At 46.9% G+C, this 54,786-nt stretch carries 49 protein-coding genes and 3 pseudogenes; 24 read left to right on the top strand and 28 right to left on the bottom strand.

Going from position 1 to position 54,786, the window contains the following annotated elements:
• Positions 1-339: RICIN domain-containing protein (locus NG795_RS25440; protein WP_367291400.1), on the top strand; the 339-nt coding region annotated here is incomplete at its 5' end.
• A gap of 167 nt (positions 340-506) precedes the next feature.
• Positions 507-1,502: an IS630 family transposase gene (locus NG795_RS25435; RefSeq protein WP_367291399.1), complete on the top strand. Its 996-nt coding sequence runs from the start codon at positions 507-509 to the stop codon at positions 1,500-1,502.
• Between the two features lie 210 nt (positions 1,503-1,712).
• Here the strand turns inward: NG795_RS25435 and NG795_RS25430 are convergent, their stop codons facing one another.
• Positions 1,713-2,048, bottom strand: coding sequence for a XisI protein (locus NG795_RS25430; protein ID WP_367291398.1), 336 nt, complete (start codon positions 2,046-2,048; stop codon positions 1,713-1,715).
• Positions 2,049-2,276: 228 nt separating this feature from the next.
• Positions 2,277-2,675, bottom strand: a pseudogene (locus NG795_RS25425) (type II toxin-antitoxin system YhaV family toxin); the annotation flags it as partial.
• A 488-nt stretch (positions 2,676-3,163) separates the two neighbouring features.
• On the opposite strand from NG795_RS25425, the gene NG795_RS25420 reads away from it, so the two are divergent.
• Positions 3,164-4,054 carry a hypothetical protein gene (locus NG795_RS25420; RefSeq protein ID WP_367291397.1) on the top strand — a complete coding sequence of 297 codons (891 nt, stop codon included), beginning with the start codon at positions 3,164-3,166 and terminating at the stop codon, positions 4,052-4,054.
• A gap of 28 nt (positions 4,055-4,082) precedes the next feature.
• On the opposite strand, the gene NG795_RS25415 is transcribed toward NG795_RS25420, so the two are convergent.
• The 4 genes from NG795_RS25415 to NG795_RS25400 all read right to left on the bottom strand — a co-directional run bounded on the left by NG795_RS25415 (position 4,083) and on the right by NG795_RS25400 (position 10,346).
• Positions 4,083-5,996 carry an asparagine synthase-related protein gene (locus NG795_RS25415; RefSeq protein ID WP_367291396.1) on the bottom strand — a complete coding sequence of 638 codons (1,914 nt, stop codon included), beginning with the start codon at positions 5,994-5,996 and terminating at the stop codon, positions 4,083-4,085.
• A 51-nt stretch (positions 5,997-6,047) separates the two neighbouring features.
• Positions 6,048-6,362 carry a PqqD family peptide modification chaperone gene (locus NG795_RS25410; RefSeq protein ID WP_367291395.1) on the bottom strand — a complete coding sequence of 105 codons (315 nt, stop codon included), beginning with the start codon at positions 6,360-6,362 and terminating at the stop codon, positions 6,048-6,050.
• A gap of 954 nt (positions 6,363-7,316) precedes the next feature.
• Positions 7,317-8,525 (bottom strand): nucleotidyltransferase domain-containing protein, encoded by a 1,209-nt coding sequence (locus NG795_RS25405; RefSeq protein ID WP_367291394.1) that lies wholly within the window; start codon positions 8,523-8,525, stop codon positions 7,317-7,319.
• Positions 8,526-8,543: 18 nt separating this feature from the next.
• Entirely contained in the window at positions 8,544-10,346 is a 1,803-nt protein-coding gene (locus NG795_RS25400; RefSeq protein ID WP_367291393.1) for an ABC transporter ATP-binding protein, read from the bottom strand.
• A gap of 51 nt (positions 10,347-10,397) precedes the next feature.
• On the opposite strand from NG795_RS25400, the pseudogene NG795_RS25395 reads away from it, so the two are divergent.
• A pseudogene (locus NG795_RS25395) lies at positions 10,398-10,841 on the top strand (DUF4277 domain-containing protein); the annotation flags it as partial.
• A gap of 129 nt (positions 10,842-10,970) precedes the next feature.
• Here NG795_RS25395 and NG795_RS25390 read toward each other — a convergent pair.
• Positions 10,971-11,225 carry a transposase gene (locus NG795_RS25390; protein WP_367291401.1) on the bottom strand — a complete coding sequence of 85 codons (255 nt, stop codon included), beginning with the start codon at positions 11,223-11,225 and terminating at the stop codon, positions 10,971-10,973.
• A 206-nt stretch (positions 11,226-11,431) separates the two neighbouring features.
• On the opposite strand from NG795_RS25390, the pseudogene NG795_RS25385 reads away from it, so the two are divergent.
• Positions 11,432-11,677: pseudogene (locus NG795_RS25385) on the top strand (IS1634 family transposase); the annotation flags it as partial.
• A 58-nt stretch (positions 11,678-11,735) separates the two neighbouring features.
• On the opposite strand, the gene NG795_RS25380 reads toward NG795_RS25385, so the two are convergent.
• Both NG795_RS25380 and NG795_RS25375 read right to left on the bottom strand, forming a co-directional pair.
• Positions 11,736-12,212: a lasso peptide biosynthesis B2 protein gene (locus NG795_RS25380; RefSeq protein WP_367291392.1), complete on the bottom strand. Its 477-nt coding sequence runs from the start codon at positions 12,210-12,212 to the stop codon at positions 11,736-11,738.
• Between the two features lie 938 nt (positions 12,213-13,150).
• On the bottom strand, positions 13,151-13,882 hold the full coding sequence (locus NG795_RS25375) for a recombinase family protein (protein ID WP_367291391.1): 732 nt from the start codon (positions 13,880-13,882) through the stop codon (positions 13,151-13,153).
• A 228-nt stretch (positions 13,883-14,110) separates the two neighbouring features.
• On the opposite strand from NG795_RS25375, the gene NG795_RS25370 reads away from it, so the two are divergent.
• Both NG795_RS25370 and NG795_RS25365 read left to right on the top strand, forming a co-directional pair.
• On the top strand, positions 14,111-14,395 hold the full coding sequence (locus NG795_RS25370) for a hypothetical protein (protein WP_367291390.1): 285 nt from the start codon (positions 14,111-14,113) through the stop codon (positions 14,393-14,395).
• Between the two features lie 254 nt (positions 14,396-14,649).
• Positions 14,650-15,684 carry a ribbon-helix-helix domain-containing protein gene (locus NG795_RS25365; protein WP_367291389.1) on the top strand — a complete coding sequence of 345 codons (1,035 nt, stop codon included), beginning with the start codon at positions 14,650-14,652 and terminating at the stop codon, positions 15,682-15,684.
• A gap of 458 nt (positions 15,685-16,142) precedes the next feature.
• Here NG795_RS25365 and NG795_RS25360 read toward each other — a convergent pair whose 3' ends face one another.
• Entirely contained in the window at positions 16,143-17,675 is a 1,533-nt protein-coding gene (locus tag NG795_RS25360) for a relaxase/mobilization nuclease domain-containing protein (protein ID WP_367291388.1), read from the bottom strand.
• Between the two features lie 939 nt (positions 17,676-18,614).
• Between NG795_RS25360 and NG795_RS25355 the strand changes: the two genes are divergently transcribed.
• The 5 genes from NG795_RS25355 (at position 18,615) to NG795_RS25335 (ending at position 24,925) form a co-directional block, all read left to right on the top strand.
• A complete protein-coding gene (locus NG795_RS25355; protein ID WP_367291387.1) occupies positions 18,615-18,788 on the top strand; it encodes a hypothetical protein in 174 nt (57 codons plus the stop codon).
• A gap of 751 nt (positions 18,789-19,539) precedes the next feature.
• Positions 19,540-19,716, top strand: a complete 177-nt coding sequence (locus NG795_RS25350) for a hypothetical protein (RefSeq protein ID WP_367291386.1) — start codon at positions 19,540-19,542, stop codon at positions 19,714-19,716.
• Between the two features lie 236 nt (positions 19,717-19,952).
• A complete protein-coding gene (locus NG795_RS25345) occupies positions 19,953-20,315 on the top strand; it encodes a hypothetical protein (RefSeq protein ID WP_367291385.1) in 363 nt (120 codons plus the stop codon).
• A gap of 3 nt (positions 20,316-20,318) precedes the next feature.
• Entirely contained in the window at positions 20,319-23,588 is a 3,270-nt protein-coding gene (locus NG795_RS25340) for an NACHT C-terminal alpha/beta 1 domain-containing protein (protein WP_367291384.1), read from the top strand.
• Between the two features lie 188 nt (positions 23,589-23,776).
• Positions 23,777-24,925: a hypothetical protein gene (locus NG795_RS25335; protein WP_367291383.1), complete on the top strand. Its 1,149-nt coding sequence runs from the start codon at positions 23,777-23,779 to the stop codon at positions 24,923-24,925.
• A 75-nt stretch (positions 24,926-25,000) separates the two neighbouring features.
• Here NG795_RS25335 and NG795_RS25330 read toward each other — a convergent pair whose 3' ends face one another.
• On the bottom strand, positions 25,001-26,002 hold the full coding sequence (locus NG795_RS25330; protein WP_367291382.1) for a hypothetical protein: 1,002 nt from the start codon (positions 26,000-26,002) through the stop codon (positions 25,001-25,003).
• A gap of 94 nt (positions 26,003-26,096) precedes the next feature.
• On the bottom strand, positions 26,097-27,053 hold the full coding sequence (locus NG795_RS25325) for a tyrosine-type recombinase/integrase (RefSeq protein WP_367291381.1): 957 nt from the start codon (positions 27,051-27,053) through the stop codon (positions 26,097-26,099).
• A gap of 331 nt (positions 27,054-27,384) precedes the next feature.
• Between NG795_RS25325 and NG795_RS25320 the strand changes: the two genes are divergently transcribed.
• A complete protein-coding gene (locus NG795_RS25320; protein WP_367291380.1) occupies positions 27,385-27,840 on the top strand; it encodes a hypothetical protein in 456 nt (151 codons plus the stop codon).
• A 100-nt stretch (positions 27,841-27,940) separates the two neighbouring features.
• On the opposite strand, the gene NG795_RS25315 is transcribed toward NG795_RS25320, so the two are convergent.
• From NG795_RS25315 to NG795_RS25305, 3 genes are read right to left on the bottom strand one after another with little or no spacing between them, the layout of a single operon-like run.
• Entirely contained in the window at positions 27,941-28,405 is a 465-nt protein-coding gene (locus tag NG795_RS25315) for a nucleotidyl transferase AbiEii/AbiGii toxin family protein (protein WP_367291379.1), read from the bottom strand.
• Between the two features lie 19 nt (positions 28,406-28,424).
• The gene (locus tag NG795_RS25310) at positions 28,425-28,847 is read right to left on the bottom strand and encodes a nucleotidyl transferase AbiEii/AbiGii toxin family protein (RefSeq protein ID WP_367291378.1); all 423 of its coding nucleotides are present in this window, start codon (positions 28,845-28,847) and stop codon (positions 28,425-28,427) included.
• Entirely contained in the window at positions 28,844-29,461 is a 618-nt protein-coding gene (locus NG795_RS25305) for a type IV toxin-antitoxin system AbiEi family antitoxin domain-containing protein (protein WP_367291377.1), read from the bottom strand. The genes NG795_RS25310 and NG795_RS25305 overlap by 4 nt, the downstream gene beginning before the upstream one ends.
• Before the next feature lie 248 nt (positions 29,462-29,709).
• On the opposite strand from NG795_RS25305, the gene NG795_RS25300 reads away from it, so the two are divergent.
• Positions 29,710-29,997: an HNH endonuclease gene (locus tag NG795_RS25300; protein ID WP_367291376.1), complete on the top strand. Its 288-nt coding sequence runs from the start codon at positions 29,710-29,712 to the stop codon at positions 29,995-29,997.
• A gap of 122 nt (positions 29,998-30,119) precedes the next feature.
• Here NG795_RS25300 and NG795_RS25295 read toward each other — a convergent pair whose 3' ends face one another.
• Positions 30,120-30,344 carry a hypothetical protein gene (locus tag NG795_RS25295; protein WP_367291375.1) on the bottom strand — a complete coding sequence of 75 codons (225 nt, stop codon included), beginning with the start codon at positions 30,342-30,344 and terminating at the stop codon, positions 30,120-30,122.
• A 1,692-nt stretch (positions 30,345-32,036) separates the two neighbouring features.
• Positions 32,037-32,231: a hypothetical protein gene (locus NG795_RS25290; RefSeq protein ID WP_367291374.1), complete on the bottom strand. Its 195-nt coding sequence runs from the start codon at positions 32,229-32,231 to the stop codon at positions 32,037-32,039.
• A 344-nt stretch (positions 32,232-32,575) separates the two neighbouring features.
• On the opposite strand from NG795_RS25290, the gene NG795_RS25285 reads away from it, so the two are divergent.
• Positions 32,576-32,707 carry a hypothetical protein gene (locus NG795_RS25285; protein WP_367291373.1) on the top strand — a complete coding sequence of 44 codons (132 nt, stop codon included), beginning with the start codon at positions 32,576-32,578 and terminating at the stop codon, positions 32,705-32,707.
• 906 nt (positions 32,708-33,613) lie between these two features.
• Positions 33,614-33,973: a hypothetical protein gene (locus NG795_RS25280; RefSeq protein ID WP_367291372.1), complete on the top strand. Its 360-nt coding sequence runs from the start codon at positions 33,614-33,616 to the stop codon at positions 33,971-33,973.
• Here NG795_RS25280 and NG795_RS25275 read toward each other — a convergent pair.
• The 9 genes from NG795_RS25275 to NG795_RS25235 form a co-directional block, all read right to left on the bottom strand.
• Positions 33,918-34,646: a M48 family metallopeptidase gene (locus NG795_RS25275; RefSeq protein ID WP_367291371.1), complete on the bottom strand. Its 729-nt coding sequence runs from the start codon at positions 34,644-34,646 to the stop codon at positions 33,918-33,920. The genes NG795_RS25280 and NG795_RS25275 overlap by 56 nt on opposite strands.
• On the bottom strand, positions 34,633-37,773 hold the full coding sequence (locus NG795_RS25270; RefSeq protein ID WP_367291370.1) for a type I restriction endonuclease subunit R: 3,141 nt from the start codon (positions 37,771-37,773) through the stop codon (positions 34,633-34,635). The genes NG795_RS25275 and NG795_RS25270 overlap by 14 nt, the downstream gene beginning before the upstream one ends.
• Positions 37,770-38,156, bottom strand: a complete 387-nt coding sequence (locus tag NG795_RS25265; RefSeq protein WP_367291369.1) for a type II toxin-antitoxin system VapC family toxin — start codon at positions 38,154-38,156, stop codon at positions 37,770-37,772. The genes NG795_RS25270 and NG795_RS25265 overlap by 4 nt, the downstream gene beginning before the upstream one ends.
• The gene (locus NG795_RS25260; protein WP_367291368.1) at positions 38,153-38,368 is read right to left on the bottom strand and encodes a hypothetical protein; all 216 of its coding nucleotides are present in this window, start codon (positions 38,366-38,368) and stop codon (positions 38,153-38,155) included. Before NG795_RS25260 ends, NG795_RS25265 begins: the two co-directional genes overlap by 4 nt.
• Before the next feature lie 28 nt (positions 38,369-38,396).
• The gene (locus NG795_RS25255; RefSeq protein ID WP_367291367.1) at positions 38,397-39,749 is read right to left on the bottom strand and encodes a restriction endonuclease subunit S; all 1,353 of its coding nucleotides are present in this window, start codon (positions 39,747-39,749) and stop codon (positions 38,397-38,399) included.
• Complete coding sequence (locus NG795_RS25250) at positions 39,750-39,995, bottom strand: UPF0175 family protein (RefSeq protein ID WP_367291366.1); 246 nt, start codon at positions 39,993-39,995, stop codon at positions 39,750-39,752.
• Positions 39,996-40,260: 265 nt separating this feature from the next.
• Complete coding sequence (locus NG795_RS25245; protein WP_367291365.1) at positions 40,261-42,726, bottom strand: type I restriction-modification system subunit M; 2,466 nt, start codon at positions 42,724-42,726, stop codon at positions 40,261-40,263.
• A gap of 427 nt (positions 42,727-43,153) precedes the next feature.
• A complete protein-coding gene (locus tag NG795_RS25240; protein ID WP_367291364.1) occupies positions 43,154-43,546 on the bottom strand; it encodes a hypothetical protein in 393 nt (130 codons plus the stop codon).
• Positions 43,537-44,298 carry a ParA family protein gene (locus NG795_RS25235; RefSeq protein ID WP_367291363.1) on the bottom strand — a complete coding sequence of 254 codons (762 nt, stop codon included), beginning with the start codon at positions 44,296-44,298 and terminating at the stop codon, positions 43,537-43,539. The genes NG795_RS25240 and NG795_RS25235 overlap by 10 nt, the downstream gene beginning before the upstream one ends.
• 261 nt (positions 44,299-44,559) lie before the next feature.
• Here NG795_RS25235 and NG795_RS25230 point away from each other — a divergent pair, with 261 nt between their 5' ends.
• The 4 genes from NG795_RS25230 (at position 44,560) to NG795_RS25215 (ending at position 46,610) form a co-directional block, all read left to right on the top strand.
• A complete protein-coding gene (locus tag NG795_RS25230; protein ID WP_367291362.1) occupies positions 44,560-44,766 on the top strand; it encodes a hypothetical protein in 207 nt (68 codons plus the stop codon).
• A gap of 226 nt (positions 44,767-44,992) precedes the next feature.
• A complete protein-coding gene (locus NG795_RS25225) occupies positions 44,993-45,559 on the top strand; it encodes a hypothetical protein (protein WP_367291361.1) in 567 nt (188 codons plus the stop codon).
• An 84-nt stretch (positions 45,560-45,643) separates the two neighbouring features.
• The gene (locus NG795_RS25220; RefSeq protein WP_367291360.1) at positions 45,644-45,841 is read left to right on the top strand and encodes a hypothetical protein; all 198 of its coding nucleotides are present in this window, start codon (positions 45,644-45,646) and stop codon (positions 45,839-45,841) included.
• Between the two features lie 352 nt (positions 45,842-46,193).
• Entirely contained in the window at positions 46,194-46,610 is a 417-nt protein-coding gene (locus NG795_RS25215) for a hypothetical protein (protein ID WP_367291359.1), read from the top strand.
• 279 nt (positions 46,611-46,889) lie between these two features.
• On the opposite strand, the gene NG795_RS25210 is transcribed toward NG795_RS25215, so the two are convergent.
• Both NG795_RS25210 and NG795_RS25205 read right to left on the bottom strand, forming a co-directional pair.
• Positions 46,890-47,225 (bottom strand): hypothetical protein, encoded by a 336-nt coding sequence (locus NG795_RS25210; RefSeq protein WP_367291358.1) that lies wholly within the window; start codon positions 47,223-47,225, stop codon positions 46,890-46,892.
• A gap of 525 nt (positions 47,226-47,750) precedes the next feature.
• Positions 47,751-48,149, bottom strand: a complete 399-nt coding sequence (locus NG795_RS25205; RefSeq protein ID WP_367291357.1) for a hypothetical protein — start codon at positions 48,147-48,149, stop codon at positions 47,751-47,753.
• A 369-nt stretch (positions 48,150-48,518) separates the two neighbouring features.
• Here NG795_RS25205 and NG795_RS25200 point away from each other — a divergent pair, with 369 nt between their 5' ends.
• The 4 genes from NG795_RS25200 to NG795_RS25185 all read left to right on the top strand — a co-directional run.
• Positions 48,519-48,761, top strand: a complete 243-nt coding sequence (locus NG795_RS25200; protein WP_367291356.1) for a helix-turn-helix domain-containing protein — start codon at positions 48,519-48,521, stop codon at positions 48,759-48,761.
• Between the two features lie 385 nt (positions 48,762-49,146).
• Positions 49,147-49,329 carry a hypothetical protein gene (locus NG795_RS25195; protein ID WP_367291355.1) on the top strand — a complete coding sequence of 61 codons (183 nt, stop codon included), beginning with the start codon at positions 49,147-49,149 and terminating at the stop codon, positions 49,327-49,329.
• A gap of 429 nt (positions 49,330-49,758) precedes the next feature.
• Positions 49,759-52,662, top strand: coding sequence for a DNA primase family protein (locus NG795_RS25190; RefSeq protein WP_367291354.1), 2,904 nt, complete (start codon positions 49,759-49,761; stop codon positions 52,660-52,662).
• A gap of 1,102 nt (positions 52,663-53,764) precedes the next feature.
• Positions 53,765-54,786: hypothetical protein (locus NG795_RS25185; protein ID WP_367291353.1), on the top strand; the 1,022-nt coding region annotated here is incomplete at its 3' end.

Raw genomic sequence — 54,786 nt, 5'->3', positions numbered from 1 at the left:
CAACGGTGGTCATTAACCAGTGATGGATTTATCAGGAATACTTTGTCTGGCAAGTGCATCGATGTAGCTGGTGCTCCCGGCAATACGAATGGTGCTGGACTCCAACTTTGGGACTGTGAAACATCTGGGCGTAATGGTGATAATGGCTCACAGACAGATCAACGGTGGTCATTAACCAGTGATGGATTTATCAGGAATACTTTGTCTGGCAAGTGCATCGATGTAGCTGGTGCTCCTGGCAATACGAATGGTGCTAGACTCCTACTTTGGGACTGTGAAACATCTGGGCGTAATGGTGATAATGGCTCACAGACAGATCAACGCTGGCGCTTACAGTAAAAAGCCCTGCCTTACCGCAAGCAGTCCAGCCCTCAGTTAGAGCAAACTAGCAAACATCCTGGGCGCGTTGGGTTAAGCGGTCATGCAAAATAAATTGCATATTTTATAATTTTGAGGTAAAATCAGTAATTTAGACATAAATATGCTATAGACAAGGAGAATAATCTATGAAATTTATAAATTTATATCCCGAAACTGAAAAAATGCTAGAAAGAATTTATCACAATAGCCAGCATCATAAAGTTAGGCAAAGAGCTCATTGCATTCTTTTAAGTTATAGAGGCTTTAAAATGGAAAAGTTATTAGAAATTTTCAAAATAAGTCGTCGAACTTTACAATATTGGTTTCAACGCTGGGAGCAAAACAAATTAACCGGGTTGTATGACCAACCTGGAAGAGGAAGAAAAACCAAGTTAACACCTCCCCAAAAACAGCAAGTTAAGGAGTGGGTAAAAGCAGAACCAAAAGACTTAAAAAGGGTCATAAACCAAGTTCAAGACGAATGGGGAATTAAAGTCAGCAAAGACACGATAAAAAGAATATTAAAAAAGTTAGGTATGACCTGGAGAAGAATGAAAAGAGGATTGGCTGGAAGTCCCTTTGAATGGGAATATGAGTTCAAACTGGAAAAACTAAAAGAATTAAAAGAGTTAGATAAGAATAAAGAAATCGACTTGCATTTTTTAGATGAATCAGGGATGTCTTTGACGCCTTCACTACCTTACGGATGGCAAGATAAAGCAGCGAAGATTATTCTTCCAAGTTCTTCCAGTAAAAGGTTGAATGTATTGGGAGTAATGAATCGACGGAATGAATTAAAGTATGAAACATATTCTGGAAATCTAAACAGCGAAAAACTGATTAAGTTTTTAGATAAATTTAGTGAAAACTTAACCCAAAAAACTGTCGTAGTAATGGACCAAGCCTCAATTCACACCAGTAACGCAGTTCTAGGAAAACTAGAAGAATGGAAGACCAAGAACCTGGAGCTATTTTGGTTGCCTCCGTATTCACCTGAACTAAATTTAATTGAAATTTTATGGAAATTTCTCAAATATGAATGGATTAAAATAGAAGCTTATAAAAGCTGGCAAAATTTAGTTGATTATGTGACTAATGTCCTCGATAATCTGGGAAAAGAATATGCAATTAATTTTGCATGACTGCTTACTTATTGCATGAGGAATGTCTGATGTGCTTGCAGGATGGTAACGAATCCAGGCCCGGCGAATCAGTCAGCTCCTGCGAGCTATGCAAGTTGGATATTCCAGTTTGGAGCGAGGGACTGCCAACCTTGTTTGAGATTGGAGCGAACCGGCCACGCCAGAAGCTCATGGATTCATCTACTTTGCCTGGATGTTTGGAATAGATAATTATCCGACTGAGTATTTAGTGAATTGTCGTTTAAAAGGGGAGTGAAACCCAATTACAATATCAGAATTGGGTATCCCCATTTTCACTAATTGTTCAGCCACCGAGTCTTCAGTCCCGTTATACTGAATCCAAATTTTACCCTCTTCAATATCAAAGTGCATCACCGGACCAAATACCCGTTTATTTCCCTGCCACCCTACATAATTTAGCTGATAAGGGTCATTTTCACTATCAAAAATAAGCTGGGTTTTTATAGTGTTCGCATCCCCCGAAAGTTGGGCGTGTTCCTGCAAAATTTGCTTGATAATTTGTCGGTAATGTGCTAACTTATCCATGACCAAATCTCCTCCAATTTAGGGTTATCGACCACCAATTCAACCGGGTAGCGAATAGAATTAATTCCGCTTCCCCCTGGGATAACCTTTTTATGGTATAAACCTACTCTTCTTCCATTTAGTTAATTTTACTCTAAATAGATAAAGTCATTCCCGAAGAAACTTCCGGAATTATGGCGAGATATTAGCTAGTTGTTGCCAGACAAGAATCGCCTAAAGTATCTCAAATCAAGGCATCTCTAAATTGGCTATCTCTTTCAACCGCTCACTTTCTTCTTGAACCTCAGCCATTAAGTCATCCCAGTCATCCGGTGGATAACCGCTGTTCAGCATTTTCTGAAAAACTCGATAAGCATCTGTCTTACTCTGATATGCCCGTTTTGAGTTCTCATCATTGACCCAAACAAAAACTAGGATTTTGCTGTCTTGGTGATATCGAAAAAATAATCGGTACTGTTGAAAAAACTTAGCGCGGAACCAATGCTTATATTCATCTCCGAGAGTAGACCCTTGGCGATACTCATGGAGAGTTGGATCTTGAGGGATGACATCAAATGCCAACTTAGCAATTGCAGCTAAACCTTTGATCGGATTTTTTTTTCGATAACTTAAAGGGTCCTTCTGACACCAATTTTTAACTTATGTCAGAAGCTGCTCAACCTGCGCTAGAAAAAGAGGATGGGCGAAGATATTCCATAAATTAATCAACGAGTATGCCATTTTTGGACTAGGGCCCGACAGATTGTTTAACTTTTTGCTAATGTCAGTGTTATTCATGGATGCTGCCGCATACAGAACTAATTGTGCCCAACTCACTAATTGATGGGTATTGGTGACCCGAGCGGCGATCTCCTCTAAAATCTAGCGTTGACGGGTAGATGTTGTGCAGGTTTTGGCTTTTGGAGTAGGCATTATCGGTTGCGTAGGCAGGAGACAACGTTAACGGCAAGCCAACGGCATAGGGTGGCTGGGCGCTCATTCCATTATAACTGCTCATGTTCTTTCGCAACCCTGCACTAGGTGTTTACCATTTTTACGGATATGATTAGATTTACAAGGCGGAAATTGCATAAAGATTTACCCTAATCCATATTCTCATTATCCAGCCCTCACTGATGAATTACCTCGCTTACAATCTCCAATGGCAATCTGTCATACCCTTGCCAGAGTTCCTACCAGATGACAACTCCAAGCCAGACGTCCTCATTCAGTATGGGGATGTTCCCACTGCATTATCTAACCCACGCGATGAAGGTGTAAGTTGGCAGGCGAACCCTGGCAAATTGCTACTGAATGTTAAAGATGTGGCGCGGTATTTGGTTTGCGACGGCTGCGAAATCTGGATTGAACCGGCAGCGGGTAGTGTAGAAACAGACGTGCGTGCCTTTTTATTGGGTTCGGCAGTAGGGGCATTGTTGAACCAGCGAAAAATCCTAGTTCTCCATGCTAGCGCCATCCAAACGGCGCGAGGGGCGGTGTTATTTACGGGGTATTCTGGCAGAGGCAAATCTACACTGTTAGCAGCGATGCTACAACGAGGCTACTCAATGCTCGCCGATGATAAAACAGCGATTGTCTTGGATGAGGAGGGATATCCCTTAGTCATTCCAGGCTACCCTAGCACCCGACTGTGGGCTGAGGCAGTCGCTAAACTTAACTATTCTTTCTCAGATCTGCCGCGCGTGCGTCCCAACCTAGACAAATATATTCAAAGAGTAGATTGCTTTTGTCGCCAATCCGTGCCGCTTTATGCTATCTACGTGCTTGAATCCCATCAGGGGCAAGATATCCAACTTGAGGCTGTCGAGGATATGCACAGGTTTACATCGTTGTACCAGCATTATTATCGTAAGGAATGGCTGCGCGGTTTAAATTTACATTTGTTACACTTTCAAATAACGACACTCGTGGCTAAGACAACCCGAATCACGCGCATCGTTCGCCCACAGCATCTGTTTTTGCTAGACGAATTGGCAAACCGAGTGGACGAAGATATAAATATATGAATTGATGATTGGTTTCGTGGCGAGGGGCTTATAAATCTACGGAAGGAGTCAACTTCTCAAACCAATTTAAGAACTGGCTGGCAATCACGCCTCCGTGTATAAATAACTGCAAAGTTAGAGGCTTAAGAATGGGCTTCTGATAAGTTGGATCTGGAGATTGGGTATATTCATAAAGCATCTGGCGAATCTTTGGAATGTCTAAGTAATGATAAGCTAGCGAATCACGCTCGATTTCGTCTAGCAGGAGAATTCCTTCTTGTCCAAACTTCCACAAACGTGAGTGATAATCGGGAGAGAATGCTACCTTATCGGGTCGCCATTGTACTTTTTTGGGTAAAATGCCCTCCATACCGAGCCGAATTAAGTTCCGGTTCCAACCGTTTTTAAACTTGAGATGGGCAGGCACCGCTAAACAAAAAGCAAGCAGACGAATATCATAATACGGCAAAGCCCAGGTTAAGTGATGGTGATACCAAATTTCGGATGTTGCACCTTGAACTGCCTTAATTGCATAAATCTCGCGCTCTAACATAGAAACTGGGAATGAATCCTGGAGATAGGTTCCACGACGCAGTTGGTTTCCTAACCCCAACTCACGAGCGAAATCGGGATTAATCGGGCTAATTTGATTTAAAAGATAAGGTTTTCTTTGAATCGAGAACAACGGTAGAACAACATCTCCACCGAAGACGCGCCACCACTTACGGTTTTGTAGTTGTGCGACGGCGGCAATCTCTTGCCCTAAAGTTAGCCAGTGTAGATTTTTAAAGAGATCGGGCAGATAGCCCTTGCCGTGAGAAGATGGGCCGAGTTCTGCCCCTATGCCATGAAAAACAGTACGAACCTGTTGTTGGGCGAGGGCTGCTTGCAACGCATCATGCAAATAATAAAACCAGACAATAGGGCTTTCTTCGTAGAAAAAATGGCGATCTAAATCCTTATAAGGACTTTTTCCAGCTGCTGAAACATAAAGCGGCTGAAGATTTTCCTGTTGGCAAACCGCCTCGACAAATTCCCGTTCATCTGATGCGATTCCCTGGTAATTTTCTGGCAGTATTCCCGCCACCGGAATCAATTCTTTGCCTTGCTCGCGCAGTTGAGAGGCTGCAACACAAGCGATCGCAGAGGAGTCTAATCCGCCACTGAGCAACACACCTATCGGGTAGGCACTTCGTAAGCGACACTTTAATGCATCGGCAAATAATTCCCTAAAGGCTTCTAGATATTCCTCGTCATGTTTATAAGGCAATGGTTGCCAAGAGTTTGGTTGCCAGTATTCGTAAGCTACAATTCGCTCTGCCTCTATTACCAATGTATGGGCAGGACGCACATAATGAATATTTTGAAAGAAGGTGGCCTCTGGATTCAACTGATTATTAAAGTTGCCAATTAACCAGTCAGCGAGCTTGTTTTCGTTAAGCTGCTTAACAACACCAGGTAAAGCAAGAATACCTTTTGCTTCTGTTGAAAAAGCAAAAATCTCAGGAGTTTGATAATAATGCAATATTTTCACTCCCATTGGATCTCGCACGCAGATCAATCGTTGTTCGCGAGAATCCCACAAAGCGAAAGCAAAGTCCCCCAGTAAAAATTTAGGGCAATCTATCCCCCATTTTTCATAAGCTGCCAAAATAAAGGCACTATCGGGCAGGTGTTTGGCTTCTGCGGGGGAAATGTTGAGGCGAACGCACAACTCCTGGCGATTATCAATTCGGGCATCTGCCGTAATGACTAAATCTCCCCGTTGATTCACCAGGGGCAGTTTTTCCTCCTGCGATTCTGGGGTAATCCACATCATCTGATGTCCAAAGGCTACCGAACCCTCGCACCAGGTTCCGCTAGAGTCCACACCTCGGTGAGCAACGGCTCTCATCATCCAATCTAACCCGTGCGGTTGGGCAGGTGCCCCATTGCGGTGAAAAAAGCCAACGAGTGCGCTCATCCTTGATAAATCCTAGCTCTTGTGTTCTCTTAGAGGCTGTTGATAGTTTTTTTAGACTTCGTGAATCAACCCTTCTACAAGCAGGGTATTGAGATAATTCATTACCTCGTTCTCACAGGCTAAAGGATCTACCTCAAACTGTTGCTGTAGCTGCTCGCAGAGGGCTTGCACGGAAACTGGGGTGGCCATAGCCCACCAAATGCGCTTACCTATCCCATTCATCCCGTAATAGGCTTCATTCTCAATACTCATCAATACCAAATCTTCATCCAGTTCGCAATCCAACAGGTCAGGGTTTTGAACCACAACCGTTGCTAGGCTTAGATTAGACTGTTTACCAGAAGAAGTCTGTAAGGGTTCGGACATTGTTAAAACCTGAATTTTTTACGCAATCCAGCCAAGGTTTTACTTGACTTTAGTTGTTCAACTATGTTATAACCCATATTCCGCACTTCAAGCATACTACAAGATGTGTTTTAACGGAAAAAGTGGATCACAGCTTCTATAGTTGAAATTTAATCTCAATAGTTAATGTAGTATGTATTTTTACTTATCACGGCATTCAAAGCTTTTTTCGTAAAAAGCTTTGAATGCTTAGCATAATATACTACATTTTGAAGTGCGGAATGTGGGTTATAAGTAGGTAGACCCAATTAAACGTAGAATCCTAGGCTCCATCAGTTGACCTCTCCTTCCCTCCCCGCGTCGAGTAGGGAAGGTGATTTGAGTTGATTTTCTCCTTACCTACTAGGGAAGGATGTTGGTGTGTTAGGTTCTTTTTATGTTTATTTATGTTCACCTACTTAGATTTATCTATTGACTTATTAAGGTAAGATAAATTGTAACACCCAAAGATCTAGCCTTACAGATAAAACCCATGAACTCCAATTTTTCCACGACAGACCCATCCAAACAACCTTCCAATTCGACTCAAAGTAACCAGGTAAAAGAACCCTGGTCAACTCCCACCTTAACTAAATTATCTGCCGTTGAGAATACCTTAAACAACCCTGGCCCTGGGTTTGATGGTGGCCCGCCTATTATAAGCGCAAGCTAACGCTTTTTTATCACTTTAATCAGAGGAAAAGTAGTAATCACAGGACAAACGCATCAAAGTTTAGCTCAATGTTGGCGTTTTTTCAGGAGAGCCGAGGAAGTTGTCGATTGAAAGACCCTTCAATATAAAGTAGAAGGGGAATTTATTGCTAAAAACAATAGTACGATGCGATGGCACAAACTTCTGGATTAGATTTGTTTAACGCTGCCACAATATTTCCATAAGATTTCAAGTGGAAATAGGGATGAGTTCTAAACCAAAACTTAGGCACCACTTCCACTGATTAGGCGATTGCTGTACTTAACGAACATCCGAATCGGGCGCAGTAAATAATATAGAGGAAATAACCAATCCGGAAGGGATACCATGATTAACTCGTAAGGGGTAGGAGTGACTAAAGTATTAAAATAGAACGAAAGCTTATTTTTCCAAGATAATGTTTGCAGATAAATCCTATGTTTTTTGAAAAAATTAATTCTTCCTTCCGCTTCAAAAAGTTGTTGTTTAATTTGAGAAATCCAGATTTTAAGCTGTGGATTTGCCTCAAGTTTTTGAGAAATTTCTTTAGGCAGCACTGTACCTAGCAACTCTTGACAAAGATAAAGACCTAAAAACAGAATATTTTTAGTTCCCAGACTTTCTGCCTGTGACTCTATCAATTTCCAATCTAGTTCGGGCTTAGAGCGAATCACTTCCGCTAAATCGCAAACAAATTTTAAGGACGACCAACTGTGTTTAGTAGAATGGATACAAAGAAATAACAGCAAGCTTTCTGCCGAAAGAGTTGGAATTTTAAATTTATTGCTGCCGATATAAATTTCTTGATTCTCATAGCTTAAAAGCTTAGAAACAGAACGCAAAGGCTCTGGCATTAAAGCCCAGTGTAAATCGATAGAAAAATTTTTACTTTCAAAGACGAACGCCAGCTCATTTCTCAACTTGATATACCTTGGGATCTGGAAATCTTTAAACTTATACATCCGTTCATAGCCGTGCTCGGTTAACAAATCTATCGCTGCTAAAGCAAACTCTTCTGGGACTAAAATATCTAAATCTACAAAAGTTCGCAAACCCAGGTTGTTGTAGGCATAACAGGCTAAAACAGGTCCTTTTAATGCAATAACTGGAATGTTATGATTCTGAAAAAGATTTAAAATTTTTACTAAATCTACTGTTATCGCTAAGTTTTTTTTAGCATTGGCACTAAAGGCGCTGCGAAGCTTGTTAAGGATATCTTGAGGAACAGCTTCTGGACAAACATTCTTAAGCTGCCAGTAAAGTAGAGGGATGACTTCATGTCGGCGGGCAGTATTAACTAAGTAATTCCAATTAATGTTTTGTTGAACTAATTGATGAATTCTAGCAGCATATTCAGCCGACATCTGAGTACGGCAACAGCAAAGCAGCAGATCAATTTCTAGTGGAAATTGAGTTGAGTCTTGGAAGGCGATTGATTCTGTTAAAACAGTCATGTATAATCCCCAATTCTGTTATTGATAATTTTTGGCTTGCATTTCAAACAAGCGGGTGTAAGTTCCACCTAATTCTAATAATTCCCAATGAGAGCCACTTTCTACAATGCTCCCATTTTTTAAAACAAAGATGCGATCTGCCATTTTCACGGTTGAAAGACGATGACTAATCAAAATAGCGGTTTTGCCGCGAGTCAGTTGGCGAAATTGTTCAAAAACCTCGAATTCAGCTTGAGCATCTAGGGCGCTAGTTGGCTCATCTAAAATGATAATCTGGGATTGGCGCAAAAAAGCTCTCGCAAGCGCGACCTTCTGCCATTCACCAATACTTAGTTCTTCCCCTTGGTCAAATTGGGTTCCCAGGGTGGTATCGTAACCGCGAGGCAGTTTAGCGATCGCCACTTCTGCTCCAGCGGCTTGGGCGGCTGCTACAATTTGCTTGTCATCGCTTAACAAATCAATATTACCGAACCCAATATTTTCCCGTGCTGTGAGATTATAATGAACGTAATCTTGAAAGACAACGCTAATTTCCCGCCGCAAATCTGTTGTTGTCAGTTGGCGCAAATCGATGTTATCGAAGGTAATTTTTCCTTTCGTTGGCTCGTAAAGCCGGCACAAAAGCTTAATTAAAGTGGTCTTTCCGGCTCCATTTTCCCCAACTAAAGCCACTATATTCCCAGCTTTAATCGTTAAGTTAATATTCTCTAATAGGGCGCGACTGCTGTGAGGATAGTGAAACCCAACATTGTGAAACTCAATACCGATTTGTAACGGTTTCGGCATGGGTTGGGGATGAAGAGGTTCTGAGATCGCGCGTTTTAAGTCGAGAAACTCATACAGATTCGATAAAAACAAGCTATTTTCATACAAACTGGCAACACTGCTCAACATTTCTCGCAAAAATCCCTGTCCCCGCTGAAATGCCTGGTAATACATCACCAGTCCCCCTAACGTGATTGCACCTTGCACGGTTTGGAAGGCGATAAAACCGCAAGCAGCAAAAATAGCTAAAGTGGCAGAAGCCTGCGTGGCGAGTTCTGTCATGGAACGCTGACGCGCCAAGATTAGTTTTTGTTGGCGAATTTCCTGGCGTAAGTGGCGATAGCGGGTGCGAAATAAAGAACCTAAGTCAAATAAGCGGACTTCTTTGGCATAGGTATCGTGGGTGAGCATCCAATGAAAGTAATAAGCAATTCTTTCTAAACTTGTCCAACCGCGCTGCGACTGAAAAAGCTTTCCCGTATGTTTGAGGCGCACCAGCAACCCAGGAACGGCAGCCGCAAATAATATTGCACCAATACTCCAATGTAAGGATAATAATAAACCCGCAATCGCAACTAAGGAAACCGCATTTTGAGCGACTTGAATTAAGCTGGTAAGGATGCGAGGCGGACGAAAGGCTGCTTCTTGTTGAGCGCGGTGTAGGGCATTGTAATATTGGGCGTTTTCGTAATACTCTAAGTCAACTTCAATCGATTTAGCATGAAGCATATCGTGGACGTAATCCGTCACGACTTGAGATTGTGCTTCAGTGGTAAAGTTGCCTAGGGAGCGGCAGAAGTCGCTTACAAGGGTGGCAATGCCTACTAAGGTGATTAATAAGAGAATCTGCCTGAAAATTATTGTTTTGTCAGGCTCAGCTATTCCCACTGTGACGGTATCGACGAGCAATTTCATCAGATACAGAGAGAGCAAGGGTAATACACCCTGAACCAGAAGCAGCACCAGACTAGCAATCGTCCAGCCAGGGGCGCTTTGCCAAACTAATTGGGTTGCTCGTTTGATATTTTGAAGCAACTGAAGTTGAAATCTAGGCATGAAACCCACGTTCCGCAGGTAAAATAGGACAGTCAGAATATTTTTTTAACGATGACAGGGATAGCATCTGACATTAGTGTACAAGACATTGACCACTTGGGTATAGTGGCAGGCATCATTGATCGCCTATTACTGGTAGACACCCTCAATCGCGAACTAGGAAGCCACCCGTTAGAACTCGTCAGCGCGGGAATAGCAGTCAAAGCTATGATTATCAATGGGTTGGGCTTAGTCAGTGTCCCAATGTACTTATTTGACCAGTTCTTTGTGGGAAAAGCGACAGAACACCTCTTGGGAGAAGGGGTCCGTCCAGAACACCTGAATGATGACCAACTTGGGAGAGTGCTTGATCCCCTCCATGAAGCAGGACTAACCCAACTGTTTGTAAAGATTGCTCTAGCGGCGAGTAAAACAGAAGGAGTCAACACTGATACCTTACACTTATATCAATTAAATTTAAGCTGGCACAAGATGAAACCCAACCGGATCAAACTTAGTAGCTAATAACGTATCGAGGATAAAGTTGTAAGATGTTAAAAATTGGATCTGTTCTGAGGTAAGCATTTCTAGTTCTTTAGTCACACGCTGGCGTAACTCCTGGAGCGAGGCAAAGTTCTCTCCTTTTCATAGGCTCTTGAGGAATTCCCATAGCCTCTCAATCGGATTCAGTTCGGGACTGTGAGGCGGTTGAAACACTGGAATTAAATTCTCAGGCCATTCCAAGGCTTTAGCTCTATGGGCGGATGCCCCATCTAGTTGAATCACCGCAATGGTATCACCTAGTTGTTCAGAGATTGCATCAATAAAGGCTTGAAAGTTTGTACTGTTGAGCGAGTCGTACTCTTGGGTAAAGTGCCACCCGGAATAGGGTTCAACTATCCCATATAGCCTTCAAGCTTCTCGCGGCCATTGGACTTTTGCAATCGGTTTGACACCCCTTGCGGTAATCATCCGACCCGTTTGCGTCTTGCGTCCAATTCGGGTTTCATCTATGAAGGAGGTAGCGTAGAGGCTGATTCAACTGAAAAAGCGAATGGAACTCGATTACAGCTAGGCGAATGTTTTTTAAAATTGTTCGATTTTAAAAATACCCTATGTTTTTTACAGATAATGTTTTTCTAAAAAATACTCAACGAGTTGCGGCACTAGCTATGGTAATGGGACTCTGCTTATTAGTGTACAGCTTAGGGGAAAGAGAATTAAGGTCAGCCCTAGCTCAAGCCAAAAAATCGATTAAGAATCAGTTAGGTAAACCCACCGCCACTCCTACTTTAAGATGGATTTTTCAATGTTTTCAGTCTATTCACCTGCTTACGGCTAATGGAGTTCAACTTTAAATCAACCTGGGGAATGTGGGATGAAATGTTGCTTGTTGATCGCCAGGAGCGATTAGGGTAGTGCTTTTATAGGGCGATCAAACATCACAAAGCGTGAGCGCACATCCGCTGTATCGTTTAAAACTATTCCCTCATACTCTACCCAAGCATGAGCCTCAAACTTACCCGCTTCTTTTCGTACCCCAATTCGCAATTCGGGTTCAATCCCCTGACAACGTAACAAATACCATAAGACTAGAGACTTTTTCAAGCAGTTAGCCCAAGAACCGTAATACTTGACAGCAGTTCGTACCATGCGAACTGCACTCGTAATTTGAGGCAAGCGCTCGCTGCTTTGGCTTTCTCTTCGTATCATTGGCATAGCTGCTAGCCTTGCTAGAGTAGCTTGGGTGTGCTTCAGTCCCCAGATTTTCAGCAATAACGCCACTACCGGCAGCAATACTAAAGCTTGGAGTAACAGCACGCGCTCGTTCCTGTCAAGCTGTTGAAAAGTGTAAGCTTTACGAATTAATAACTTCAACCAGAACATTTGGTACTCCTAAACAACGTCAGTTCGGGATAAAACAGGAGCCAACTAGATAGGCTGAAAGTGCTGAATTTTCACAGATCTGTTTGCCCCATGCTGAGTGTAGGAGATTTGTTCGGTTCCGTCGATGACTTCTGCCGAATCTTGAAACTCCATTGGGAACGCCAGTTGCTAGGACGTAGACTGTGACGCCGCAAACGGTTGCGCCGTTTGTGTTTGAGCGATATTATGACGATTCTGATTACTTTCCATCAATCGAGCTACCGAAATTGTAAAGCATACTATTACTATCAATGCAAGTTGGTACAGCTTATCTATTCAGGGATGACAAACTTGTACTGCTCAATATCTTGATGAATTTTCCCCAGCCGGTCAGATGCAAGCGTAATTTGAGTAAGTTGTTTTGTTCAGGTGAATTACCGAGGGTATATGACGATTATTTGCTCCATCTTCCTATCTAAACATCATGATTGTACTCCATGAGTATGCTATTAAGCCCACATTCCACACTCAAAATGTAGTATAATATGTTGCACTAGCCCTCACCCAAACAGGCAGGCTCCCATCTGAGGCCCTCCCCTTGCCAAGGAGAGGGGACAAGAGGTACAGTTAAATGTAAAAAACCTATTCTTGTAAGGGGAGTGGGCTTGGGGAATTTACTCTCGGTGGGTAGGGATTTCTTCTTAGGCTGCCTCAAAAACACCCTCTCAGTGAGGGAATTTTTTAGCGGAGGGGGAATGGATTGATGAAAAATCCCCTCATTGGGAGGGATTTTCTCCTCAAGGCTTACCCCAGGTCTAGCGGCGTTGCTGATAAATCTCGCTCACTTGATAAAAATTCCACGGGATAACATTCGGGCAATGGGTGGTCATTCGGCATAGTCTGTTTAAGTCACCTATGGGTCTCTACTAACTCCAGGACTCTATCTTCTAGCCTGATGATCATGATGCTGCAACCTCCTGATGTAGAGAATTCTCCAGGATGCCCTTAACCGTTGCCGCGTACCAGATTTTCCCTCCCCGTTTAGTTTGGAACCCTAACTCGGTTAACTGGGCACAGATTGCCCTCAAACTTGACCCGGCTGCCTTCATGGCCTTCATGATGCAGATCGCTTCCTGCTCAGAAGGGTCCTCTACCATTTGTCCAAACTCATCAGTGACGTAACCATAGACAGGGCGGGAGTAAACTTGTTTACAGTTTTTCTTGTGCTGGATAGCGTCTTTAGTCCGTTGTTTACAGAGATTTCTTTCGAGTTCGGCAAAACCGGCGATCATCGTCAGCATCATCCTCCCCATCGGGCTGGACGTATCCAAGCTCATTCCGTTAAAATCCAACAGGTGCAGGGATGCCCCTAGCTTGTCCCAATTGTCAACGCTGGTGAGGGCATCGGCGGCACTCCGGAACAGTCGGTCAAGTTTCACCGCCACAATATTTTTGACCTGGCGCGACCGGACCAACTCAACCAACTGGCTCCCACCGGGACGAGTTGAGAGGAATTTCCCTGCGCTGACCCCATCATCAATAACGACCTGAACAATTCGGAGTCCCGCTTGTTTACAATAGGCCTCCAGTTTTTCTACCTGTGCCGGGATAGAGACCCCTTCTTTAGCTTGCTCATCCGTGGATACCCGAATATAAATGACAGTGCTGTTATCAAAACCTTTAGGGGCCATGTTGATTCCCTCGCGTAGTGGGTCCTTGTTAACGGTTAGGGGGGCTTGAGTGTAAACAAGTGTTCCCTTATTTACACCAGTCTACCCTAAATCAAGTAGACGCCCCCTCAAAGGACCCTAGTCATCCAAGGCCCTGTATCGGCAATCCCCCTTTTTGTCATACGTTTGTATTGGCAACAGTGTATTGGCGTTGTATGCTAACCGTATAGACGTGGGGAACGACAAGCTATGAACCGCAAACCGATTTCACTTCGGATGGATCCAGAAGAATGGCAACCTTTTGTGGCCCTTTGCCAGAATGAGGGGACCACCGCCACGGAGCAAATTTCCATTTTCATCCGCCAGTGCCTCGTCAAGGGATTACCCCTTTGCGATGAGGATTTGGATTTAACCGAGGCTAATCGGCTCAACCACCGCATCAATTCTGTGGAGGAGAAAATCGGGGTGGCGCTGGCGGAACTCCGGTTACGGCTCACCGAGTTGGAAGAAGAAAACGAACGTCTACAGGATTGAATAGTAGTCTACTTGTTTGTCTACACTTGAAGGGGAGGTGACGCCTCAATCCCCAACTAAATCAAAGGTTACAGCCGGAGGAGTAGAGTGGAGTGAAAAATTCTAGGGGAGTGATGCCGGATTGGTTGTAGACTGATTATAGACTGAGGGTAGATTCACTGTAGACTAATTATCAATTGATTGTAGACGGGTTATAGATTCACTGTAGACTGATGATAGATTCAGTGTAGACTTTTCAAGATAGAGGAAAAAACATGAGCCGACCCTCCAAAAAAGCCGAGGCGAAATCATCCAAATCGGGACGCGCCCAGGTGAATGTCCGGACCACTCCCCAACTGTTGGCCCAGATTGATCAGGCCCGGCAGGATAGGAGTCGCAGCGAATTTATCGTCCAAGCGATTGAGGCGTACCTGGGAATAGAACCGCCATCCCCTCAGACGACGGCCTCCCTTCAATCCCTTGTAGACGCTGCGGTTGCTCAGGCGATACATTCGGTGACTCGCACCCTAGAGGAACGGTTGAAAGCATTGGAAATCAGGCTGTCTTCTCGTAATGTAGATAAAAATGTAGACGCACCGCTAGACGGGGGAGACGGGGAGGTAGACTCGGTTGCCCCGGTGGATGTAGACCTACCAGTAGACTCGCCAGTAGACTTGGTTGATGCGCCGGTAGATGAGGTTGCCCGGGTGGGTGTAGACGCACCAGTAGACGCGCCGGTAGACTCGGGTGATGATGCGCTTGATGATGCGGTTAATGGGGAGGAATTGGCAACCTCGGGAGACTCGGGGTTAGCGGAAGTAACCGGGGGCGATCGCAACGGCTCCCCAGAATCTGAGGATGGAGTAGAGGCTGCGGGAGACTCCGGGGATGATGCGGTTGAGGGCGAGGTTCAGGCAACCTCGGGAGAGTTGGGGTTAGAGGAAGTAGCCGGGGGCGATCGCCACGCTTCCCCAGAATCTGAGCTTGGAGTAGAGGCGGCGGGAGACTCGGTTGATGGGGAGGAATTGGCAACCTCGGGAGAGTTGGGGTTAGAGAAAGCAACCGTTCGAGATCGCAGCCGGTCCCCAGAATCTGAGCTCGGAGTAGACCAATCGTTGGACTTCACTACTCAAGGACTCAGTGGCCGGGAGTTGGCCTCAAGGCTGTCGGTCAGCCCATCGAGCATCACCACCAACCGCAAGAAAAAAGGCACGAACGCCTTTGCCAAATGGACCAGCCAACAGGACCCGGAAGCGATCGCCTGGAGCTATCAAAAAGAGCGCTACTATCCCGTTGAGTCGAAGGGTTAGAGATTTTGTAGACAAAGCTATAGATGAAAACTAGACTTTTGTTGGCTCCCTAAATTAGACAGGATTGTAGACGGCAGTTAGACCCGTATTGACCCCTGTGACCCATAGTAGTCTAGGCAGGGGATAGACAGAGGCTAGACTTGGATTGACTCCCTTAACTAGACAAGGTTATAGACGAAAAATTAGGCGGGGAACGGCCATGAAGTAGACAAGGTTATAGACGGGAAATAGACCCAGGCTGGCTCCCTCCAGTAGACAAAATTGTAGACGAGGGATAGACCCGGATCATCCTTTGGAGTTGAGGTGGGCGCTTACAATTACCTGGCCTGTTAGTAGACAACACTGTAGACCAAAACTAGACCAGGTACTCGGTAACCCGGTGGCTGGGTTTTGATGCTCTCGGTGAGATCGCCTCAAGGAGACTGGGCAGGGTATCAGAACACTATGCCGCGAGCGCCTCAATCCGAGAGATCCAGTTGGTTAGAACGAGAGCGCTTCTTATTCTGAGAACGTTGTTGACGTTGCCTGATATCTTGCTGCATCAGCGGGATGGACTGTTCAACAATATATTTGGCGTCCTCGCGGTTGATCTTGACCGGAAACTGTTGGGGAGTCTCCCAGGACCCGTTACCAGTCGGTCGGCATAAGAGCAGAGTGTCCGAGCCATCTCGATATTCCAAGACAAGGTACTTACCCCGCTTGTAAGTCCGGAAGCGGTGACCTTGGATAATCGGAACACCCCGGTGCTGGAGATAAGCATCGAGGATGGGGGCAACCTGGCGGGACCATTGCCGATATTCCTCCTCATTCAAAATGTCCGGTTTGGATTGAGTCGTTGATGCTGACGCCGGGGATAATTCAGGTCCGGTTGATGGGGGGTTTTTGGGGGGAAGTTGGCGATCGCCTGGAGTCGGTCCTGACGACGCCGGGGATAACGGAGGTGCGGTTGAGTCGGGGTTTTGTTCGGTTCGGTGGCGATCGCCTGGAGTTGGTCCTGGTGACGTGGGGGATAACTCCCGTGCGGTTGGCTCAGGGTTTTGTTGGGGTTCTTGGCGATCGCCTGGAGTCGGTTCGGTTGATCTGGGTTTTTGTCGGGTTCCTTGGCGATCGCCCGGGTTAGAAAAAGAGGCCCGCTCATACCACTGTTCTTTTAAAAGCAGCTTGAGAACCGGGTTGTCATATCCCGGCTGATAAGAGACACCCCGTCGCTGCTGTAATCCTTGCACTGTATAGGCGCGACCCAACGAACTTCCCGCAGCAGCAACCGAGCCAAGTTGGTAAGAAATTGCCAGCCCTCCATTTGAAGCCGGTTGAATCCGAACGTTGACCCCATCCGCTCGCAGTCGTCTCACCAACTCTGGTAATCTGAGTCGGTCCTGGCAGAATTTATCAATCCGGTCCTGGAGTTCAGTCAAGATAATCGGGTCGGCGGGTGTTGAGCGTGACCCTTTGGCGTACTCTCGGTTTTGGCGACGGACTCTTCTGATTTGGCCGGTGGAGGGATTGCGGCGATCGGTCTCCCAGACTGAGGGGACCCGATGTAAATCAAACTCTTCAATCAGCGCTCGGTGAGCCGCCTGGGAGCGATACCAGTCATTGAAGCTGCTGACCGTGCGAGTCCCATCTATCGTCACGCGATTCACCACCAGATGAAAATGGTCCCGGTCTTGGCCCTTTTCGGTTTTGGTATCTGTATGGCGGACGAGTAACCACTGACAATTCTCATGGCCCATGCGCTGACAAAACTTTTGGGCATACCGATAGGCAGTCTCGTCCGCCATCGGCTGATTGGGATGGGGGCTAAAGCTGTAGTGGGCCACTGGGTATTCCGTCCGGCGTCGTTTGGCAGCAACCCGCGTGAATTGGGCTGCCCATTGATGGGAGTGCTCACCCACTAGCCGACTGGCCCCAATATATTTGGCCCCAGGCTTGTCGAGGACATAGCTCAGGAGGCCGGTGAAATCATTTCCTTTGGTAACTTTCCCAATCATGATGGCTAGGATGGTTGACCCTATTTTTCAGTGTAAAAAGTGGTAAGGGTAGAGCACTCTAACTTGGGAAAGATTTTCAGTAAGTTTTGATAGAGACGCAGAACTTCCTTCACAACCAATACTCCTACAATTGTTCCGACGTAACCTTTATAAACTTCTGCCTAATTGTGGGAACAAGACTAAAAATGGGGTGATGATTTAATCCAGGAATAGTGGGGAATTGAGGCGTAGCATTTCTGGGTGGAATCGTCAAATAAACCGAGAATTCCTGCATGAGGGTTGGTCAAGGTGCGTCGGTAATTGATAGCACCCTAAAAAAACTGTGGACACAATGACATACCATTGCTCTACCGAGGGAAGCTAAGAAAACCGCAGGCTAATTGTAGGCCAAGCTCGAATAAACAGACCTGGGCGGGATAGACTAGATTTGGCCTAAAAAATCCCTCCCCCCCGAGGAATTTTTCGAGGGGATAGCAACATTTGTAAGCTAGTTTGTATCGACGCAAATTGTAATAAACTGTAATAATTGTGCCTACATTGTCGAAACAATGGGGATGACAGCCACAGGGAAAATCACAAAAATCCCTCTCTACCGAGGAAAAACTAATCATCCATTAGTAATTTAACAATATCAGCCTTGAAACCGTGGGGTAATTGAGTGGGAGCAAGGGAACTGTTTTGGGAGGAATAAAAATAATTCAAAGGGGTTTTAGAGGAACCGTGGCTACAAGATGGTTGAGAGAGAGGTTAGCTATAGCGCCTTTTCTGGCTGTTTGGGGATTATTTTTGACCCGAGTATTTGGAACGGTGGTCAAGGAGAAAATAGCTTCGGTAATGGTTCTCCAAAACCCTAAAAGCTCCAATGGGCCTCACTGTGATGAACGCGAGTGAGTTGAAGGATGCGCTTTGCAACCGGGGATTCCTTCATTCAGGCCGGGGGTGCGATGGCTAACCGAGGATTCCCTCATTCAGCCCCAGGTGCGATCGCCAACAGGGGATTCCTTCATCCAGACCGGGGGTGTGCTCGGCAACCGGGGGATTCCGTCTGTTCTCAGCGATGCTTTGCTACGTTGGGGGGTACAACAATTATTAAGTTATTTGGCTCAATTGTAGCTGCAAACTAGAGACTAAACAGACCTGTCTTTTCCTTGAAGCATCGGTGTTTTTGGCATAACATATTGGCTCTAAAATTGTCAAATGGGGGTAAACTTTTTAAGTCATGTGTTTGAGGGATGCCTGGAAATTGGAAAATACCCCAAAAAATCTGTAGGCACAATGACATACCATTGCTCTGCCGAAGGAGATGAAAAAACCCGAGGGCCAAGTGTAGGCCAACCTGGGATAACTGAGCCAGCGCGGGATAGGCAAGATTTGGCTGAAAAACTCCCTCTCTGAGAGGGATTTTAAGCGGAAATAGCAACATCTGTAGACTAATCTGTATCAACGACAATTGTAATAAACCTTAATATTCGTGTCTACGTTGTACCTACACTGTGGGGACAGACAGAACCACAAATTTAGGGAAAATCAGCAAAATCCCTCTCTAGGAGGGAAAAATCATTGGGAATCAGTAATTAAAGAATGTCAACATTGAAACGATAGAGGGGGTTGAGTCAGGAGCAGGGAGTTGTGGAGGAATGACCGGGGAAAATTGACGAGAGCCTTGCGGGAGACTCGGTTAAACTGGGGCAACTTTAAGGGGTGGTGGGTCAGGTCCAAGCCTGGGGAATGCTGGGGCAACTTGGAGGGGTAGTGGGTTAGGGGAAGCGTGGGAAATATCGCGGGGGAATCGCCGGAATGTTCAGGGTTTAAGTTTTGTTAGTTTTCTAACTCGCCGGATGACCAGGGAATTCTGTGCATCCGCGTGTTTCCCAGTTTATGGCTGAGGCCATCCCAACTGTGGCAAAATAACCTCGCCACCGTTCTGGAAACCTTACAAACCAGACTGCGATTGCCAGAACAGCAATCCCTTATCGGGCAAAAAACCCCTCAACGTCGGCGTGTCCATGAAAATAGCCACAGGAAATTGCGCCTCAGTTAGAATAATCTCAAGTGTGAGGGAATAATTGAGGGATGTAAGGCGCTCGCTCCTAAAACTCATCGTCGGTGGTAGCTGCGTCTTGGGTAGCCTAGCCTTGGCAGAGGGGATGAGGGAGTCTCCTTAGAAAATCAGGATTGAACCAAAGCGGTGGGTCAGGGAATCTCCGCCGTCATCACCCTCCCCACCAAACCCCAAAAAGAGCAAGAGCGACTCAGTTCAATTAATGAGGAAACATCATGACAGAAGGGAAAAAGCAACAGTTCAACGCTCCTGTGGGCAGTGTGGATAATCAAGGGATTCAAAATAATGTGGCGGGAGTCAACCAAGGGATTCAGAGTAGCACCTCGGATCCTGAACTTCAGGCTACAGTACAAGAGATTCAAACCTTGCTTTCCAGTTTAGACGTGACTCAGGCAACCACCACCAGTGAACAGATGAGACTCGCGGGAACAGTCCTTGCCAAAATTGAGGAGAAGCCAACCTTTAAGGAACGAGCAATCCGGGCGGCTCGGGGTGGACTGGTGGCAGGACTCAAGCAAAATCCAGTGGGGGCGATCGTTGCTGGGGCGATTGAGGGTTGGACAAAAGAGAAAGATTAGTCTATGTCAGAGCCAAATCATCAGAATATCGGGAGTCAAGGGAACCAGGGTCAGCAAGGGAATGTTGCTGGTGATAATTATGGTATTCAAAAGAATAGCTCCGACAGCTACTACATCGATGTTAAAATTATAAACAATAATGGAGGACCACTATCCCAGCAACGCCAGATTGACCGTGACATTTGCCGTCAGATGTTGGAAGAGCAAATGCAATTAACCAGCAATACGGTTATAGGTCGGGTTTATGGGAATCGCAACTTAATCGACGAGGATTTATTTGTCGATTTAGCCCTGGTGAAACGGAAATCAAGTCAGAAGGAACAACACCCTCAAGACACTGACCGAGAACGGGGGTTAGACTTGTCCACCCGGCAGGAAGAAACGGTCGAGAAACCGTTGGCTTACCGAAAGTTTCTCCAAGAAGTCATTGGTAAACGCACCGAGACTGAGAAAAAAAAGATTGCCATTATTGGAGAACCGGGGGTGGGGAAAACCACCTTACTCCAGAAATTAGCCTTTTGGTTATTACAGGAAACCGATGATTTAGTCATTTGGGTATCCCTCGCAGAATTGGGTGGTCAATCTCTAGGAGAGTATTTAGAAGAAAAATGGCTTAAAGAGGCATTGGGACAGTCGAGAGAGGAAATTAAAGCTGACTGGGAGCAGAAATTTAAAGGGGGTGCAGTCTGGTTACTGTTGGATGGCTTGGATGAGATGAGCCAGACGGACCAACAGGCTTTAAAATTGCGAGGTTGGGTGACGGATGCTCGGATGATTGTCACCTGTCGCTTGAATTTGTGGCAAGCGAACCCCAGCCAGTTCTGGGCGTTTCAAACCTATCTCACCCAACCATTTCAGGATGAACAAATGCAGGAGTTTATCCGGCGGTGGTTTCGGGGTTTGGTTGAAGCGGGAGAGGATGTCAAGTTAGCCAAATCCTTGTGGTCAGAGTTGCAAGCTACGGGGAAGGAACGGATTAAGGATTTATGCCGCAATCCCCTGCGGTTAACGTTATTAGTCTCGATTTGGCAAGGGCGGGCGGGAGATTTACCAGATACAATGGCGGAGTTGTATCTGGAGTTTGTCAACTATATTTATAAGTGGAACGAAGAAAAGAATTTTACCCCAGTTAAAGATAAGGAAAGGGAACATTTAAATGCAGCATTAGGAAACTTAGCAAAAGCATCTCTCGATAGAGAAGGAAATCCATTTCGCTTAACTCATCAGTTGATCTGTGAATATTTGGTGGAACTCGATGATAATTCGCTGTTAGATACTGCGTTAAAATTAGGCTGGTTGAATGAGCTAGAGGTGGCGGCTAAAAATCCCCACAAACGGGTTTATGTGTTTTATCATGCGACGTTTCAGGAGTATTTTGCGGCGTTGGCGGTGGAGGATTGGGATGATTTTTTGCCTCGGAATCATGTTGATTGTCCGGTGGAGGGGAAGCCGTATCGGATTTTTGAACCGCAGTGGAAGCAGGTGATTTTGTTGTGGTTGGGACGTGAGGATATTAAGGATAAGGATAAGGATAAGGATAAGGAAAAAGAGGCATTTATTCGTGCGTTGGTTGAGTTTCAAGATGGAGTTGGAAAATTTTATGGATATCAAGCCTATTTTTTAGCTGCGGCAGGAATCAATGAATTTAAGGATTGTTCCCCTTGTCTCGCGGCTGAGATTGTTCAGCAGGTAGTGAAGTGGGGGTTTGGTTATTTCAATATTGAATGTAGGGAACAGCAAACAAACGTTCCACCTCAGATTACAGAAGCAGCAAAGGCAATAATACCACAGACGCATCGTTCAATAGTTGTCGATTCTCTGGTTGATTTGCTTGCCAGTTTGAATGAATACACTCGTATTGAAGTTGCTACAACCCTGGGGAAAATAGTACCAGGGCATTCTAAAGCGAGCGCTGCTTTGATGAGCCTGATTGAGCGAAGTTACGTCCCTGGCATTCTTATGCAAGCGGTGATAGCGCTGGCCCGTATTAGCAATAACAAGCAAGAAAAGATTAGTTTGCTTACTTCTTTGTGTAATCATTCTAATATGCTGGTAAGGAGTATAGCAGCGCAAAGTTTACATAAAATAGAGCCAAACCACCCCCAAGCACAAGCTGTCTCAATCACCATTGAAACTACCTCGTTTCAAGAATCCGTAAAATCTGGAAAATTTAACCCGGGAAATCCTCAAGTCATTGAGTCGCTAATTGACGAAGTACGCTTCAGTGATAACAATAACAAAAAATTGAATGCAGTAAAAAACTTGGGCTATACTCATCCTGAAGATCCAGAAGTAATTATTAAATTTTTAATAAAATTAATTAAGGAACCTTCTACTGATAATAAAATTCGTAATCAAGCAATTCGTAGCTTGGGGCGAATAGGAAAGAATAGCTATGAAGGGATTAATTTTCTAATTAGCCTTATTGTGAACCGCCCGCAGAATTTAGAGATTGTTCAGGAAGTAGTTCAAGCATTGCAATACATTGAGCTCAGTTACCAAGAAGTTATTAACACGCTGCTCAATTTGATTTGCACAATCTCTGATAAACCAATCCGTCTTGGAGCAACTCGGAGTTTACGAAAAATACTCCATAGGAACCTCTTAAAGGGAGCCATTTCAGCAAAGGCAGCCATTTTAGCTTTGAAAAACTGCATCTCTGTTGCTATGAATGCTCAACAAAATACCGATATATATCTGTGTTTTTATGAAGTTTTATGGCACTGCACCCAAATTCTCCCCTATCCAGAATTTTACCAAGCCTGGCATCCTCCCACCACTATCCCCCATCCCGAAGTCACGGAACAAAACACCCATAATGGAGAACAATCTTTCGGCTCTCCCCTCACCTGCAAATACCTGGAACACCTGCCGATTTATTGCCTCCACGCTGCCCTCCTTGCCAACGAAACCCGAGAAGGAGAAATCGCCCTCACCCTCAGCGAACTGATTTGGGAAATCACTTGTCCCGACGAAGACCCCCCGGAACCCGCCACCCCCGCTAAACTGCGGCGAGATCTCAGCAGCCTAAAACGCCGGAACCTCCTCCCCCACCGAGCCATCCTGCTCGCGAAACATCACCGTAGCGACGGACAAACATTTTTGGAACCGATTCAACCGACCCCAGCACTTATCACCTTTTGCGAAAACCTGACGGGGGTAATAGCGATCGCCTTCCTCACCGACGAACCCCTAGACCCGCCCTTAAAAGGCTTTCCCCCCAATCAACCTAACCTGATATCAGCGATTGAAACCTGGTTAGAGGAGATGTGATCCGCCAATCAATCCGGTTTCTGGGTTCAACAACCACCCTGGATACCCCGGTTTTCAGTCCTGGGGGAGGATGCAGTCAGGGATGAGGTGGGGGCCACCGCAACGAGGGGCTAACTCAATCCAGCCAATCAGTCTCATAAAACCTGTTAACAAGTTTTAGAATAGAGCCAGAGTTACTGAGTTGAGCGATGAAACCGAAAGGAGGACGGGGCAAGATAGCGCCCTACCAAACCAAATTGATGAGGGTGCCGGTGCCAGTGGAATCTCAGGTGATGCAACTGTGCGATCGCTACCGTGAGTTTATCGAGTCTGGGGGGAATCCCGAAGAACCGCCATCAATGCTGGAGTCTCGTCCTGGATTAATCTCAGGTGACACTGGGCGATCGCAACGGGAAACGCCACCATCGATGCTGGAGTCTCGCGAGGGATTGCTCTCGGGTAAAACTGGGCGATCGCAACTGATAGAGGAGTTCGCACCCCTGGCGTTCGAGGCAATCGGCACGACCGGGGAAGATTGGTCGGCTAAGTTGAACCAGTTCCTGGCGGAATTAGCCTCGGCGATCGCCAACATCAAGCAGCAGAACGAACCCAAACCCGAGCCAGTCCGCGAACCCGAGCCAGTCCCCGAACCCGAGCCAGCCAAACCGCGCTCGAAGCACGAAAAAATCTGGGATGAGTTGAATGATCGACAGCAGACCTATCTCCAGCAGATTTTCGAGATTGACCAGAACCGGGAGGAGTCCGAACGCGGTGCATGGAATAGCGGTGGTCGTCCCAGACCGGCTGATGAATGGCGCTGGATTGAATATTTGGAGTTGTTTGGGAATTCGTCCCAACTCAGGCAGAAACTCAAAACAGCGGACGTGGTTGACCCGGGGACCGGCAGCACCTTCAAGGCACTCGCCACTCGCAAACTCATCGAAATTGACTACTGCTATCCAGTGAAAGACTGGTTCAAATGCAAACTGACTCGGTTGGGTCGGGCCGTGGTTCGTGCGGGTTTGGGCGTTCAGTCTCCGAAAAAACTGCCACCTCGGACGCTGAGGGATTATCAGTGGAAGGCGCTGGTGGCCGCGTGGCAAGCTGGGAATGAAGGATTGAGGGCAGATGGGGAACGCTCAGGGGACTATGGCGGCCATAGTTGGCAGCATTGTTGGCTACGGCTGCGGGCTTGGGATGACAAGATGCGTTATGGCAGGAGTGGGCTGGTTCGGGAGTTTAACAAAGACTTGAAATCCTATCTAGGCATCACCGAAGAAGGACGCAAATTCTACCGGGAAAACTGGCAAAAATATCGCGAACTTTATCCCGAGGTGGAAGCGCCAGAACCCGAGTGAACCGGATGCCAACAATAATGCCCTTGCCTCGAACCTTTAGCAGGCCAAGTTCACAGCTTCCACCAGCGCATCATGTTACTCCGCAGATTCTGGTTGGGCTTTAACCGGGCGTGGTTTTGGCTTTGGCTTGCTCTGTTTGGCCTGTTTTTCCTTGGCCTTAGAGGGAGTGGCATTGCTCTTAGAGGGCTTGGCGTTCTTTTTTTTCTGCTTTTGGACGGTCGCTTTATCTTCGTTGGATGCCTTGAAAAACTTGGGCGCTTTCTCTAACGGGGGTGCGAGTAAGGCCACAAACTCAAACCCATTTTTCGCCGGGATAAACTTCGCCTTGAGTTGCAGGAATAGGGGACGACCTTGTTCCTCTTTTTCAAGTTTAGGATTAAACCGGAATGGCTTAAAGGGCGCGTCTTTCCATATCACCGGAATATGGGCCGCCTTCATAAAATTGACCTTTTTCTTAGCCGCAACTGCTTCATCTAATTTTTTCAAATTCTGGTGGATGGTTTCGTCAAAATTGCGGAACACCGAGATAACCGGGACGCGACAAACCGGGATGAACTGCCACAATCCAGAGAGCTTAAACTCAAAATCTTCTAGCTGCATGGAGATGGCTCCCGAGGCTGCATCTTTCTCAAAACCGACCAACTGAAAAGCAAGCTGATGGGGTTGCTCCTGTTTCGGGAAGTGCATCACCTTGGGATAAACAATGAGCCGTTGTGTGGTACTTCCCGACTGTTTTATCTCCAGTTTTAAGGCAACCATTGCCGACATCAACCTGGGCTTGAACAAGAGTCGATATTCCTTACCCCCCACCGTCACTTTTGCCATAATACTCCCCTCCTCAAAGCTAACTTCACCGGGGAGGATGCCGACGGCTTGAAAAAATGCGCCCTTATGTTCGGGTTCCTGTTCAGTTGTTTCGGTAGTTTCTAATTCGGTTGACGGTTGAGTTGTTTCGGCAATTTCTAAATCGGCTGGTGCTTCAATGGTTTCAGTCGTTTTTAAATCCGCTGGCGCTTCAGTTGTTTCGGCAGTTTCTAAATCGGCTGGTGTGGGTTTGAGTTGGGCTTTATCACTCATTGTTAATGCTGGTTTTTCTTTGCTGACATGATAACTAAATTTGCCAGGTTTATTCCCAAGTCAATGAACCCGCTACTCAACCGCAACGACCGGCTCAAAACTCCAACTTCTGCACTGCCGCCCGTTTGGTCTCTTCCCCTCGCCGGTCGTACCTTGTAGTCGTCGAAGGCGAGGAATGACCGGCCAGTTGCTGCACCGTGAAGGGATCGACATCGGCAGCAAGGAGGTCGGTGCAGAACGTGCGCCTAAAATCATGGGGGGAACAGCGCTCGATTTGAGCAGAGTCCGCCAACTTCCGCACGACTTTGTACACCGTATCCGGAGTCAGCGCCTTGAGTTGGACTCTCCCAAATCGGTTGACCGGACAAAGCAACGGCCCAGGTTCGCGCCCTCTAACTTGCAACCAACTCTCCACAACCGGGACCAACTTATCAGCCAAGTAAACTATCCTATCCTTGTCCCGCTTCCCTGCAATCACTTCGATAATCCCAGTATCAGGATGGTAATGTTTCAATTGCAGGTTAACCAGTTCCTCCCGCCTGATGCCCGTACCGCGCAGGAGGACAATCAAGGCGGCATCGCGCAGGTTGAGCGGAGTGTCAGACTTTTGGCACTCATGGAGCATCGCCGCGAGTTCATCCGAGGCAATCGCCCGACCTTTCAAGTTTTTTTTAGGAACATCAATGCGTGGCAAATCCGCAGCCCGGGCATAGTCTTCCTGGGACATTAACCCCAGCCGCCACGCTTCTTGAAGCGTTCGGCGCAGAGCACAGAGCATCTTGGCGACAGTAGCGGGAGCCAACCGAGCCAACAAAGCCGAACGAACCGCAGCGGTGTGGTGGTAGCGCAACTTTGACCAGTCTAGGGTGAGCGCATCGCATGAGCCATTGGTGAGCAGTGCGGCAATATGGTCAAGTGCTTGCCGCATGGTGACTTGTGAAGTTTTGCCCAGACTAGCTAAATAAACCGCAGCCGGTTGTTGCGTGAGGGGGACTGGCTCAAGCAACCGCAACGGCTCTCCCTCTTCAATAAACTGTTGCAGGTCGTCCATGACTCACCGCCAACTGATTCCTAAATTGTAAGCAAAGGGGGAACGTCAGGAGTGAAGTGGCGCTTAAAACTTAACAAGACTCTGTGGAACTACACTTCTCAATTATCATTGGCTAACCATATCGTTTTGAGGGAGTTTACACTCAATCCCTTGTGTCATGGGGATGAAAGACCTTTCAACGAGTGCGGTCTTCCTGGAAACCTGGCCGCCAACTCCATTGAGGCCCCTCAGAGCGTTCGTGCTGTCAGTAGCACTGGGACAACACTGACTGAATGCCCCCGTCCGAGCGGTATGATGGAATATCAAGGCACGACTACAGCACGGTTAAAGCATGGCAGCATCAACGAAACGGATTGTGGGCTATTTGCCGGTGGAGTACCACAACCGGCTCCGGCAATATATGGATGAGGAAAACTTGGGCGAGAGTGCGGCCCTGGTGCAGATTCTGCGCGAGTTCTTTGATGGCAGACAGCAGAATCCTGAGATAGATTCGCTCAAAGCACAACTGACTCAGTTGCAGCAACGGGTGGCGGTGGTGGAAGCGGTGCTCAGTTCCGGGGGCAGAGGCGGCAGGGGACGGAGCCTTCTTCCGGTGATGAGCGAACCCATCAAGCCAAAGGCACTGACCACGGCAGAACTGGCGGAACGGTTGAAGGTGAAGCCCGCAGAAGTTGACGAAGCGGTAAGCCAGGGCATCGAGGATTTCAAAAAATGGAGCCGCAGTCGGGACCCAGCTTTGATCCGGTGGGAGAAACGGGGCGAGTTGTTCCACCAGGTGGAGCGGTGATGGCGAGTTGGGGTTATTGATGATTTCTATCGGGGTAAGCGAATGCCTCTTCTTATGTCAGAACGCGAAAAGACGCGCTATAGGAGATACTGAAATAACCTTACTCCCAATAACCGGATTGACGCCAAGTCTTGTTAAATACTTCCCCCCTGGCTGCCGCTAAACATGGCGGCATCAGAAAATTTTCTAACTTTGAAAGTACATTAGTAAAGCTGGCCCCGTTTGTATTGAGCTTGTTTTTGGAAAGAAAAGCCTCCCACGACTTTTGTTTTAGTTGACCGAATTCAAGGGTCAGAGCAGAAGGAGATATTTGAGGGAGCGGTGTATTGCGCCGTTCAAACGTAGCCTGAATAGCCGAACTAATTTCTTGTCCTTTAAACTCAAACTTGTTACAAAGAAACCAGATATCATAAAAATCTTTCAGGCGAGTATTGGCTATGCTTAACTTAACCATTGCTTGAAATTTCTCAGCTATCACCGTTTCCGGAGGGTAAGCCCGCAGACATGGCGCTGGAAATTGTTCTAAAATTGTCGGAAATTCTACCTCCATTGCTTTGGGCGTCACCGCATCTCCAAAGCCAATGTCAATAGTTACGGTCGGTGCGAGTATTAGTCCCCGACAAAAACGCCCGAAACCTAATTCTTACCCCTTCATACTGCTGGTTTTCTTTGATTCTTGAACCGGCTACCTCATCCGCCTTAAATGCAAGACCATCTGGCTCTACCTGAGTCAGACAAATCTCTCGGAAGACTTGCTCTAAATGAGAAATTTCTGCCTTGCCATAACCTAGTAAATCCAAGTCTCGCGTCGGTCGATGCGTTTGGTCGCTCCAAATCGAAAAAAGTAATGCCCCTTTAAGGATGTATTGATTTTGATAGGGCGATTGGCTCAAACGGTACAAAAACCGCTCCAAAGCATACCGGGTTAGAACTGATTGGAAGTCATCCTTTTGCTCCTTAGAAAAATTTAAGAGCTTCTGATGAACAGAGGCAGCTAGGTTCCTCATGTTAGTGATTCTAGGTAGGGATAGATAACGCGAGCTACGCGACAGATTTGAGCATAATGCCAGAGTTCATCTATTGTGCAGCGATTGCCATTCCAGGATTCCCGTAGAGCTTCAAGCGCTACGTCCATCCCAAGTTTGTGGCGGTATTTAAAACAATCCGCGACTGTCTTGGCAACGCTGTACACTTTCACAGGCAGCCCCGCACAGTCATGCTCCTCTATGCCTTCACTAAAAGCCTTGCCTGACATATAAACAATCCGCAAAGGGAGAATATCGTCTTTAGGAGGACGTGCTTTGTTGGCGATCGCCATCCAAACTTCAAAAGGGGCCTGGGTTGTGAGTCGATGAAACCGAAGTGCAGAAAGCAGACAAATTATCCCATGAGGAACCCGCGCACAGGCTTCAATCTGGCTTTGATGTTCGGTTAAGTCATTCTTACAGAGCGTGTAAATTCCACGCCCTGCCCTGACGAGCGTCCCCTGCTGTTCAAGTCGCCGCAAAGACTCCGGATGGATCCCGCGCTCTCTCAGGTCGCGGGAGCGAATAAGCTGGTTATCTCGGGCAAGTTGCAGCACCTGCCTTGAGCTAGATTGCTTTTCCATTTTGAGCTTCACCCCTGCGTACTCCAATATCCCAACAACTGTGACAAACTGTCGGTAGTTTTAATATTATACCGACAGTTTGTCACATCTAGGGATGTCATGGTGGAGCTAGGGTAACTTCACCGAGGTCGTTACAGGGTAATAAAAATAATTGTTAGCTCTAACAGTTATCTGACTCGCGCCAGTGTGATCGGGCGGAGGGTTAAGGATGGAGCTTCGGATAAAATAGTAAAAACCGCGTGGCTCCCCCACCATCAAAGATGTCACGATATTCCAAAGACTGGCGGACTATTGCCCTAACTATCAAAGAACAAGCCGGGTGGCGCTGTGCCAAATGCGATCGCCAATGTTTGCGTCCTGGTGACGACATCACGGGTCTGACCAAATCCGAACGGACCAAAATCACCTTGACGGTTCATCACCATAACCGGATGCCCGAGGACAACCGCCCCGAGAATCTGATTGCACTCTGCACCAGTTGTCACCTGGGCTATCACACTCGGCAACAGTCGAACGTGCCGCCAGGTCAGTTATCGTTTGAGTTTTAGTGGATTCTGGGTTGGGCGAGGTTTGTCAATAACTGTCAGGTCCGACACTTATCGGGTTGGTTCGGTGGCGATCGCCTCATCAGCACTGGCAAAGTTTCAACCCGTCAGTTTCAGTTGGATGTTTACGACTCCTCGGACGATGAAAGACGCTGAGAGATTTCGTTAAACAGCTTTTCTTCTCGCTGTTCTTTGATATTTCTTTCCCATAGTGCTGCTTGATCTAAAAACAGGTCTACATCATCTTTCTGGGTTGCTACTAATGCAGACTGGATATGTTTCCACGCTATAAACACATCTTCTGCACAAAAGGACCCCATAACTCGGTCTAGCAGTGTGTCGGTTGCCAAATTAAATGTCGTCTTAACAAATTAATGTCGCCGAAGTCAAGAGCCTGAATTCCTCTGTGCATAAGGGTTTAGGCTGTTTTTACACTCTAGCAACCCCAAATAGGGCTTAACAAATTAAATGTCGTCTTTTATGCTTTTAACAAATTAGATGTCGTTTCTGGTAAGCTGTGCGGCAACTGGGGAATCAGAAATCAGATAACTGTCGGAACCGTGGGAGAAGCATTGACAACCTGATTGATGGCTGGGCAACATTAATTTGTTAACGATTGATTTTTAAGGCTCGACGACATTAGTTTGTTAAAGTCAGCCTTGGACGACACTAATCTGTTAACAGCGACAAATAATTTGTTAAATGATAACAGTTATCTGGAAATGGAGTCAACCGATCGCCCCGCCGGAGATAACTCTCAGGTCTGACACTTATTCGATTGAGTCAACCCATCGCCCCGCCGGAGATAACTGTCAGAGGTGACAGTTATTTGAATGGGTCCCGTGGCGATCGGTCGGTCCAAAGAAAAAGGCCCCAGCAAGGACTGAGGCTCAGAATATTTTGAGTAGCATCAGGGATACCTGACACCGAGTGCGATCGCCCTAAAAAAAAGGCCCCAGCAAGGGCTGAGACTTAGAATATTCTGAGTAGTATCAGGGATACCGGATATCCGGTGCGATCGCCCTAAAAAAAAGGCCCCAGCAAGGGCTGAGGCCAAATGATAGAGCGCTCTATATCCCTATCGGCTATTTACTGCCGTTTTGGTCATGGGGTGGCCCCTATTTTTTTGGCAGTGTTTGAAAAACGGTGCAGACCGCTATCACCGCATCAGGGATTACCTGATGCAATTCTTGGGGAGCTTGCCATGCATAGGCAGTCACAATTACGATGCCAACCACTAGCGCGATTGACAATTTTTTGTTAGAATTCATATAGAAACAGTTGTGAATTAATCACAACACAAAGAACATAGGAGTCTTTTTCTTCCTGCGTAAACAGGGGAAAAGCAACCAAATTATCAGTCGGGAGAAGGGCCAACTTCTTCCGATTTTTGCTTTGTGGGAAAATCAACTCCTATTCCTCGAATGGTAGCACAGAAATCGAGGTTTGTGGAGACCGTTCAACACCCGCCCTAGTTTTTTTGGAAGGTGTCCACCAAGTTGCCACATGACGCAAAGACAGCCAATTATAAGGCGATAATATTGCGGCAAATAAATGAGTTAATCAATTTTAAATCAACTTGCCAATAAAGAGTGGCAATACTCGATTAATAAAGTTTTTAGTCTTTTATGTATATAGGTCATGCTTCCCGAACACACCTCTGATTATCTTGGAGTCATATCATGTGCTTTTACACCACCATTATCCCTGAGTATATCCTTTGATTAGCAATGTCAAGACGCTTTTACACCCCTATTATTAATGAATCTGTCTTTCCAATAGCGATAGCAAGGTGCTTTTACACCACTGTTACTAATAAATCTGCCTTTCAACTATTGGGTTTTTCGATGTAACGGTACTTAATAAACAAAGGGACACTTATTTCTGTTACGACATTTAATATCTAGCCTGTAATATTTAACCCGTAAAGCATTTCACGATAGATCGCTCTCTGCCACTGCCTTCCCCAAAAAGAGCCCCCCAAGGGGGAGGCTAGATTTCAAGCTATCTGGAAAAATGTTGGATATACCCAACAAATGAGGTTATTTAGGATTCCCCTCCTCATCGGGTGGGGCCTGTTTGTTATCCAGTGTTTGAATCAGGGTGCAGGCCATTATCACCGAATCAAAAATGGCCCGATGTAATTCTTCCGGGACGTGCCACACATAGGCGGCAAAACTTAAAGTTCCAGCGGCGATCGCAATCGCTATGGACCATTTTTTGTTACGTTTGATCATTGGATGACGCTGGCGTAAACACCAGCAATAACGTTTAAAGTCTTGCCTCTTGGTGGAACAAGAGGTAAGAAAATCCTTAAGCAGTGGGAGGAGTTGGCCCTTCTCCCATTTGCTTGTTCCATATATGGGTAAGGGGGTTAACGAATCTGACCACCAATGGCTCCATGCTAATCAGGCCCAAGTCCTGTGTCTAGGCAAGCCTATGTTTCGCAGGCTCTGACCGAACGGTATATGCAGGAATGGTGGGACCTCTTAACAAGCCATCGGTCCTAAAAAATGGGGCAGGTTTAGAGGGACCCACCGCTATAACTGTCGGAACTAGAACTTTAAAAAACGTATTCATAATGATTTATTGCAGTCGCGAAATTGCCGGATCCGTTCAAGGAGAAACGGATTCCAATTTTGATGCGATCGCCTCTCCTCTCCTCGATGACAGTGGAATCTTGCCGGTGGCGGTAAGCGCAGCTATCCCGTAGGCGATCGCCTCAAAAAAAGGCCCCAGCAAGGGCTGAGGCCAAATTCTGGAAGGTTTCAGACTATCGGCTATTTAGGGCCGTCTTTGTCATCGCCACGGTCAGCGGGTGGGTCCTGTTTTTTGTCCATCATTTGAACCAGGGTGCTGGTCACTATCACCGCGTCAGGAATTGCCCGATGTAATTCGTCTGGGGCTTTCCACGTATAAACGGCGACCGTAATTAGACCGATTCCTAGCGGAATCAGCCATTTCTTGATATGCTGCATGATGATAGAAAACTCGCATAGATGCGAATGCGAAATAACTTAAGTCGAACTCCTGTTCCCGCAGGAGATAGACACATCAAGCATTGGGAGGAGTTGGCGCTTCTCCCGTTTGCTTTTTCAAGTGCCTTTCCGACTCATTCCAAAGCATATCATCTGCTTCTTAGATATCTAAGTAAAACGTCCCTATTTGGGATTTCATAATGGGAAAACTTTGAAACAAATTTTTAAAAAAATGCAGAAATCCTTTACCTGCTTAACTTTTAGGGAAACTTAGCTTGTTAATATTTGACACCAGCCGATAAAAAAAAACTGGTTTATCTCGGCTTACTTCTCTCCAACGGTTGCGATCTCCCCAAAAAAATGCGGCAGGCTTGGACGTACCCACCGGAATAACTGTCGTCCGTAATTCTTATCGCCGCTGCCACTGACTCTGGTGCGATCGCCAGCCCAAACGCAACAATCCCGCCAGAGCCAGTCTGACGGGATTGCCTTTTATATCGATTTTTAAATAGACCTGTGCGGCCTGTGTTAACCCGGGTTTGTTTTTCTTATGCTCTTAATCTACCCGAGTCCTCTGGTCTGGGAATCTGCCTGGAGATAGAACTGAGCCAGATAATCTCTAATTCCAGCAGCGGATTGGCTTGATTGTGAAGTTGGCCGGAATCGTGCCGGTGGAAACCGAGGGACTGCTCAACGGGCTGCTGATTCTGGAGGGACTAGCGACGGCGGGCAAGACAGACGATCGCTCGCCTGAAGTCTCCCCAAAGATTGCACCAGCGGGTCGGAACTGGGGCAGTTGGGTTCAACAGCGGGCGATTCTCCCTCCCCAGATGCGATCGCCTCTAAGTTCAGTGTTCATCCCACAACTCTCAAGGTTAGCGGTTCTCCTGGAAACCGATCGCCTCTCATTCTGCACCCACCCTAACTTTCCCTCAAATTCTCCCCCTACAACTCCCCTAACGGTTCCCGATTCAAAATGTCCCGACATTCCCGCCAATTAGGTAAATATTGATCCATATAGGCTTTAAATCGTTGATTATGATGGCGCTCTAAAAAATGAACCAACTCATGCACCACCACATACTCCAGGCATTCTACCGGCTTTTTTGCCAACTCTAAATTCACCCAAATCCGATGCTGGCTTATATTACAACTTCCCCATTTCGTCTTCATTTTTTTGATGCCCCACTCCGCCACGTCCTGCCCGATTATCGGTTGCCAGTGGTCCAACAAATCCGGGATTCTTGCTCTAAGTTGAGCGCGATACCATTCAGTTAACACTAAAGCCCGATTTTGAGGGGAAGTCCCGGGGTTGACGAATAGCTGAAGGGTTTTAGGGGGAATTAAGGCCATTTCATGACGCCCCCGACGTTCGATGACTTCTAGCCGATACCGCTCGCCAAATACATAATGACTTTCCCCAGAAACCATTTCTCGCTTGGACTGGCGGGGTTGGGCTTCAAAGTTGGCTCGTTGTTTCTTAATCCAGGACAGCCGGGAAATGACCGCCAGCCGAATGTTATCCTCGGTTAGATGCAACGGTGCAGCAACCCGAACATGACCATGAGGCGGATAAACCCCTACATGGAGGTTTTTGATAGGTTTTCTGACGATTTGGATGGGAATATCCCTGATGATAATCTGGCTTTCAATTTCTAAGTTACTGATACTCATTTTGATGTTTAATTATTTCTAAAATATTTCCCAGATTAATATCGGGGTCGCGAATGACTCCCCGAATGGCATTTTTGATTTCTCGTTCTTTCATCGTATTTCCAATCCATCCCTCTTTTTTGGTGGAACGGACTGCTTTATCGACCGCCAGGGCTAAGGTTTCATCTTGTCCTAGGTTATCGTAGAGCGATCGCTTGGCGGGGGTATCCAGAGAGTGGGGATAGTTAGCTTGCACCTCCCCTGCGGGTTGAATGATTTGTTTTGCCAGTTGTTTGACCTGTTCTAGGTACTCCTGATAACCCATTGCCTGGTTCCGGCGTTGCTCAATTAAAGCATCCAGTAAATCGGACATATTTTCATAGTATTTCGGGTTAATCGGACTCTCATCTAAGATGATTTTGCGGATGTTATTCTCAATGGTTTCGGCAACCGCTTCCCGGTTGTTCTTTAAGCCTGCTGGCAGTTGTTCTAATGTGCCTAACCCGTTTTTAACAATCAGTTGAATCAATCCCAATTCTTCAAAGTCGGAGACGATGGTACTGGGTTCGGCGTGGATGTAGCTATCCAGCAGGTGGCGCATGGCGGGTTCGTAGAGTTTCATATCTAAGTAGTCACCACTGGCAATTTTGACCTCATCCCGCATTTTGCTGTAGTGTTCTACTTCGGCTTTAATGGTTTGGGATTCGTGGCTGGTATAACCTGCCTCTGTCATTTCGTTGGCGAGGTTACTATAGGCACGAATTAAGGCGGTGACGGCTTGGTAAAGGGCGACTCGTTTCGGTTCGTTGTTGGTTAGGGCTGTTTTATCGGAGGTGTCGGTGGCGCAGAAGTAATGGAGGTAGTCGGAGGTGTTGCCGGGACGGGGGACGGGTTCACAGAGGGCTTTGACGGTTTCTAGGGTGTCTTCTAGGCGCTCTTTTGCTTTGTCTAGGCGATCGCTCAATAATCCCGCTACGTCATCGGCATCATAGCCTTCAAAAGCGCCACTGGTATAGTTATTAACGGCCCCCTCTAGTTGTTGGAAAAGGTCTTTATAATCCACGACATAGCCATATTCTTTGTCTTCCCCATCCAGGCGGTTGACGCGGCAGATGGCTTGGAATAATCCATGATCTCTCATGGTTTTGTCGATGTAGAGGTAGGTGGCGGGGGGTGCATCAAAGCCGGTGAGGAGTTTATCCACGACTATCAGCAGGCGCATTTGTCCGGGTTCTTTGATAAATCGGGTTTTGACTTCTTTCTCAAATTCCTCTACCCGGGACATGGCTTTGTCTTCGGGTTGGTTGAAGTAGTCTGCCAGCATCCGGCGATAAATCTCATATTGATGCAGTTTCTCGGTGTTTCCCTCTCCGGTTTCTTCTCCTTTGATATCGGCAGGGGAGGGTTTGTAGCTGGTGATGATGGCGCACTTTCCTTTGAGTTGGGTTTGGTTGAAGAGTTCGTAAGTTTTGCAGGCTTGGTATATGCTGGCGCAAACGAGCATGGCGTTCCCTCTTCCATCCATGAGGCGGGGTTTGGTTTCCATGTCTAGCAGGATATCGTCCACGATTTGTTCGAGGCGAGATTTGCTAGAGAGGAGTTTTTGCATTGTTCCCCATTTCTGTTTGAGTTGGGTTTTGGCTAAGTCGGATAATCCGCGCGTTTTTGCTTCAAACCATTGGTCAATTTTGGTCTGGGTGGTGATAGTTTGGTCGATATCTCGGGCTTCATAGCGCAAGTCGAGCACGATGCCATCGGTGACGGCTTCATCAAATTTGTAGGTGTGGATGTAGTTGCCGAAGACTTCGATGCTTTTTTGCTTGTCTTGTTTGAGGAGGGGGGTGCCGGTAAAGCCGATGAATAAGGCGTCGGGGAGGATGCTTTTCATGGCTTGGTGGAGTTTCCCGGACTGGGTACGGTGGCATTCATCGACGAAGACGAAGAGGTTGCCTTTGGGGGTGAAGTTGCTGGGGAGTTGGTTTTGGATGGTTTGTATAAGTTCGTCGGTGGCTTCGTTTTGGCGGTTGCCAAATTTCTGGATGAGGGAGCAAATTAGCCAGGGTTCTGAGGTGCTGAGGGTGCGGATGAGGTCCGCGCTGCTTTTGGTTTGGTAGATGTCTTCGTCTATTCCTTTAAAGATGCTTTCGATTTGTTCGTCGAGTTCGGTGCGATCTGTGAGGATGAGGACCCGCGCATCGTTGAGGTTTTCTCGGATCCATTTGGCAAGCCATCCCATTGTCAGGCTTTTCCCGGACCCTTGGGTATGCCAGATGATGCCGCCTTCTCGCTGTTGGAGGGCGTTTTGGGCGGCTTTGATGCCGAAGTATTGGCTAGGGCGACAGGTTTTTTTGATGCCGCTATCAAAGATGATGAAGTTGTGGAGGAGTTCTAAGAAGCGGGTTTGGTTACAGAGGCGAATTAGGTCACTATCTAAGCGAGTCTCGGCTATTTCTGAGGGGATTTCAGGGAGATATTTTTGATTTTTTGGGTGGGTATTGGGGTTATAAAGTGGATTTTCTTCTTTCCATTCGAGATAGTATTTTTCTGAGGTTTCTATGGTGCCGTAGCGGATTCCTTGGGTATCGTTTCCCGCCATGACAAGTTGGAGGGTGGTGAAGAAGGGGCGGATAAATTCTTTTTTCTGGTTGTCGAGGTTTTGGCGGATGCCTTCACTGATGGAGACGATGGAACGTTTGAGTTCGAGGATTCCGAGGGCGATGCCGTTGATGTAGAGGACGATATCGGGGCGTTTGGAATTTTTGCCTTTAATGGTGACTTCTTCGGCTATAGCAAAGTGGTTGTTTTCGGGGTGTTCCCAGTCGATTAACCAGATGGTTTGGGTTTGTTCTCCAGCCCCTTCTTTGACTTTGACGCCATAGCGCAGGAGGCTATAAACGGCTTTGTTGGCATCATAGAGGTTTTGGATGTCTCCGAGGGCGGCTGCTTGGTCAAGTTCTCTCAGGGTTTTGCTGATGAGGGTTTTGTTAATGCCTCCGTTGGCTAACCATTGGGTGAGGAGTTCGGGTTCTATGTTGCGGTTATTTTTTCGGTGATGCCAGTTTCCGAGGTAGGTGTAGTGGAGGTGGTTTTGGAAGAGTTGGATGATTCTGCCTTGAGTGAATAGTTCGAGTTGTCCAATGTTGCTCATGGCGTGTTTTTTTGGAGATAGTTTAATATTTTTTGATCCTGAGTAAGTAGTGACAACCCGGAAACCCTAGCCGTCGCGACAATGATTTGGTCAGAGGGGTCGGCATGAAATCCAGAAAGTCGAGTAGATTCGAGGATGATTGGCAGGCTTAATTGGAGTAATTGAACGCCGGGGTAATCTAGGGCGAGTTCAAGCCATTCCTCTAAAGGACATTCAAAAGTTAGCCTATTTTTCTCGACTAATTTAGCAATTTCCCAGCAAGAAATGATGCTGACTCCTAAACCGCTGGCTTGATTTGCTTCAATGAGTTCTCGGTTTTGGCGAGACAGTTTAGGATGTTCATCAACCCACCAGATCCAGATATGCGTATCTAGGATAATCATGCGAGGGCATCCCAGTCTTCTAAGGCTACGGGTTCGTAGGGGTTGTCATAGTGAACGACTTTCCCTCGGAGGGGGTGATGTTCAGAGGGATGCTGTTGGGAGGAAGTTGAGCGCATATCATTTTTAACGGTTTGCAGAATTGCTTCAATAATCAGGATGCGCTCCTGGATTGATGTTCCTTGCAGTTTTTCGATAATCTCTGATTCAATCATTTGTTGGCTCCTGTATTATTGGTTTAAATTAGGCTTTATCAAATGATAGCCTTGTCCTCCCGGTTAACAGTTCCTGCATCATTCCCTGTTTGATGGCTTGGGTTTTGGTGCGGCGTTTTTCTAAGGCTGTGATTTCGGTGTCTATGTCGGAGAGGACTTGGGCGATGGCTTTTTGTTCTAAAACCGGAGGTAAGGGAACAGCAATTTCCAGAAGTTTACTTGGGGATGTATGTTTAACCTTCGTTCCAGCCGCCGTTTCTTTTACCTTTAAACGAAATTTTGTAAAGTTGAATAGATAGTATAAAAATCCCAGGGCAATATTAGATGAAATTGGCTTAATTCTTCCTATTCTTTGGTTATGAAGATAAGTTCCCGATGAGGGAATAAAAGCAACACTTCCTAGTAAACCTTCAGCTTGTTCAGTCATTGCTACAATTAAATCGCCAGACTGAAGTACATAAATATCTGGCAGCGGTCCATCATAATATTTTTGTTTTTCTCCTATTTCTCGAAAGCCCCCCTCTTCGTAGAAGTTACCTGGAGTAGTTAAATTATATAAACCCTGTGAGCAGAAATATCGACTTTGAAATCCAAAGCCGTGAGTTATTACAATCTTGTCTATAAGAGATTCACATTCCCAATCTTCAGGAATCACGCCAATGTCAGTTTTTTTATAACCCTTGCCCTCGCCAAACCCCGGCAGGCGCTTCTTACCCGTGAGGAGTTGCTGCATGGTGGCGGTTTTGATGTGGCGCTTTTTGGCGATGAGCTTATCCAGGGCGGCAATTAGGGCATCTACGTCCGATAGGGCTTGGGCGATCGCTTTTTGTTCTGGAAACTTAGGGAAAGCTAACTTTAATCCCCGAATTGTATCTAAGTTTAGTCCTGCTTTTGCCCCTTGATCTGTTGCTTCTCTAAATAAACGTTGGACATTTTCACTAGCTAAAAAATATGCCACATATTTGGAATCAGCATTGTCTACTTCAATCCGTACTAAAGAAATATGCTGGTTTATATATGCAGGATTGGGAATAAAATCATTTATATAACCAATAATTCCAATATCTGCTGTTATAGAGATTAAAATGTCTCCATTTTGTAGTTTAGTTCTTTTCCCCTCACTCACTCCTTTTGGCAAATCGACCAGTTTTATATCTTGGAGATTCAAGTAAATGGATTGTCTATTCAGATTCGTGATTCGGATAAATAATTCACCAAATTTTGAGTAATATTTAGCCCACCCCCGAGAGCCACTTGTTACATAGGGTTCTAGTTCTCCAATGCTAATCGATTCCCAATCTTCAGGAATTACCCCAACCTCCGTATGCTTGTATCCTTCGGGCAATTTTTTTATATTTATCGAATATTTATAATTACTCATTTACACCCAACCTTTTTCCGTCAAATGTTCGATATCTTCCCGCAATTCAGCCACATCATAATGGACGCAAATGCCCCTATCCGCAATCAAGCGCTGAAAGCGAATCTGAGACATATTTAGCAATTCTGCCGCTTTTCCAAGGCTAACCTTGAACTGCTGAAAAAGCAGCAAAACAAGCTCAACCAAAAGCTCATCCTCTGACAAACCACTCGCTTTTATAATCTCATCAGAAATCACTAAACTCATCTTTCTACCTCTTTTATCCATTATCCATTAATTCCACTCCAACCCCATCCTCCTTAAATGCTCATCCACCCGACTCGACAACGCCTCAACCTCCTCCACCCATTATTGTCAATAAGTATTTTTACTCAATAAAATGTATTTTGTGGTCGGATTTGGAGCCGACATATATAGAAAAAGCCACTTTTCTATATATATTCCCGAAACGTCTATAGATTTTAGCTATTTTTGAGATATAAGAGATTTGAAGGCTCCCCATTATTTATCATCAATTCCACTCTAACCCCATCCTCCTTAAATGCTCATCTACCTTACCCGATAACGCCTCAACCTCATCCACCAACTGAGGCAACGGTTCCGCATAGCGTTCCTCTAAATCCTTCACCCGATTCGCCAACTGCTGCGTCATCCGCTCAATCTCTGCCGAAATTGTCGCCTCTAGGGTAGCTTCCCATTTATCCTCCACCAACAACACCTTAATCTCATCCTCAGTCAACTTTGGATACTTCGCAAACACCGCCTTATCCAGTGCCTCTTGAGTGTCCTTAACCGCCTTTTTCTTCTCGGCCTCCAAGTCAAACAACTCCAAACATCGCTCCAGCACAGCTAACTGTTCCCCCTCAACGGATGACTCATCCTCATCAAAAATAGATAGCTGCTTAGTCGTTTCTCCGATTAATTTTTTGAGGTTCGTTTTCGTCACATTTCCCTTATCACTTTGGGCATCCGTCAAAGCCCCCTCCTCCCCGGTATGCTCCTCAATCAGTGCCTCCAACTCCTGAGTAATGGCATCACAATCTGCCTGCAACTCATCAAGATGCTGCTGCTTATCTGCAAAATATCGCGCCACAATCAGCCCGGGTGGGATTAAATCCGTTTTATATTTTTTCTTCCCAATGGTTAAATCTACCGTTTCTTTCAGTTTCTCGCCCTTTTTAACCACCAACTCCCGCAACCCTTTTCCCACTTTCCAGCCATCCTGCACCAGCAAATAGACATCATCCTGCATGGTTTCCGCCCAGTAGTCCATCAATAGCTGATAAATGTCATACTTATCCAGCAAATCAGCTTGAGCAAACCGCGCCAGCAGGTCCTCCGCTAGGCTTTCAATCAGCACCTTGGGTTTATCTCCAATGGCAATCTCCTTGAGTCTCCCCTGGTGATGCTTGCGCCAATCCTGATACAGGGCTAAAGTCTTCTGGGTAAAGGCTGTAAATTCTGGGTGGTTGAGAATCGTCCCTTTGACTTGGCTGGCTTCTACTAAACTCTGACTATATCCTGGGCGCTGACTCGGGGCAAACAAGGCACTCCGCATCTGGGGAAATACCTTCCAGTAATCCTCTAAAGCATCAATATCCGCGTTAGGGATGCCCCCATTCAGGTGGGCGCTCAGGTCGTGGATGTCTTCCGGTTCGCTAGAGTCAATATAACGGGGGATATTGAGGTTGTAGTCGTTGGCGGCAATTTCATCCAGACTCACCATCCGACTGTACCGAGGGCATTCAATTTGATTGTTGAAGACATCCACAATTTTATGGATATCCTGACTCCGCAGGCGGTTCTTATTCCCATCTTTCATGAACCCCTTGCTGGCATCCACCATGAACAACCCCTGGCGCTGCTGGGCGCTTGCTTTGTCTATGACGATTATACAAGCGGGGATACCTGTGCCGTAAAACAGGTTAGGCGGTAACCCGATGATGCCTTTGATATAACCCTGGGTGACCAAATTCTGCCGGATACGCGCCTCGGCATTCCCCCGAAACAACACCCCATGCGGCAAAATTACGGCAGCTTTGCCGGTACTTTTCAGGGATTTGAGAATGTGCAGCAGAAAGGCATAGTCCCCATTTTTTCCAGGGGGAACGCCATACTCAAACCGCTGAAATTCGTCGTTGGTAAGGTTGACCCCGTTACTCCAGGATTTATAGGAAAAGGGCGGGTTGGCAACGGCAAAGTCAAAGGTTTTTAAGCTGCCATCCGGGTTTTTCCAGTAGGGGGAGGAGAGGGTGTTGTCTTTGCGAATGTCGGCGGTGGGGTTGTTGTGCATGAACATATTCATGCGCGCTAAGGACCAGGTGGAGTTGTCCATCTCCTGCCCATAAATGGTTAATCCATTGGGCGCTTCATCTGCTACTTTCAAGAGGAGGGAACCGGATCCACAGGTGGGGTCATAGACGGTAGCATCCTGCCGGGTTTCTGGGGTGATGCCTACGACTTTGGCTAAAATCCGCGAGACTTCTGCGGGGGTGTAGAACTGGCCCTTGCTTTTGCCGGAGTCGGTGGCAAAGTGGCGCATCAGGTATTCATAGGCGTCGCCAAGTAAGTCGTCTCCTTCGGCGCGGTTGGCGCTTAAGTCCAATCCGTCAAAGATTCCGACTAATTTGGAGAGGCGATCTATCATTTCTTTGCCTTTGCCGAGTTTATCTTCATCGTTGAAGTCGGCAATATCTATGGCTCCTTTTAAGTCATTTTCTTCGGCTAGTTTACTAATGACTTTGTTGATTTTATCCCCGATTTCTTTGTCTCCTTTGAGTGTGGCTAATTCATCAAAGGATGCGCCTTCAGGAACGAAGATGATTCCATTGGGGTCTCCGGCATATTTGTCGGAAATGTATTTTAAAAAGAGTAAGGTGAGGACGTAATCTTTATACTGGGAGGCATCCATGCCGCCTCGCAGTTCATCACATCCGGCCCATAAGGAGCTATAAAGTTCGGTTTTTTTAATAGCCATTAGAGATAGTTGTTGTTTTAATTGAAGTCGGTTTTAGGGGAGGGTTAGGGAGTGATGAAAATAAAGCGCAATCCTTGAATAGGGCAAGTTTGGGTTGAGGGTGGAGTCTGGGGACTCTGTAAGGCCCCTGAGTATTATCGCATCTGGACGGGGAAAAAAGTTGCAAGGGCCTATTTTGGGGGCGGCGAGACTGGGGCCACAGTGTCTCGCGGTTGGAGAAGGGGTCCGGCGCTGGTTGTCTCTGTTAACCCTGGGGGAAGAGGGTTGAAGGCAGGGGAGGCGATCGGGCTAGGGGTTGAAAGATCTGGTCCTCCCCCAGATTTCTTGATTCTTGATTCTTGATTCTTGATTCTTGATTCTTGATTCTTGATTCTTGATTCTTGATTCTTTAATTCCTGCAAACGTCCCACCTACAAGGGTTCTGGCTTTATTCCATCTCCTTTAATTTAAGCTCAAGACCCTCAAGAGCCTCCTGTAAGCCCTCAACGGACTCAATTTCTGCCCAGTCAACTGGCATTGCTTTAAACATTTCCAGGGCTGCCTGTACCCAGACTTCCTTGGGAATCTTCTGCCCATGCTTGCGTTTCCCCTGCTTGAGCAAATCGTTAAGCCAGTCGTTAATCTCAATGGGTAGCCGCAGGTTGACGGATTCCCTCTCGGCTTTTTTCAAGAATCTTGATTCTTTATTCTTGATTGTTGAATCTTGATTCTTGATTTCTTCACTATCCTCTACCCTGTCGGAGGTGGTTTTGCTGAAAATGCCTTGATTGAGCGGGTTGCCGCCCAAAACGGCTCGTTGCTTTTTCTTACTTACTGCCATTGGCAAACCTCTTCTATTAATGCTCGATATGCTTTAGCTCCTGCTCCTTGGGGGTCGTACTCAAATATGGACTGCCCATGAGAGGGGGCCTCCCGCAGCTTGACGGTTTCAGGGATGACGGTCTTAAACATCTGCTGACCAAAGTGGTCCCCTAAGCATTGAAATACCTCTTTGCTGAGGTTGTTGCGCCCATCAAACCGGGTCGCTAAGACGCCTGCAATCCGAATCGGGTGATCCAGGTGTTCTCTGACCAAGGTCAAGGCCCGCTCAATTCCCTGGATGCCCAGCAACCCGAGGTAGCTCATATCTACTGGGATGAGTGCGCCCTCGGCAGCCATGAGTGCATTGATGGAGAAGACGCCAATGTTGGGGGGGCAGTCGATAAGTACCCAGTCATACTGGTCCTGGACGGAAGCCAACACTTTCCGCAGGAGCAGTTCTCGACCCGGGCGGCCTGATATGGGGATTTCTTCTTCGGCCAGCAGGATGTTGGATGGCACTACGTCCACGCCTTCGGAGGTGGGGATGATGATTTGGGATAGGGGGACTTTATGTTGGAGGGCATCTTTTAACTGTTTCTCAAGCTGCCATATCGGGATACCCAGGGCGGCTCCTGAGTTGCCTTGGGGGTCGATGTCTACGAGCAGCACTTTGCGATCGCGGAACTGGACGAGTCCGGCAGCTAAGTTGTAGGCGGTGGTGGATTTGCCAACCCCCCCTTTCATGTTGAATACAGCGAGTTTTTGGGTCACGGTGGTGGTAAGGGATTCAGGGTGGGAATAGGGGATATAGATTCTTGAATATAGATTCTTGAATGTAGATTATATATTCTTTAATCAAGAAAGTAAATGCGCGAGGGTCCGGAAAAAACTTTGTTGTCTGGGAGCCGGTGGTCCGGTGAACCCGTTTACTTGCCAGGGTAGGAGGTTGGTCGCCTGGGGAGATTGGGGTGCCGAATTTTGGCTTGAGACCTTTGCGCCTGTTCCCAAAATTATCGCCAGAGTACCTGCAAGTTGAGGAGGAAACCGGAATCCACCCGCACCCAAAAACTGAAAATCAATCTCGCTGAAATCAATACTGATAAATTGCCTCAACAGCTAGAACTCAAGTATCGCGCTATTCACGATGCTGTGAAAGAATTGGACAGTATTCGCGATATCCGCCAAATGTTCATTGGTTTCCAGCGATACCTCTATGAGGAGGAGGATGCTATAGCATGAGCAGTCTAAGGCTATGAAGAACAATGCGATCGCCTCCTTTGACGACGACCTACCAGGCTCCAGTACGCACCGGCTTCCAGGGGTTTGGTTTTCCAAACTGCCGGTGCTGAAAGTTTAGGAGAAAACGGATATCGGACTGGCGGGTGATCGGTACGATAGTCAAAAACCCAGCCTTACTACCTCCCCAAAAATAAGTTGATAAATTGAAGGAAGAGAGGAAACTAAAATGAGTGTGATTTTACCCCGTATAGGTGTAACAAATTGCTTCAGAGCAATAGCTTTACTTGAAAATTGTACAAAACATATTGTTGGTAGTTTTTGGCTAATGGCTCGCTATGGTTTTGATACAGAAGACATTCCCGAATGGTGGATCAATATTGTCAACGAAGAAAACCAAGCAGAAGCTATTATTGAGGCTTATGATCGAGGGGCCTTTGAAGGAGAGCATCAGAACCCCTTATATTTAGGATTTTGCATTATAGTAGTTGCGGACCCATCAAATCCGGCTATGCTTTCTTATGTTATTCAACACCTAAGAATGTTAAAAGGAGAAGGAATCAGCTTATTAGAAATAATGGCTGAACATGATATTCCAGCACATACAGAAGTTTACTATCCTGAACATTTTTTATGGGAAAGATTGGGAGAAAAAGGTCCAGCTTATCAATTTTACAAGGAAGACATCAGACGATGGAATAGTCAATTTTGGGAAGATTATTGTAACTACTTATTGGCAAATCATGGCGACTATATGCTTGAAATATATTGGCAAAACCTAAAAAATAACTTTTGATAGATTGTAAAATTTATAGCCCATCTAATTTCCTCTATTTCATTAAATCGAGAACTGTTATAAGTCTTAACCTTAACAGTTTCCATGACTCAACCTGATTGCCTCAACCTCCTAAACACGGATTATGCCAACCTCATCGCCATTGACTACGACCCCCACCTAGAACGTCTGATGAGAGCGGCGGGGGAATCTTCCCTGGATGTTGTGCTGCTGACCCGGTTGTTGGGACTCGCTCAGAAACTGCTATCCCCGAGGAACCCACCCAGAAGCAGCAAAAACTAGAGATGAACCGGAAGCAGTTTGTCCAGAGGATGAATTTCCCGAGGTTGATTCCCAAGAAATGATGCAGCCTAACTGGTGCTACCGACAGACGCCCTCTATTGGGAGGAGTCTTTTTGATTTCCGACCCCGATCCAATTTAGGCAGAAATTAGGATGGGGCGCAACCGGATTCCTAGTGCGCTGCTGCCAAAAAACGGGGCAATTTAGGATGCACTCTGACTAAGCCCATTCCCTCTCGGTGAGGGTCTTAGTTGCGATTGCCATAAAAAAACCCCTCACTGAGGGGGTTTCAATTACTTCACTTTCTCCAGCAATGCCCGGTCCCGGTTGCGCCATCCCCTCAAAAACACCTTTTGGTCCGGCGCTTCCCTTACCCGAAAATCCCGGAATTCGAGTCGCCACTGAGCGATCGCCTTACCCTCGAAGGGTTGCTCACCATCGGGGGAATCGGTCGCTCCTTCGATGCCCTCGAAGGGTTGCTCACCATCAGAGGCGATCGCCCTGCCTTCTTCTGGTTGTTCACCGGGGGGGGAATTGATGGGTTTATCACCATCTTCGACGATCGCCCTGCCTTCTTCTGGTTGTTCACCGGCGGGGGAATTGGTGGCTTTTTCTCCCTCGGAGGCGATCGCTTTTTTGAAATCTGCCTGGGCGCGTTGGGTTACTCATTGGATGAGGGATGCCTGACTTGCTTGCGGGACGGTGACGAATCCAGTGCCGGTGAATCGGTCGGCTTCTGCCAGCTATGCAGGTTGGATATTCCAGTTTAGAGGGAGGGGTTGCCAACCTTGTTCGAGATTGGATCACACCTGCCACGCTAGAAGCTCATGGATTCATCTATTTTTGCATTTAATACTGCCGCCTAAATTGGGACGATTTTTGGTCGCAGCGCATCATTATTCCTAATACGCCCTGTTTCTATTTGGACATAAATGAGAGAGGAGTCGCAATTTGGGCAGCGAAACCTGTGAACGAGTGATTTTAGCTGCACTTTTAGGCAAAAAAAATCCCCTCAACTGGGAGGGGATGGACGAGATTCTCGCTAGAACTCAGAAGCGTTTGCCGATTTTTTGGATTTCCTCGGCATGGAATTGGGCCAACAACGCCAGAAGTGCCGTGAATGGGCAAGGAATATTTGAGAAGGTTAGGCCGGGACCCCATTTATCGATACGCGACTCTAAGATGGTTTCGCCGGTGAACTGACTTAAAACTGCCGCCAAAAATCGGATACACCGCGACCGACGGCCAGACCGAGCATTGAGTTTGTCACCGGGATGACGCAACGGTAAAAATCGGTCACAAAATTCTTCAGGGTTCATGGTGACCCCGACGGGTTGGCTTGGCTTTTGCAGAGATTGATTGCTCCGGTTGGATATTGCGTACATAGAAAAATCTCCTGATTTTATGGGAATGATTAGCGGATATTTTTGGGGGTAGCTTAGGATTAATGACCACCTCCATACCTCACCTGCAAAGCCTTTATGTGGCTTGGGTGTTAGGCAGTTATTGGAGAGTTGAGAAATTGTTGATGGCTTCTGACTTTTACGTTGGAGGCTGTTCAGTCCAGTTGGACATAAAACACCTCTAAAGGAGACCATTTCCCGACCGCCAAACCATCTCGAATCCAGCGAGGGGCAAGGCCCAAATAAAATAGCGGGATAAGGTGGCCCTTATCCCGCGCTATAGGTGATCCGATTTTTAGGTGAAGTACCTCACCGGGTCTTCTGAGGTCCGGTGAGGCACTTCCGGGTGAATGGTGTTGTTCGTTAGGGCAGGTAAATTAGGGTCCTGGTGTCACTGGGGTCGAGGAGATCGCCGAAGGTCCGAGCGACAGTCGAACAGTCTCGAAGTTGAGGTTAGAAATGAGAGATATGCAACTACGAGGGTGAGTAGAACATCAAAAAAAACACTCATGCTAGGGCCTCCTGAAATTCGCGGGACTGCATCACCATCTCCCGAACTTTGGCGTTTTCCATGTCTCGCAGTCGGATGGAGGCGAGGGCGGAGGCCCAAGTGCCGAGTCCGATCCATTCTTCTACTGTCATTGAAACTAGCCAAAGGGATTCACCCACTGGGAACCCGTCGAATGGTTCGTTACAACCTTCGAGGTTAGTCAGCGACATCCCAAAACCAGCCATACCCTCACTCCGACTGGCTTCTAGGGCTGCATACCCGGAAAGGGAGACCAGCCGCAGAGCATCATCCAGAGTGAGGGATGCGCCGTTTTGAATGTAAGGGTAGAGCTTGTCGGATGCCTGCTGGCAGTAGAAAGACAGGCACTTGGGGACGGAATTTGATAAGTTAGTCATGGTGAAACAAAAAATAAAAGGCTGAACGTTACGGCCAGGGTGTTGGTAGCACCCCAGCTAGACCGATACGGTCATGAAAATGATTATTCGGTTGTCAATGTTCAGTTCGTGGGGGGAGTGATCTCCCCTAAAGGTGGGACCCTGGAGCTTTCGGGCTATGGGGTCTCGTTTTTTTGTGGAATTCCGAGGTGATCTCCGCGAGATAACTTTGATCAACCGGGTTGCATCCGGGAGTTTCTGGGGGTACTTTCGGTCCCTTAATGATTACACTTGTAGCAGATATTTTTATATATGTCAAGATTTCTTTGACGTTTATCTCAATTAAGCGGACAATAGACTTGAATCACGCGATAGTGGAGAATAAAGCAGATGATGTCAGCAATAGCGAAAACCTTGATTAGATGGCGCTTACGGGAGTTGATGGCTAGGCAAAAGGTCAGCGTGATAGCGATCGCAGGAGCTATGGGGGTCTCCCGTGCTACTGCATCAAAAATCAAAAATGCAGATCTCATGCCGAGCAACCTTGATCATGACAAACTAAACGCTTTGTGTCGTTACCTGGGAGTCACACCCTCCGATCTTTTGGAGTACGTGCCGGATGAATCCGCCTAGCTAACCTGTGATCGCTTCCGTCGCTGACCCGCGCCAAAAGGTTACTATTCTCCCGATTCGTTGCCCTGATAAATTCAATACACGAGGCTATATTATTACCATCAATCAGTAATGTACGGGGGTTACTCAGAGAAAAGAAATAATTTAAGTCATGGAGTGAAATCTATTCGCTGTAAAAGATGCACGGATTAAATCGAAATAAAATTAACTAAGTTGCTATGAAACAGAAATTAAAGCGATGTTGTTTAAACTAAAGGGTGTAATTAACTCATTGAGTTGGTAAAAAAGATGAAACATCCAACTATTCCACTCAAAAAGCACCAGATGGAGACCCGATTCACTCAGATGGACTGAAATTTTTCAGAGTGAATCCCCAGGAGCGATCATGCAACTCGACCCATATCGGCTGATTTATGCGAATACAGCCGCGAACCGAGCACCCCTCTGGGCGAAATTCTCCGAAGCCGATCGCCCTCGCTACCTTCTGGCCCTATTCCGGGATGGGGTCTACTCGGATCGGGTTAAACTGGCTGATGGGGGTGCGGTGGCGATCAAAAAAGCTCAGTAAAAACCTGAAGTTTCGCCAGGTACACCGGGTTTACACAACAGAGGTTAAAGTTTTTATGAGGTTTTAATTCTAATAAATTCTTAATAGGAATCAATTTTCAGCCCGATAGCTGGCAACGGATACGAGCGCCAGCCATCTTGTACAGCTTACAAAGAGTGAAGCGGTAAAATATAGGGTCGGCTGAACCAAACTAACGGCGAAGCTATTAACACCCTTCGCTAATTCAGTGATAGAATTAATCTATAAAAAAAAGAGGTCCCCCGCGCTTCCGGTTGTTTCCAGCAACCGCCGCAGAGAACACCCCACCAAAAAATACCAACAGGTATTACAAACAAATTCTGAGTTTATCTTAGCACTAAAAGATAGCCAGAAATGATTGAGGGGAAATGAAGAAGTGTGAGGGACCCCTTCCACCATAAAGGAGGCCCCATGAATAACTCAATCCTAGCAGAATCTACTCAATCCACGTCGGGTTACGAGAGTTCAAGCGATCGCCAGTTGGTAGATCTCAGCCAATACGCAGATCGCCTCACGCCCACCTCCACAGGAAAATATGAATGCCCGGTGTGCGGGGGAAAAAACTTAAGTTACAGCCGCACCGAGCCTACCAAATTCAAATGTTTTTCAGGGGATTGCGACTCCCTAGAGATCCTCAAAGCCATCGCCCCAGAACGCTTTGAGAAGGATCAAGCCCACAAGACCATCCAGCGCTCGCCTGCTAAAAAAGCGAAACCCGCGCCTATCCCCGAATCGGGAGAGTTAGCCCGACTACAGTGCCAGCCGACTCCACCTCAGAAGCATCGGGATAGCAAGGGAACTCATACCACCTACCCTTACAGCGACACCCAGTGGGTGATCCGATTCGACCCCGCCAGCGGCAACAAAAAGCGCTTTACCCCTTATCACATCAACGAAGCGGGGCAAACTATCGCGAAAAAGGGCGACAAGCCGTGGCCCCTTTATAAGGAAGAGGAAGCAATTGCCGAAGGAACAGGGAAATGGATTCTCTGGGTTGAGGGAGAGAAATGCGCGGATGCTTCTCGTTGGCTTCAGTTTGTGACGGTCACCCCTTCAGGAAGTGCATCTACGGGCGAAATAGAAGCCGCAATTCTCAGACTCCAAAAGGCCGGGATTGCAGGGATTGCCCTGATCCGGGACATGGATTCCACAGGGGAAAAGAAGGCAGAGAAGATAGCCCAAATCTGCCATCGGTGGGGAATCCCAGTCATAGATCTGGCGGATTATCTTGACATCCCCGACAATCAAGATATCGCAGACTTAGTGAAGGCAGAGATGGAGAACCGAGAGGAACTAATTAAAAAACTCAACAGGGCATACGGGCAAGCCCTGGGAGAGACTCGCCAGCTAATCGAAAACTTGCCTGACAACCACGATGGCAAAAAGCCTCAAAAGAAAAGCGCCAGCGATTATGCACACGAATTGTTTGACGGATGGCGCGATCGCCTAGCATGGGACATCCAGGCAGGCGAGTGGAAGTGGTACGGAGTCGAGAAGCCCGGATTATGGTCCCGGTGCGATGTGGTGGAGGTCCATGCAGTCATCCAGGGTTGCCTAGATCGTCAAGGGAAAAGCTATGGAGCCGGACTGGTAGCATCCATTGAGCGGCTGATGCGGGCCAAATTTAAGGTTAAAACATTCGATGCAGACCCCAAACTTATCCCGTTTGTTGACGGCGTTTTTAATCTTCAGAGCAACTCATTTGGCGAACACGCTCCCGGATACCGACTAACTTGGCAGCTACCCCGACGGTATCACTCACCGGAGGCTGGAGACTTTGGTTCGATCGCCCAATGGCTTGACTTCGTGACCTATGGCGATCGCAACAGGCAGCGAATGATTGAGTGTTTCATCGCCGCCGGGATCCGGGGCATGAGCCACCTGCACAAATTTTTGTTTCTCATCGGCAAAGGTGGGACAGGGAAATCCACTTTAGTGCGCCTGATTGAGGCGATCGCCGGTGAAGACAATTGCTGGAATGGCACGATCGCCGGACTGTCGGACAAGCATGAAATTATTGACCTGCTAGGGAAACGGTTCGCGATCCATGATGATCAGGATGCGATCCGCTCTTGTGGTCTGTCCGAGTTCAAGAAAAGCACCGGAGGGATGAAACTCCGAGGGCGACACCTCCATCAAAACCCGGTAGAATTCGCTCCCACTGCCTTGCACGTCGTCACCGCCAACTACCCGATATTTCACGGTTCGGAGAGCCAGGGAACATGGCTATCGCGGCGGATTATCACAATGGCGTTTGATCGCGAGGGCGGCCCAGAGGTGCAAGCTCTTGAACGAAAATTTAAGGCTGAATTACCGGCCTTCACCCGCTATCTGCTGTCAATTTCCTCCGAGGAAATTGAGGCGACGTTGCGCGGCGGGGGAAATGATGTAGCGATGTCCCCTGCATTCTGGGAGAGCAAGCTCAGGGATTCACTCCCAGCCTGGGTCAATGATCATCTCATCTTAGATCCATCCGCCAAAATCCAGGTGGGTGCTAATTGTGACGAGTGGAAGGCAGAGGCGTACAACCCAGAAGCATCCACTCTATTTGGTGCTTACAATCACTACTGCCGAGGGGCCGGGGTGAAGTCAGCGCTGAACCTTACCAATTTCACCCCTACCCTCAAAGAACTTTTCGAGTCACTGGGTTGGAATATCGAGGTGAAACGCTCCTCTAAGGGTCGATATTTTCAGGGCATCCGGTTGAGAAGGGAAGATGAACAGTCCCCGACGGTGCTAGAAACATTGACATCAACAGTGCTGAGTGTCGGGTCTAATGTTGGGTCTAGTGTCGGGTTAGTGTCGAGTACAGAATCCTTGCTGGGCAAGGATAGTGTCGGGTATGTCGGGTTAACTTCAACTATAGGGGAGTTAAAAAATGAAGAGGTTAACCCATCTTCCCCGCAAGATGAAAAAATCAAAAATACAGTGGTATATGAGGACGGACAACCCAACATCCCCGACACTATCTCCACTGGGCAGGGGTTTCAACCCGACACTCCACCCGATATCCGACCCGACACTCCACCCGACACTGAGCTTGGTGACGAGGAGGTAAGCCCTGAACCAACACCACGTCATCTAGCAATGGAAGCTCACTCTTTAGTACAAGAACTGGTTGCTCAAGGGGTAGCAAGCCATCAGCAGTTAACAGGATTTGTCAAACAGCGCTATGGGAAGCTAACTAAATTCGCAATGACCCGAGAGGAGTTGGAGGATTTGATCCGGCTGTTAAAGCTGTATGGTCCGGCTATCTGCTCTCGTGTCACCGGCGAGTTCAACCCACCGACTCAAATCCCGCTAGACCTCGGGTGATTCCTCTTCGTGGCTGCCACCCACGTTGCGAGGTTTGACCAAAATCGCTGAAATGACTTCAACCCGTTCGGAGCCTTACCTCCTTACCAGGTAGGGGTTCAGCTTTTGAGTTCTCCCTTTCAGATAGTCGGTCTGGCGACAAAATCTATGAGCATCGCAAATCGCTTCTGGACTCTGCTCAGGATTCAGAAGCGATCGCCTCGTCTCAACCCACCCCTCCCCCGCCGCCCAAATATGAGATTGGCGATCGCATCGAAGCGCCGTACATTGACCAGTTCACCTGCGAGGAGGAAGTCCGGGAGGGCGAGGTCCAGGGAGTGCAGCGAGACCGGCTCATGGTCCAGTTCATCGTTAGCTGAATAGCGCTTGCCTGGAATGCTTGCCGAGCGATCTTGTTTATGGTCGGCGATCTGCTTGTGCCAGCTTTTGTGTCTATGCGGAACTCGTTGAGTTGTAGATGATGAGTAGATCCAGACTGCTCGGTTGACTATCGAAGGTGATCGCTCACCTTGCTTGGAGTGGATCTAGGCTGGAATAAGTGCCAGTGCGTTTCGAGTCCGAGGCTCTGCGGCGATTGGTTCCAAATTGTCTCGGGTTGGTCAGTGGCGATCAGTTCCGAATTTGCTGGCGGCAGGTGGCTCTGAATCGGTCAGGGTCAGTAGAGTGGTTTACGGCGATTGGCTATGAAGGAGGTCGGGAGTAGTTTGCATCTCGGTTAGTGGTGCTTGCAGTGGAGGTAATTTTTGCCACAGGGGTACTTTGGGCAGTTGAGAGAAAGCCTTAAAATAGTAGCCTGTCATTTCCACTATCTATTCAACAAACCTGCTCTACCTTTGGGTCAAGAAAAAATACTTATTATTAAGCTTGAGTCTATGTTTAGTTTTTTAAAAATCTTAATCTATTTTACCTAAATCAGAAAAAGAAAGCTAGAATTAAAAAATTCAGGGTTCGCTACTTTTTCAGACAGTCACGACCTAGATCCCCTGTTCGATAAATTTTAAGGAGTCACCTGTATTTCATCTTCAGGTTGGGGTAAGTGGCTGGATGTGCTTGAATGTCTACTACATTGTTTAGCTTAAGTAAGTTCTCAAGTCTTACGCTTATGAAAGTTTATCGCCGTATTCTAGGGAGTCTTGTTACATTTTCACTCACCTTTTTTCTGGTTATCAATCCTTTAGGAATAGCTAGATTTACGACAAAAAAAGTTGATGCTCAATCCTCCCCTCGTCCATACGTTGTACTTGTAAACGGTTATCAAGACTGTTGTGTTTGGAATCGCCAAAATCGGGGGATATATATGGGGACAGTTCTTAGAGAACTTGAAAGACGTGGAGCAGAGTTTCGATTAGTGCCCTGGGATACTTTTAGAGATGGTGCGGGTCAAATAAGCAGCACTTCTAATGATGCTGCTTTCCTCCGAGAAGCGGCTGATTTCATCAATAACAGACTGGAGCGAAATCGCCCGCTAGTTTTAATTGGACATAGTTTTGGGGGTGACTCTCTTCTTAGCCTGGCTCCTCGAATTAATAGAAGTATTGAATTTTTGGGAGTCATCGACCCTACAGCTGCTGGGGGTTTGCGCGAACCTGTAACTCGTCGTGGAGTTCCATCGAATGTAAATTACTTTTTTAATAGATGGCAAGAAAATGCTGTTGCATCAGGGAACTTAGTCCCGGTGGATAGCAGACTTGTTAACGGATCTATATCTCGGTGCCAAGCTAAAAATTGTGATCAGCAAGAACAAAGCTTGGCTCGAAACGAAGACGGATCTGAGTTTAGAATCTCGTGTGAAAGTTGGGAAGTTACTTGTCCAGGTTATCGACCCTGGCCTTCAAGATCTAATGGAACTAAGGCAAAACGTCTTGCTCATAATGATATGCCATCCGATGCTTATCTACAACGTCAAATGGCGAATGCAATAAATAGTGCGATTTCTAGTCCATCTGCCTCAGGCATTGATAACAATGGCAGGTTTATTGTAAATTCATTGTCTGGCAAGTGTATCGATGTAGCTGGTGCTCCCGGCAATACGAATGGTGCTGCACTTCAACTTTGGGACTGTGAAACATCTGGGCGTAATGGTGATAATGGCTCACAGACAGATCAACGGTGGTCATTAACCAG

Origin of the sequence: Laspinema palackyanum D2c, from assembly GCF_025370875.1 — a bacterium.
GTDB lineage: Bacteria > Cyanobacteriota > Cyanobacteriia > Cyanobacteriales > Laspinemataceae > Laspinema > Laspinema palackyanum.
The sequence above is the reverse complement of the archived record's forward strand: the minus strand, read 5'-3'. Positions and strand labels throughout refer to the sequence as shown.

What these genes read in the sequence shown, in the direction of transcription:
- NG795_RS25225 (WP_367291361.1), top strand. Translation starts at nt 44,993, where the DNA reads ATGAGTGTGATTTTACCCCGTATAGGTGTAACAAATTGCTTCAGAGCA.
- NG795_RS25320 (WP_367291380.1), top strand. Translation starts at nt 27,385, where the DNA reads ATGGCAGCATCAACGAAACGGATTGTGGGCTATTTGCCGGTGGAGTAC.
- NG795_RS25205 (WP_367291357.1), bottom strand. Translation starts at nt 48,149, where the DNA reads ATGACTAACTTATCAAATTCCGTCCCCAAGTGCCTGTCTTTCTACTGC.
- NG795_RS25415 (WP_367291396.1), bottom strand. Translation starts at nt 5,996, where the DNA reads ATGAGCGCACTCGTTGGCTTTTTTCACCGCAATGGGGCACCTGCCCAA.
- NG795_RS25345 (WP_367291385.1), top strand. Translation starts at nt 19,953, where the DNA reads ATGACAGAAGGGAAAAAGCAACAGTTCAACGCTCCTGTGGGCAGTGTG.
- NG795_RS25260 (WP_367291368.1), bottom strand. Translation starts at nt 38,368, where the DNA reads ATGATTGAATCAGAGATTATCGAAAAACTGCAAGGAACATCAATCCAG.
- NG795_RS25220 (WP_367291360.1), top strand. Translation starts at nt 45,644, where the DNA reads ATGACTCAACCTGATTGCCTCAACCTCCTAAACACGGATTATGCCAAC.
- NG795_RS25195 (WP_367291355.1), top strand. Translation starts at nt 49,147, where the DNA reads ATGCAACTCGACCCATATCGGCTGATTTATGCGAATACAGCCGCGAAC.
- NG795_RS25240 (WP_367291364.1), bottom strand. Translation starts at nt 43,546, where the DNA reads ATGGCAGTAAGTAAGAAAAAGCAACGAGCCGTTTTGGGCGGCAACCCG.
- NG795_RS25270 (WP_367291370.1), bottom strand. Translation starts at nt 37,773, where the DNA reads ATGAGCAACATTGGACAACTCGAACTATTCACTCAAGGCAGAATCATC.
- NG795_RS25375 (WP_367291391.1), bottom strand. Translation starts at nt 13,882, where the DNA reads ATGGCCCCTAAAGGTTTTGATAACAGCACTGTCATTTATATTCGGGTA.
- NG795_RS25255 (WP_367291367.1), bottom strand. Translation starts at nt 39,749, where the DNA reads ATGAGTAATTATAAATATTCGATAAATATAAAAAAATTGCCCGAAGGA.
- NG795_RS25430 (WP_367291398.1), bottom strand. Translation starts at nt 2,048, where the DNA reads ATGGATAAGTTAGCACATTACCGACAAATTATCAAGCAAATTTTGCAG.
- NG795_RS25410 (WP_367291395.1), bottom strand. Translation starts at nt 6,362, where the DNA reads ATGTCCGAACCCTTACAGACTTCTTCTGGTAAACAGTCTAATCTAAGC.
- NG795_RS25335 (WP_367291383.1), top strand. Translation starts at nt 23,777, where the DNA reads ATGAAACCGAAAGGAGGACGGGGCAAGATAGCGCCCTACCAAACCAAA.
- NG795_RS25330 (WP_367291382.1), bottom strand. Translation starts at nt 26,002, where the DNA reads ATGAGTGATAAAGCCCAACTCAAACCCACACCAGCCGATTTAGAAACT.
- NG795_RS25420 (WP_367291397.1), top strand. Translation starts at nt 3,164, where the DNA reads ATGAATTACCTCGCTTACAATCTCCAATGGCAATCTGTCATACCCTTG.
- NG795_RS25340 (WP_367291384.1), top strand. Translation starts at nt 20,319, where the DNA reads ATGTCAGAGCCAAATCATCAGAATATCGGGAGTCAAGGGAACCAGGGT.
- NG795_RS25400 (WP_367291393.1), bottom strand. Translation starts at nt 10,346, where the DNA reads ATGCCTAGATTTCAACTTCAGTTGCTTCAAAATATCAAACGAGCAACC.
- NG795_RS25380 (WP_367291392.1), bottom strand. Translation starts at nt 12,212, where the DNA reads ATGTTCTGGTTGAAGTTATTAATTCGTAAAGCTTACACTTTTCAACAG.
- NG795_RS25370 (WP_367291390.1), top strand. Translation starts at nt 14,111, where the DNA reads ATGAACCGCAAACCGATTTCACTTCGGATGGATCCAGAAGAATGGCAA.
- NG795_RS25190 (WP_367291354.1), top strand. Translation starts at nt 49,759, where the DNA reads ATGAATAACTCAATCCTAGCAGAATCTACTCAATCCACGTCGGGTTAC.
- NG795_RS25210 (WP_367291358.1), bottom strand. Translation starts at nt 47,225, where the DNA reads ATGTACGCAATATCCAACCGGAGCAATCAATCTCTGCAAAAGCCAAGC.
- NG795_RS25310 (WP_367291378.1), bottom strand. Translation starts at nt 28,847, where the DNA reads ATGAGGAACCTAGCTGCCTCTGTTCATCAGAAGCTCTTAAATTTTTCT.
- NG795_RS25365 (WP_367291389.1), top strand. Translation starts at nt 14,650, where the DNA reads ATGAGCCGACCCTCCAAAAAAGCCGAGGCGAAATCATCCAAATCGGGA.
- NG795_RS25300 (WP_367291376.1), top strand. Translation starts at nt 29,710, where the DNA reads ATGTCACGATATTCCAAAGACTGGCGGACTATTGCCCTAACTATCAAA.
- NG795_RS25245 (WP_367291365.1), bottom strand. Translation starts at nt 42,726, where the DNA reads ATGGCTATTAAAAAAACCGAACTTTATAGCTCCTTATGGGCCGGATGT.
- NG795_RS25265 (WP_367291369.1), bottom strand. Translation starts at nt 38,156, where the DNA reads ATGATTATCCTAGATACGCATATCTGGATCTGGTGGGTTGATGAACAT.
- NG795_RS25275 (WP_367291371.1), bottom strand. Translation starts at nt 34,646, where the DNA reads ATGAGTATCAGTAACTTAGAAATTGAAAGCCAGATTATCATCAGGGAT.
- NG795_RS25325 (WP_367291381.1), bottom strand. Translation starts at nt 27,053, where the DNA reads ATGGACGACCTGCAACAGTTTATTGAAGAGGGAGAGCCGTTGCGGTTG.
- NG795_RS25435 (WP_367291399.1), top strand. Translation starts at nt 507, where the DNA reads ATGAAATTTATAAATTTATATCCCGAAACTGAAAAAATGCTAGAAAGA.
- NG795_RS25360 (WP_367291388.1), bottom strand. Translation starts at nt 17,675, where the DNA reads ATGATTGGGAAAGTTACCAAAGGAAATGATTTCACCGGCCTCCTGAGC.
- NG795_RS25250 (WP_367291366.1), bottom strand. Translation starts at nt 39,995, where the DNA reads ATGAGTTTAGTGATTTCTGATGAGATTATAAAAGCGAGTGGTTTGTCA.
- NG795_RS25200 (WP_367291356.1), top strand. Translation starts at nt 48,519, where the DNA reads ATGATGTCAGCAATAGCGAAAACCTTGATTAGATGGCGCTTACGGGAG.
- NG795_RS25285 (WP_367291373.1), top strand. Translation starts at nt 32,576, where the DNA reads ATGATTTATTGCAGTCGCGAAATTGCCGGATCCGTTCAAGGAGAAACG.
- NG795_RS25405 (WP_367291394.1), bottom strand. Translation starts at nt 8,525, where the DNA reads ATGACTGTTTTAACAGAATCAATCGCCTTCCAAGACTCAACTCAATTT.
- NG795_RS25290 (WP_367291374.1), bottom strand. Translation starts at nt 32,231, where the DNA reads ATGATCAAACGTAACAAAAAATGGTCCATAGCGATTGCGATCGCCGCT.